We start from the raw sequence: 57,671 nt of genomic DNA, 5'->3' as shown, positions 1-57,671 counted from the left end.
GCTGCAGTTCCATCGCTTCGCTGGCCAGGTTGGCGGCGGACAGCGATTTTTTCAGCCGCGCGCGCATCACATGCTGCAGGTGGCGTTCGACGATACGGCGCGTGTCCAGGTTGGGCGACAACGCGCGGCACACGCCTTCCAGATTCAGCAGGGTCTTGCCGAGCAGGCTCAGTTCCGGTGGCGTGCGCAGGCCGTTTGCGGTGGCGATACGCACCAGATCCAGCACCACGCGGCCTTCGGAGGTGGTGTCGTGCGCGGCATAGCGCGCGATCATCTGCCCGGTTTCGCGCTGGTAGCGGTCTTCGTCGTAATCCTCCAGGCGCGTGCTGAGCGCGATGGTCTCTTCGGCCACTTCTTCGCCGCGCCCGTCGACGGCGGCAAACAGCAACTTGAGCAGACGTTCGCGCAGACGCGGCGGCACGTGCGCCACCATGCCCAGGTCGAAGATGGCCAGCCGCCCGTCCTGCAACACACGCAGGTTGCCCGGGTGCGGGTCGGCATGGATTTCGCCATGCACGAACATCTGATCCAGATATCCCTTGACCAGCTCCGCCGCCAAATTATCCATCGGCTGCTCGGTGCGACGCAGGCCGGAGATCTTGTCCACGCGCACGCCTTCGGCCAGCTGCATGGTCAGTACCTTGCGGCTGCTCAGGTCCCAGATCGGTTGCGGTATCCACAACAACGGAAACGGCTTGAGATGTTTGCCGAAGCGCACCAGGGTTTCGGCTTCGTCTTCGTAATTGAGCTCGGCGCGCAGGGTCTTGCCGAATTCGCCCAGCCAGTCGGCAAAGCGCACGCGGCGGCCGATGCCGGTGAGCCGGTCGGCCGCGGTGGCAAAACTCTTGAGGACATCCAGGTCCGAGCGCACTTGCGCGGCGACTTCAGGCTTTTGCACCTTGATCGCCACCGGCGTGCCATCGCGCAACGCGGCCCGATGCACCTGCGCCAGCGAGGCGCAGCCCAGCGGCACCGGGTCGAAAAACGAGAACGCCTTGTTGACCGACACGCCGAGTTCTTCTTCGATGATCTGGCGGATGCGTTCCACCGGCACCGAGCTGGTGTTTTCCTGCATGCGCTCCAGCGCGGTGGCGAACTCCGGCGGCACGATGTCCGGGCGCGTGGACAACATCTGACCGAGTTTGACGAAGGTGGGGCCTAGCGATTCCAGGTCGGAGACGAACTGGTCGGGCGTGCCTTCGGCCGGCACCTCGTACTCGTTGATGGCGGCCGGATCCAGATTCATGCCGGCAAACACACCCGACCCGCGGTACCGCAGCAACAAGCGCAGGATCTGCGTACGCCGGCTCATGCCGCCCACCACAGCCTGATCGGCCGGGTGCGTTGCCGGAGCCGGTGTGCGGTGCGGGTCATTCGGACTCAAGGCCATCTCCGGGGCGTCATGCGAGCAGCGAGTGTGGCCAGCGCGGGGTCGTCAGCCGGTGAATCCGGGTGCGCCGTAACAGCGTTGCGAGCGCTGCCGATGCCTGCGCTGGCACGTGTCCGGCCTGGGTTTGGCAGTGCCGGCAACCGCCCGGCAACGGCGCGCAACGACCGCGCAATGGCCTGCCATCACCCCATGCGGGCGCAGGATCGGCGAGAATTCACACCTACTCACGCACGACCACCCTCGAAGGACCTCCGCATGGCCGGTGCCAGCCTGTTTACCCTGCTCGACGACATCGCCACCCTGCTGGACGACGTTTCCATCCTGACCAAGGTTGCGGCCAAGAAAACCGCCGGCGTGCTGGGCGACGATCTGGCGCTTAACGCGCAGCAGGTGACCGGCGTCAGCGCCGACCGCGAGTTGCCGGTGGTCTGGGCAGTTGCCAAGGGGTCGCTGGTCAACAAGGTGATCCTGGTGCCGGCGGCGTTGGCGATCAGCGCGCTGGAGGCCTGGTTGCGCGGACGCGGCTACAACGTGCCGTTGGTGATGCCGCTGATGATGATCGGCGGCGCCTACCTGTGCTTCGAAGGCGTGGAGAAGCTGGCGCACAAGTTCCTGCACGACGCGGACGAAGAGGCGCAGCGGCATGCCGAGCGCACCCGCGCGCTGGCCGACGAACAGGTCGATGTGGTGGCGCTGGAGAAGGACAAGGTCAAGGGTGCGATCCGCACCGACTTCATCCTGTCGGCGGAGATCATCGTGTTGTCGCTGGGCGTGGTGGCCGCTGTGTCGTTCGGCCAGCAGGTGGCGGTGTTGGTGGCGATCGCACTGGCGATGACCATCGGCGTGTACGGCCTGGTCGCGGCGATCGTGAAGCTGGACGATCTGGGCCTGTACCTGACCCAGAAGGGCGCGTCGCTGGCGGCGCTCGGCCGCGGCATTCTGGTGGCCGCGCCATGGTTGATGAAGTTCCTGTCGGTAGCCGGCACGCTGGCGATGTTTCTGGTCGGCGGCGGCATCCTGGTCCACAACATCCCCGCGCTGCATCACCTCGTCATGGATCTGGCCAAGTCGGCCGGCAGCATGGGCTGGCTGGTCGAGGCGCTGGGCAACATGGTGGTCGGCGTGGTCGCCGGTGCGGTGGTGCTGGGAGCCGTGATGTTGTTTCAGAAGCTGCGCGGGAATAAGGCCGCGCACTGATCTTGTCTTGGAGCGGCTACCAGAACGTAGTGAGCACTCGTTAGGTGGGTGCGGACGGTGCGGAGGAACACGGAGCGGACGAGTGGACCATGCCGCACCGAGCACTCACTGCATCCGCCTGGCAGTGAGCACAGTCGTTTTGTCAGCTGCCCTAATCTGCGCTGATCACCCGGTTCTTGCCCGCGGCTTTGGCGTCGTACATGGCGCGGTCGGCGCGGCGCACCAGCTCGTCCTGGGTTTCGTCGGTATGGCGCAGCGCCACGCCTGCGCTGAAGCTGATGAAGATCCGCACGTCTTCGTGCAGCAAGGAGCGCTGCGCCATGGCACGTTGCAGGCGGATGACCGCCGCGCTGGCCTCGAAGATGGTCGAGTCCGGCAGCAGCAGTACGAATTCTTCGCCGCCGAAGCGGGCAATGGCATCGGTGGTACGCAATACCGCCTTGGCCACATCGACGGTGTGGCGTAGCGCGGCGTCGCCGCCGGCGTGGCCGTGGGCTTCGTTGAGGCGGCGGAAGTCGTCCAGGTCCAGCATCGCCACGCACAGCGGCTGGCCGCTGCGTTGGGTGCGCACCGCTTCGCGCTGAAACAGTTCTTCGAAGCCGCGCCGGTTGAGCGCGCCGGTCAGCTGGTCTTCGCGCACCAGTCCGGCGACTGCGTTGAGTTCCTGTTCGAGCGAGGCGATGCGTTGTTCGGCGTCTTCGACCTGGCGGCGTGCGGACAGCAGCTCGTCGCGCGCGGCCAGCGCCTGGGCCTGGACCCCGGCGGTGTCCTGCAGCACGTCCTGCAGCAGGCGGTTGAGATCGGGAATGCTGCGAGCGTCGCCGATCGCCTGCGAATAGCCGGCAACGCGGTCGTGATACTCGCCGGTGCTGGTGGCCATGCCGTCGAGCCGGTCGACGAAGGACACCATCATTTCGCGCATGGCGCTCTTGGAATCGGCAATGCCCTGCTTGAGCAGGCCCTGCTTGTAGATCACCTCGCGCAGGGTGCCGCGCGCCTGTTCGATCGATTCCACGTCCAGCGGGCCGGCCAGCAGCTGCCGCACTACCGAGATCTGGCCTTGCAACCAGCTGCGATCGTCGAGGAGTTCGCCGACGTTCTCCAACAATAGGTCGAACAAGCCGAGCAACAGGTTCTGTTGTTCGCTGGCATCCTCGGCGCGCAGGCCGATCTGATGGCTGAGCTCGCGCAGTCGCTGCTCCAGCGTGATCAGCTCATGCCCCGGGCGCCAGTGGCGCAGGGCCGATGCCAGGGTCTGGGCTTCTTCGGCCAGCTCCGGGCTGCGTTGCAGCAGGGTGGCCAGGGCGTTGCCTAGCGCGTGCCGCAGCAGGTCGCGCAGCTGTTCGGCTTCGGTGCGGCCTTCGGCGATGGAGTCGCCGATATCGATGGTGCGGATGTATTTGTCGATTAGCTGGCGCAGCGTGCGGCCGTAGCCTGGCCAGTCGCCGGCCGCATAGGCCGCGCTCAGGCGTACGCCCATGTCGCCGAGCTCACCATGCAGGCTGGCGATGCCTTCGGCGAACGCCAGCAGCAGCGCCTCGGGATGCGCGGCATGCGAAAACAGACGAACGAGCATCGCGGTGGCGGCCGCCGGATCGTGCGCGCCGGACTTGGTCTTGGCGGGAACCAGCTGATGTGCCGCCAGACCCGGCGCGGCATGCGCGCTGCCGCGCACGCTCGGCAGCGCAGCGACCGGGCGCGCGGTGTCCGTGCCGCCCCAGGGCAACAGACGGCGCAGCCCGCCACGCGGGCGGCTTGGAAGGTCAGGCTGGTCGGTCATGCCAGGTCTCGAAAGGTCGACGTGCTATCGCTGGTTATCGGCGCGTATGCGAGTCGCTTGAGCAGACCGGACCGTACGGCGCAGTCCGCAGCATGCATCCAATCGCGACGCCGCGATGCGATGCATGACGCGAACGTGGGCATGAACAAGTTACACAGATGACGACGACCACAGCCGCACTCTCCCGCATTCGGTGCATCTCAGTGCCTATGCACCGATGCGGGGATGTCATCGCACTGCAATGCATCGCTTATGCCCGCAGACCTGCGCAACTGTGCGTAAAGGAATGTGGGCTGTCGCAGAAAAGTCAGCACATGTTCACGCATATTTTATTTGTACGGGGTGTAGATTCATCACCAAGGACAACGTGGAGTACGCGCGTGGTCCCTGCTCCTCATTCGTAGCATGTCGTCTGGCCACATCGGCAGACGATGGTTTTCGCTTCGCCGTTTTCCGTCTCCACCCACTTTACGACGGACGTTTAGATGGTTGCCACGATGCCGCTTCACGCCAGCACTGCACGCTTAGAGCGCAGCACGATGATCCCCACGCTGAAGAAGAGCGGGCGGCCGCGTGATGCACGCGGGCGTTTCATTCGCCATCACGAGCGATTGCCGGTGTCGCTGGCCGATACGCGCGGTGCATTGTTCGTGGTGTCGGAGATGGCCGACTTCATCAAGGCTGGCGGTCTGGGCGATGTCGCGGCAGCACTGCCGCGCGCGCTACGCCATCGCTACGACGTGCGTGTGTTGATCCCCGGCTACCGCGCGGTGCTCGAGCGCGCCGGCAAGGTGGAGATCGTGGGACGCGTGTTGGCGCATGCCGCGCTGCCGGCCTGCGACATCGGCCGCATCGTGCAGTCCGATGGCCTGCCGATCTACATCCTGTTGTCCAAGGAACTGTTCGAACGCGATGGCTCGCCGTATGTGAGCACCAGCGGTTCGGAGTTCGAAGACAACGCGATCCGCTTCGCCACCTTGTCGCATGCCGCCGCGCAGATTGCCGCCGGTCATGCCGGCCTGGGCTGGAAGCCGCGCCTGCTGCATCTCAACGACTGGCCGTGCGCGCTGGCGGCCGGCTACGTGCGTTGGTCCGGCGGCACCACCCCGTGCCTGTTGACCATCCACAACCTGGCCTACCAGGGCCTGGTGCCGTATTCGATGGCCTCGGCACTGGGCATCCCGGCCGAGCGGGTGGCCGAGCTGGAGTTCTACGGGCAGATGTCGTTCCTGCGTGGCGGTATCGTCAATGCAGACCACGTCAACACCGTCAGCATCAGCTATGCCAAGCAGATCACCGGCCCGGCGCAGGGCTGTGGGCTGGACCGGCTGCTGGCCGGCCGCGCTGCCAAGGGCGCGCTGACCGGCATCGTCAACGGCATCGACGCCAGCTGGGACCCGCGCACCGACGTCCACCTGGATTCGCACTTCAGCGTGAACCAGTGGCAGGGCCGGCAGGCCAATGCCGCCCAGGTGCGCAAGGCTTTCGGGCTGCGCGACAGCACCGGGCCGTTGTTCGCGGTGGTGTCGCGGCTGGTGCATCAGAAGGGCCTGGACCTGATCTGCGAGGTTGCCCCGCAGATCGTGGCGGCCGGTGGCCAGATTGCCGTGATCGGCGGTGGCGAGCCGGAGATCGAACAACAGGTGGCCGAGTTGACCCGCCGGTATCCCGGCCAGGTCGGTGCCTTCATCGGCTTCGAGGAAGGCCTGGCGCGGCGCATGTTCGCCGGTGCGGACTTCCTGCTGATGCCCTCGCGCTTCGAGCCTTGCGGCCTGAGCCAGATGTACGCGCAGCGCTTCGGCTGCCTGCCGATCGCGCACGCCACCGGCGGGCTGATCGATACCGTGGACGACGGCGTGACCGGTTTCCTGTTCCAGCACGCCAGCGTGGAGGCCCTGCGCCGCTGCCTGGAACGCGCGTTCCGCACCTTCCGGCTGCCCAGCCTGCTGTCGGCCATGCGCCGCGCTGCCATGCTGCGGCCCAGCGGCTGGGATGTGGCCGGCAAGAAGTATCTGTCCCTTTACGAACGCACCGCCGCAACCGCACCTGCGCTTGCGACGGTGTCATGAGCGAACGGTTGGGCGTGCAAGGGCAGGGAACGGAAGGCGAGGCTGTGACCACGGAAGGAGTGTCTGATAGCGCGCTTGCCTTGCAGGCGCTGGCCGACGGAGCGCCCACTGACGCGTTCGCGGTGCTGGGCCCGCATCTGCAGGCCGACGGCCGCCGTCGTGTTCGGGTGCTGGCACCCGGCGCCGAGGCGATGGGCCTGATCGATCCACGCGGCAAGTTGCTGGCGCGCATGCAGGCCGGCGCGGTCGATGGCGTGTTCGAAGGCGAGCTGGCGGTCGATGGCCCGTATCGGTTGCGCATCGTCTGGCCGGACGTGGTGCAGGAGATCGAAGACCCGTACGCGTTTGCCCCCACCCTGGACGAGTCGCTGCTGCTGCAGATCGCCGCCGGCGACGGGCAGGCGTTGCGCAGCACGCTGGGCGCACAGCATCTGCGCTGCGGCGATGTGCCGGGCGTGCGCTTTGCGGTCTGGGCGCCGCACGCGCAGCGCGTGGCGGTGGTGGGCGACTTCAATGGCTGGGAGGCGCGGCGGCATCCCATGCGTCAGCGTCTGGGCGGCTTCTGGGAGCTGTTCCTGCCGCGTGTGGAGGCCGGCGCCCGCTACAAATACGCCATTACCGCCGCCGATGGCCGTGTGCTGCTCAAGGCCGACCCGGTCGCGCGCCAGAGCGAGCTGCCGCCGGCCACCGCTTCGGTGGTGCCCGGTGGCGCCGCGTTTGCGTGGACCGATGCCGAGTGGATGGACAAGCGTGCGGTGCAGGCACTGCCGGCGCCGATGTCCATCTACGAGGTACATGCCGCTTCGTGGCGCCGCGATGGCCACAACCAGCCGCTGGACTGGCCCAGTCTGGCCAAGCAACTGATCCCATATGTGCAGGAACTGGGCTTCACCCATCTCGAGTTGCTGCCGATCACCGAGCACCCGTTTGGTGGCTCGTGGGGTTACCAGCCGCTGGGCCTGTATGCGCCGACTGCCCGTCACGGCAGCCCGGATGGCTTTGCGCAGTTCGTCGATGCCTGCCACCGTGCCGGCATCGGCGTGATCCTGGATTGGGTCAGCGCGCACTTCCCCGATGATGCGCACGGCCTGGCGCAGTTCGATGGCGCCGCGCTGTACGAGCATGCCGACCCGCGCGAAGGCATGCATCGCGACTGGAATACGCTGATCTACAACTACGGCCGCCCGGAAGTGACCGCCTACCTGTTGGGCAGCGCGCTGGAGTGGATCGATCATTACCACCTCGACGGCCTGCGCGTGGATGCGGTGGCCTCGATGCTGTACCGCGATTACGGACGTGCCGAAGGCGAGTGGGTGCCCAACGCGCACGGCGGCCGCGAGAATCTGGAGGCGGTGGCGTTCTTGCGCCAGCTCAACCGCGAGATTGCCGCGCGCCATCCCGGCGTGCTGACCATCGCCGAAGAATCCACCGCCTGGCCCGGCGTGACCGCGCCGATCAGCGACGGCGGGCTGGGCTTTACGCACAAGTGGAACATGGGTTGGATGCACGACACGCTGAGCTATATGCAGCGCGATCCTGCCGAGCGCGCGCAACACCACAGCCAGCTCACCTTCGGCCTGGTGTACGCGTTCTCCGAACGCTTCGTGTTGCCGCTGTCGCACGACGAAGTGGTGCATCGCACCGGCGGCCTGCTTGGGCAGATGCCGGGCGACGACTGGCGCCGCTTCGCCAACCTGCGCGCGTATCTGGCGCTGATGTGGGCGCATCCGGGCGACAAACTGGTGTTCATGGGCGCCGAATTCGGCCAGTGGAGCGATTGGAATCACGACCAGTCGCTGGACTGGCATCTGCTCGACGGCGCGCCGCATCGCGGCGTGCAGCAACTGGTGGGCGATCTCAATGCCACCTTGCGCCGCGTGCCGGCGCTGTACCGCAGCACGCATCGCGCCGATGGCTTCGACTGGAGCGTGGCCGACGACGCACGCAATAGCGTACTTGCCTTCATTCGTCACGATCCCGAAGGCGGTGCGCCGCCGTTGCTGGCGGTGAGCAACCTCACCCCGCAACCTCAGCACGACTACCGCGTGGGAGTGCCGCGCGCCGGCATCTGGCGCGAAATCCTCAATACCGACAGTGCCCGTTACGGCGGCAGCAACCTCGGCAACAGCGGTCGTCTTGCGACCGAGCCGATGGGCATGCATGGGCATACGCAACGTCTGCGCCTGACTCTGCCGCCGCTGGCCACGATCTACCTGCAAGCGGAGAAATAACAATGAACCAGCGCAACGACATCATCCCGGCCTGGGGCGCATGGCCAGCGGGTGAGGGACAGGTGCGCTTCGCGCTCTGGGCACCGGATGCCAGCCGCGTGGAAGTGGTCTTCGACGACGGCACGCGTAGCGCGCTGCAGGCCGGGCAGGACGGGTTCTTCACCGCCACCCTGGCCTGCGCGGCAACCGCGCGCTATCGCTACAGCGTCGATGGCGGCGCGCCGGTGCCGGATCCGGCCTCGCGCTGGCAGCCCGATGGCGTGCACGGCCCCAGCGCCGTGCAGCCCACCGACGGCTACCGCTGGAGCAACACGCAGTGGCAGGGCCGTCCGTGGGACGAGGCGGTGATCTATGAGCTGCACGTGGGCACCTGCGGCGGCTATGCCGGCGTGCAGGCGCAGTTGCCGCAGCTGGCCGCGATGGGCATCACTGCCATCGAGCTGATGCCGTTGAGCGCCTTCCCCGGTGCGCACAACTGGGGCTACGACGGCGTGCTGCCGTATGCGCCGGCCGACGCCTATGGCACGCCCGACGCACTCAAGGCGTTGATCGATGCTGCGCACGGGCATGGCCTGATGGTGTTGCTGGACGTGGTCTACAACCACTTCGGCCCGGACGGCAATTACCTGCACAGCTATGCCGGCGCGTTCTTCAACGAAGATAAACCCACCCCGTGGGGCGCGGCGATCGACTTCCACAAGCCGCCGGTGCAGCGCTATTTTCTCGATAACGCATTGATGTGGTTGCACGAATACCGCTTCGACGGCTTGCGCCTGGATGCGGTGCACGCGATCACGCCCAATGCATTTCTGGACACCTTGCGCGAGACCGTGGAGAGCAGCCTGCCGTCTGGCCGCCACGTGCATCTGGTGCTGGAAAACGAGGCCAACCAGGCCTCGCAACTGCAACGTGGCTACACCGCGCAGTGGGACGACGATTTCCACAACGCCTTGCATGTGTTGCTGACCGGGGAGGAGGAGGGCTATTACGCCGCCTTCGCCGACAAGCCCACCGAGCATCTGGCGCGCGTGCTCGGCGAAGGCTTTGCCTATCAGGGCGAGCCGGACCCGCGTGGCCACGTGCGTGGCGAGCCCAGTGGTGCGTTGCCGCCGTACAAGTTTGTGGTGTTTGCGCAGAATCACGACCAGATCGGCAACCGTGCGCGTGGCGAGCGGCTGACCGTGCTGGTCGCGCAGCCGCGCTTGCGCGCAGCGTTGGCGTTGACCGCATTGACGCCGATGATTCCGCTGTTTTTCATGGGCGAGCCCTGGGGTGCGACGCAGCCGTTCCTGTTCTTTACCGACTTCGGTCCGCCGCTGGATGAGGCAGTGCGCGAAGGGCGGCGTCGCGAGTTCGCGCACTTTGCCGCGTTCGCGGATGAAGCGCACCGCGCCACCATTCCCGACCCCAATAGTCATGCCACCTTCGCCGCCTCGCGATCGCCGATCGGCGATGCAGCGCACGGCGACGGCGCGCAGTGGGCAGCGTGGTTCACTGCGCTGCTCGCCGTGCGTCGCCAGTGGTTGGTACCCGGTCTTGCCGACGCGCGCGCGGTAAGCGCCAGCGTGCTGGCCGATGGCGCGCTCACCGCCACCTGGGAGCTGCCGGGCGGGCTGTGGCATATCGCCTTCAACGTCGGCAGTGCAGCCGTGCCGTTGGCACCACTGCGCGGGCGCGTGGCGTTTGCCGAAAACGTGGATATCTCCGCGCAGCAGTTGCCGGTCGACAGTTTCATTGCCTGGCATGAGGACCGCACATGAGCACGAACACCTTGCACACCCTGGCCGCCGCGGCCGGGGTGATGGTGGAGTGGGTGGACGCCAGCGACCAACCGCGACAGGTGTCCGAGCAGTCGGTGCAGGCGGTATTGACCGCCCTCGAATTGCCATCGGCCACTGCCGCACAACGCGAAGACAGCCTGCGACGCTGCAAGGCGCAGGCAGATGAGCCGGCAGTGCTGCTCACCGTGCAGGTGGGCGCGCCATTGCCGTTGCGCGTTGCCGCCAATGCGAGTGGTCGCTGGATCGATGACAGCGGCAGCAGCGAAGAAGCACGTGCGGATGCCCAGGGGCAATTGCTTGCACCGCAGCGTTTTGGTTATTGGACGCTGCAGATCGGTGCGCTGACCCAGCAGGTGGCAGTCGCGCCGCAACGCTGTTTCAGCGTGGCCGATGCCTGCGGCCAGCCGTCGCCGCGTGCCTGGGGCATGGCGCTGCAGGTGTATTCGGCCTGCAGCCTCGATGATGGTGGCATCGGCGATGCTGCCGGCGCTGTCGAGTGGCTGCGGCACGCGGCGCTGGCTGGCGCCGATGCGCTGGCACTGAGCCCGGTGCATGCCTCGCGCCCGATCACCGGTGGTTACAGCCCGTATTCGCCGAGTGACCGACGCTTCTTCGATCCCTTGCATGCCGCACCGGTCCGCGTGTTGGGCGAACTGGCGCTGGAGGCGATCGACGAGATCGCAGGCCTGCGCCAGCGCTTCGATACGCTGCACACCAATGCATTGATCGACTGGCCTGCCTCGGCGCAGGCCAAGTGGGAGCTGTTGCGCCATCTGCATGCGCGCGTGGCGCCGGATCATGCCGATCTGCTCGCATTCCGCACGGCAGGCGGTGCAGCGCTGGACGGATTCGCACGCTTCGCCGCGCAGGATTATGGCGACAACGATCCGCAGCTGCATGTGTTCACCCAATGGCTGGCAGCGCGCAGTTGGTCCGATGCGCAGCGCGAAGCGCACGAGCGCGGCATGAAGATCGGCCTGATCGCCGATCTGGCGGTGGGCTTCGACCCCAACGGTGCCGAAGCCGCTGCCGCCGCCGAGACGGTGTTGCGTGGCCTGGTGCTGGGCGCGCCGCCGGATGCCTTCAATGCCGATGGCCAGCACTGGGGCATCGGTGCGTATTCGCCCACCGCATTGCGACGCAGCGGGTTTGCGCCGTACATCGCGCTGCTACGCGCGGTGCTGCGTGATCGCGGCGGGATCCGCATCGATCACATTCTTGGCCTGTTGCGGCTGTGGGTGGTGCCCGAGGGTGCCGGCTCCAACGAAGGCGCCTATCTGGCATACCCGCTGCACGATCTGCTCAATCTGCTGGCGCTGGAATCGTGGCGTCACCGCGCCATTGTGATCGGCGAAGATCTGGGCGTGGTGCCGCCGGGCATCCGCGAAGAACTCTCGCGCCGCGGCGTGATGGGCATCGATGTGCTGATGTTCACCCGCGACGAAGATGGTGCATTCATTGCGCCCGGCTTGTGGCGCCCGGATGCGGTGGCCACCACCACCACCCATGATCTGCCCACGCTTACCGGCTGGCGCGCTGGCCGTGACATCGACTGGCGTCGCAAGCTCGCGCTGATCAAGCCTGAGCAAGCCAGCGACGACGCAAACCACCGCACCAAGGATGTCGCGCGACTGGATGCGGCGGTGGAGCACGTCGGCCTGTCCAGCGACGATGCGCTGCTGGGCGCGCTGCGGTTTACCGCCAGCAGCGTGTCGCCGCTGGCCTTGCTGCCGGCCGAAGACGCACTGGCGCTGGACGAACAACCCAATCTGCCGGGCACCGTCGAAGTCCATCCCAACTGGCGTCGACGCCTGCCCGATCCCTTGCCGCATGCGCGCCTGACCACGGCGCTGCAGGGCTTTGCCGAGGCGCGTCGCGTCGCGGCCGTTTCGGAACCACAGTCATGATCGATCTTCGCGCCACCGCCCGCCTGCAGCTGCATGCCGGCTTCACCTTGCACGATGCGCTTGCGCAGGTGCCGTACTACGCCGGCCTTGGCATCAGCCATCTGTATCTGTCGCCGATCGGCACTGCGGTGCCGGGCTCCACGCACGGCTACGACAATATCGACCCAAGCGTGGTCAATCCCGAACTCGGTGGCGAAGCGGCGTTGATCGCGTTGTCGCAGGCCGCGCGCGAACACGGCATGGGTCTGATCGCCGACATCGTGCCCAACCACATGGCCACCCACGCGCAGAACGCCTGGTGGTGGGATGTGTTGCGCAACGGCCGCAGCGCCAAGCATGCCGACTGGTTCGATATCGACTGGCGTGCGCCGGGTCGCGATGGAAAGTTGTGGCTGGCAGTGCTGGACCGCCCGTACGCCACCGCGCTGGCCGACGGCTTGATCACGCTGGTGATCCAGGATGACGGCAGTGCCGCACTGGCGCATTACGACCAGCGTTATCCGATTCGTCCGCAGACGCTGGAGATTCCGGAACCATCCGCACGAGCGCAGTGGCTGCGCGACTACAACGAGGGTGCCAAGCGTGGCGATGGCCGCCTGCACAAGGTGATCGAACGCCAACCGTATCGATTGAACTGGTGGCGGGTGGGCAACGACATGCTCAACTACCGCCGGTTCTTCGACATCACCTCGCTGGTGGCGTTGCGGGTCGAGCTGCCGGCGGTGTTCGATGCGGTGCATGCGCTGCCGCTGCGGCTGGTGGCCGAAGGGCACCTGGACGGCCTGCGCATCGACCATGTGGACGGGCTCACCGACCCGACCGGTTACGTGCGCAAGCTGCGTAGCCGGCTGGATGCGGCCGGGCGCACGCGCGGGCTCAAGCCCGGCACGCTGGGCCTGTATCTGGAAAAGATCCTCGCCCCCGGCGAGCATCTGCCGGCCGACTGGCCCTGCGATGGCACTACCGGTTACGACTTCATGGACCAGGTCGGCGGCGTGTTGCACGACGCGGCCGGCTTCAAGCCGTTGGCGCGTGCCTGGCAACGCGTGAGCGGACGCAGTGGCGACTTCGCGCAGGAAGAGCGCGCAGCCCGCGATGAAATCCTGCGTGGCCCGCTGCAGACCGAATTCAATCGCGCCGTGGGTGCGTTGTCGGCGCTGGCACGCCTGGACCCGCCAACACGCGAGTTCAGCCCGCAGATGCTGGCACGCGGTCTGTGCGTGCTGCTGCGCTGGTTCCCGGTGTATCGCACCTATGCCGGTGCCAAGGGCGTCACCGGCAGCGAGGCAGAGCGGCTGCGCAGCACCGCCGCGCGTGCCCGCGACGGCATGCCGGAGTCGATCGTTGCAGCGGTCGACGCCATCGAGCGCTGGTTGCTGGACGATGCCGGTGCCGACCGCGCGCAGATTGCCTTGCGGCGCATCCTGCGCCGCCGCGTGGAGCAGCTGTCCGCACCGCTCAATGCCAAGTCGGTGGAAGACACCGCGTTCTACCGGCACGGCGTGCTGTTGTCGCGCAACGAGGTCGGCAGCCATCCGACCCACTTCGCCAACGAGGCCGCCGAGTTCCACGCGCAGAATCAGCAGCGCGCCAAGCACTACCCGCGCGCGCTGTTGGCCACTGCCACCCACGATCACAAGCGCGGCGAAGACCTGCGCATGCGGCTGGCGGTGCTGTCCGAGCAGCCGAAGTGGTGGGTCGAGCAGAGCGCCCAGTTCGATGCCCTGGCCCAGACGCTGGAATCGCCGGCGCTGGCCGGTGGCGACCAGCAAATGCTGTGGCAGACGCTGGTGGCGGCCTGGCCTATTGGGCTGGGCGCCGATCAGGCCGAGCCGCTCGCCGCCTATGCCGAGCGCGTGGCGCAGTGGCTGCTCAAGGCGGTGCGCGAAGCCAAGTTGCATACCAGCTGGACCGACGGCTCTGCCGAGTACGAACAGGCCGTGCAGGCGACCGTGGAGCAGGTGCTGAGCAGCCGTGCCGGGCTGCCGCTGCGCCGCGCGCTGCTACGTGCCAGCAACCACATCGCCGCCGCCGGTGCGCGTAATTCGCTGGTGCAAACCACCTTGCGCCTGACCGTACCCGGTGTGCCCGACCTGTATCAGGGCACCGAAGGCTGGGATCTTTCGCTGGTGGACCCGGACAACCGCCGCCCGGTGGATTACACACAGCGGCAGCAGTGGCTGCAGCAGGCGCGCGACTTCAACACCTTGCTGCGCAGCTGGCGCGATGGCGCAGTCAAGGCGCGTCTCACCGCTGTGCTGCTGCAGCTGCGCAGCGAACATCCGGCGCTGTTTGCGAAGGGCGACTACCAGCCATTGAACGTCGCGGCCAGCGGCGCTGCGCAGGTGCTGGCGTTCCGTCGTCAGTACCGCGGCCAGTCGTTGGTGGTTGCGGTCACCCGGCTGGGCGCCGGTGCGCACAGCGAAGGCGATCTGCCGTTGCTGGTGCCGCCGGCCAATTGGGGTCAGGCGTCGTTGGCATTGCCGGAAGCCACATACCGTAATGTGCTCGACGGCAGCACGCTGCAGCCGCAGCGCGGCCGCGTGGCGCTATCCACGGTGTTTGCACGTGCGCCGGTGGCAGTGTTGTTGACCCCGTAATCGACCTTGAGGGAAATGTACGCAATGAATGACACGGAACGGCAAGCGCGGCTTCGCCAGTTGGCACAGGAGATCTGGGAGGCCGAAGGCCGCCCGGACGGGCATGCGCACCGCCACTGGGCCATGGCCGAGCGGCTGGTGGATGCCGAAGAACGCGCGGCCGAGCAGTCCGCCGAGCACGCGGCCACGCCGATCACTGCGCGCCAGTAACGCGGTGTCTGCCACCTTGCGTGGGTTGTGCCGCGCGCTCCTGCAAGCGTGCACAGCCCCGCCGCAGCCGCACACCGCGCATTGTCTTGAGTTCACCGTTTTAAGGAGTTACCGATGGCCACTCGCAAGTTCACTCAGCGCTCGCGCATCCGCGAAGGCCGTCCCAACCCCCTCGGCGCCACCTGGGACGGTTTGGGCGTCAATTTTGCGCTGTATTCGCGCAATGCCACGCGCGTGGAGTTGTGCCTGTTCGACGAGCGTGGCCGCGAGCAGGAGCGCATCGCGCTGCCCGAATACACCGATGAGGTCTGGCACGGCTATTTGCCCGACGCCCGCCCCGGTCAGCTGTACGGCTACCGCGTGCATGGGCCCTACGCCCCCGAGGCCGGGCATCGCTTCAACCACAACAAATTGCTGCTGGACCCGTATGCCAAGCAGATTGTCGGCGAACTCAAATGGGCGCCGCATCTGTTCGGGTACACCATCGGGCACCGCGACAAGGACCTAAGTTTCGATCGCCGCGACAGTGCGGCATTCATGCCTAAATCCGCGGTGATCGACCCGGCCTTTACCTGGGGCCAGGACCGCCCGCCGCAGACGCCCTGGAACCGCACGGTGATCTACGAAGCGCACGTGCGCGGGTTGAGCATGCTGCACCCGGCGGTACCGCCGGAAGAACGCGGCACGTTCTCGGCGCTGAAGACCGACGAGCTGATCGACCACATCAGCTCACTCGGCGTCACTGCGGTGGAACTGCTGCCCGTGCACGCGTTCGTTGACGACCAGTATCTGCTGGAAAAAGGCCTGCGCAATTACTGGGGCTACAACACGCTCGGGTTTTTTGCGCCGCAGGGCCGCTACATGTCCACGCGCACCGTGGCCGAGTTCAAGCAGATGGTGGCGCGACTGCACCACGCCGGCCTGGAAGTGCTGCTGGACGTGGTCTACAACCACACCGCCGAAGGCAACGAGCTGGGGCCGACGCTGTCGTTCAAGGGCATCGACAACGCCAGTTACTACCGCCTGGCCGACGATCGCCGCTTCTATATCAACGACACCGGCACCGGCAACACCTTCGACCTGACCAACGTCGGCGCGCTGCGCATGGTGATGGATTCGCTGCGTTACTGGGTGCAGGAAATGCACGTGGACGGCTTCCGTTTCGATCTGGCCAGCATCCTTGGCCGCGAGCGCTATGGCTTCGATCCGTCGGGCAGCTTTCTGGATGCGGTGCGGCAGGATCCGGTGTTGAGCCAGACCAAGTTGATCGCCGAGCCGTGGGATATCGGCCCCGGCGGCTACCAGGTCGGCAATTTCCCGCCGGGTTGGGTGGAGTGGAACGACAAGTTCCGCGACAACGTGCGCGCGTTCTGGCGCGGCGATGGCGGGCAACTGGCCGAGTTGGCCACGCGTCTGACCGGCTCTGCCGATCTGTTCGATCACAGCGGCCGCCGGCCGACCGCGTCGGTCAATTTCGTCACCGCGCACGACGGGTTCACCCTGCGCGATCTGGTCAGTTACGAGGGCAAGCACAACCTCGCCAACGGCGAAGACGGCAGGGACGGCAGCGACCACAATATCTCCGCCAATTACGGCGTCGAAGGCGAGACCAACGACGCGGCGATCAAGCAGCTGCGCCGTCAACAGATGCGCAATCTGCTCGCCACCTTGCTGCTGTCGCAAGGCACGCCGATGCTGTTGGCCGGCGATGAATTCGGCCATAGCCAGAACGGCAACAACAACGCGTATTGCCAGGACAACGAGCTGAGCTGGATCGACTGGACGGCCGCCACCAAGGCTGCCGCTGCCGATCAGGCCGCGTTCGTGCGCCGCTTGATCCGCATCCGTCAGCGTTACCCGTTGCTGCATCGCGCACGCTTCTTCGACGGCAAGTTCGACGAAGCGCTGGGCTTGCGGGATCTCACCTGGCTGGCGCCCAACGGCACCGAGATGGACGAAGCCGGTTGGCACGACCCGGAAGCGCGCGCGCTGATGCTGCGCCTGGACGGCCGCTCGCCGACTACGGGCCTGCGCGAGATTGCCGCCAACGTCACCTTGCTGATGCTGATCAACGCCGCCTCCACCACTGTGTCGTTCACGCTGCCGGCCATGCACGACGAACACTGGCGCGTGCTGGTCGACACCGCACGTCATGGCGGCCGCGTGGTGGCCGGCGGCAGCGAGTGGAAGGCGCCCGCGCACTCGCTCACCTTGCTGGCAGTGGAGCGCGACCGCGTGATCAGCAGTGCGCGCATCGTCTCCGAAGGTGGGCGTTGATGAGCGGAGTGGCCTGATGGATGTGTTGTTGGCAGGGGCGACCGGTCTGGTCGGGAAACAGGTCTTGCAGCAGTTGCTCGCCGATGCGCGCTGCACGGGTGTGGTGGCGCTGACGCGTCGCCCGCTGACGCAGGTCCATCCCAAACTGCGCAACCAGGTGATCGACTTCGAGCGCCTGGAGCATTGGACCGCACCGCGCATGGAAGCGGCCATCTGCGCGTTGGGCAGCACCATGAAACAGGCTGGTTCGCGCGAGGCGTTCTATCGCATCGACCACCACTACCCGCTGGCTCTGGCGCGCGCTGCCTGCGCGCAGGGCACCTCGGTGTTCGTGCTGAACTCGGCGGCCGGCGCAGACGCGCAATCGCGCATCTTCTACAACCGCGTCAAGGGCGAACTGGAACGCGATCTGCGCACGATCGGCTTCCCCTCGCTGACCTTCGTACGCCCTGGGCTGATCGGCGGCGAACGCGAAGAACGCCGCACCGGCGAACACCTCGGCAGCGTGGTGCTGGGCGCACTCGGCCCGATCCTGCCACGGCGCTTCCGCATCAATCCAGCCGAGCGCATTGCCGCCGCGATGGTCACCGCCGCGCTATCGCCGGCACGTGGCGAGCATAGTGTGGAGGCGGCGGAACTGGCTGGCTAAGAGCAGCTAACAAAACGACTGTGCTCACTGCCAGGCGGGCGCGGACGGTGCTCGGTACGGCATGGACCACTCGTACACTCCGGTTCTGAGCGCGCCGTCCACACCCACCTGACGACTGCTCGCTATGTTGTGTGAGCCACGCTAAATACTGCCACCGCCATGCAGTGATGCATGCACGTATCGCTGCATGGAGACAGCTTCATGACAACGCAGGGCGCAACAGCTGCCTGCGTAGGAGCGTGCCTGCGCGCGACGTCGTGTACCGAGATGGCCTCATTGCACAAAACAACACGTTCCTACCAAGCGTTGCGCACTGGCAGTCTTCCATCAACGCACGCGCTGATCACACCCCCAACGACTGCCCGCCATCCACCGCCAGCACCTGCCCGGTGATCCAACGCGCCTGCGGCGATGCGAGGAACATCGCTGCATCGGCGATGTGCTGCACCTGCCCGAAGCCGCCAAACGGAATGCTGTCGCGGATGCGTGCGTAGAGTTCCGGTTCGTCGCGACTGCGCTTGTCCCAGAGTCCATCCGGGAACTCGATGGAGCCCGGTGCGATCGCATTGACGCGGATGCGGTCGCGCGCAAGTTCGGCGGCCAGTGTAGTGGTGTAGTAATTGAGCGCGGCCTTGGCGGTGGAATAGGCGATCGCACGCGGTGTGGGGCGCTGGGCGTTGATCGAGCTGATGTTGAGGATCACCGCTGCGTCGCTGGTGCGCAGATGCGCCAGCGCGGCGCGGTTGCAGCGCACTGCCGCCATCAGGTCGACGTCCAGCCCCGCCTGCCAACTGGAGTCGTCGTTGCCATGCCCGTAGCCGGAGGCATTGTTGATCACCACGTCCAGGCCGCCCAGCGCCTGCGCCGCGGCCTGCACGTATGCTTCGATCTGCGCTGCATCGGCAAGATCGCAGGGCAGGGTATGTACCGGCGTGCCGTAGGCTTCCAGCGTCTGCGCCGCCTGGGTCAGGCCGTCTGCACTGCGCGCGCAGATCGATACGTGAGCGCCGCTACGCACAAACGCCTCTGCGATCGCCAGGCCGATGCCGCGGCTACCCCCGGCGATCAGCACGCGTTGTGTACGGTGTGCAGAAAGAGGCATGGCGTTACTCATTGCGGAAAACCCGCATTATCGAACAGCTTGGTGCCGACGTGGCCGATGCGTGCGCTGGCCGTTGTGCTGTCCAGGCGTAAGGCGTCATCGCATAAAGCGCAGCAACAGTCTGCACAGCGCTGCCCATGTCGATTAGAGAGTCGTGCGACAACACCTGATGCTGCGCTTAGAGCAGCTAACAGAAGGATTGGATGCCCGCCAGGCTGGCGCGGCCGGTGCTCGTTGCTGCATGGGCCACTCGTCCACTCCGGTTCTTATGCGCCGTCCGCACCCACCTGACGACTGCTCGCTACGTTTTGTCAGCCGCTCTTCGTTCGGATACAGACGCCCCGCCATAAAACGCGGTCGCCAGCGCGACATCAGCGCCGGCACAGAGTCGCCACCATCTCCACGATCACACCAGCGCCCAGTACCAGCTCCCAGCGCCAGCTCCCAACATCCAGCACCCACACCAACACCAACACCAACACCAACACCAACACCAAGCCTCAAACCTCCAACCTCCAACCTCCAACCTCCAACCTCCAACCTCCAACCTCCAACCTTCAACCTTCAACCTTCAACCTCCACGCAGCTGCACCTCGACAAGGCACTTCGCCAGCCGCGTAGGCGACCCGGCTTGCATTGCGCAGCGCAAGCCAAACCCACCACACGCATCCCCATCGGCAGCACCAATTGCAGTGGCGGCCGCTGTCATCTCACTGCCATCTGCAACACGCGCAGCCTGCGCCATAAGCCTCATCACGGCTGGCGATCAGCTCATGCCTTTCGGGTTGCTCGCCGCTAACCATTTGTTTACACAACCACGCGGCGCTGCGGGCACAACGTGCGAGTCATTCAGTGGGAGTTGCACATGGAAACCCATATCACCGTCATCGGTGCCGGCTTTTGCGGCACCGCGCTGGTCCGTGCGCTGGCGCAGACGGCCGATGCGCAGGTGCGTATCACCCTGGTCGGCGTGGCCGAGACGTTCGGTAGCGGCATCGCGTATGGCGCGGCGCGACCGGAGCATTTGCTCAACGTGCGTGCCAAGGATCTGGGCATCGATGCGCAGGCGCCCGGCGCCTTCGCCGATACCTTGCATCTGGGCGAGAGCGGGCGGCTGGAGTTCCTGCCGCGGTTGGCCTACGGCGATTACTTGCGCAGCGAGCTGGATGCGGCGGTGAGTGGTGCGCAGGCATCGGTGATACGGCTGTCGCAGGAGGCGGTGGCGGTGGAGCGCGCGCGTAGCGGTTTCCGCGTGTTTCTTGCCAACGGCGATGCCTTCCATAGCGACCGTGTGGTGCTGGCGGTCGGTGCGCTGCAGCCGCAGGCGCTGGCCGGCATCGGCCCGCGGTTGAGCGTGCATGCGCGCTACATCGGCTGGCCGTGGCAGGGCGATGCATTGTCGCGACTGGCGCCCGACGATGACGTACTGATCGTGGGCACCGGGCTGACCATGGTGGATGTGGCGTTGACCCTGCACGCGCGCGGACACCGCGGCCGCATGCTGGCGATCTCGCGGCGCGGATTGGCCCCGCAGGCACATCTGCGTCAGCCGGGTGCGCCGCTGGACCTGCCGCCGCATCTGCAACGTGCGCTCAAGGATGCCGATCTGCGCGGCCTGCTGCGCGGCGTACGTCAGCTCAGCGCGGTGGTGGACGATTGGCGTCGCGTGGTGGACGCATTGCGCCCGCATCTGCAGCCGCTGTGGCAGCGGCTCACACTTGCACAGCGTGCGCGTTTCCTGCGCCATCTGCGCCCCTACTGGGAAGTGGCGCGGCATCGCGTCGCGCCGGGTGCGGCGGAGCACTTGCAGCAGTTGCAGGCGTCCGGCCAGTTGAACATCGTCGCAGCGCGGCTGCTGCGTGCGCGCTGGGTGCCCGATGGCGTGGAAGCGGTGATCCGCCCGCGTGCCGCTGCCGATGCGCAGACGCATCGCTTCGATGCGGTGATCCGCGCTACTGGCCTGGATACCGATATCGACCGCACCAGCGACCCGCTGATTGCCGGCATGCGCGAAGCCGGCTTGTTGCGCGCCGATCCGCTGGGCCTGGGTGTGGACACCGATGCGCAACTGCGCGTGCGCGACGGCGCCGGACAGATCGTGCAGGGGTTGTATTGCGTGGGGCCGCTGCTACGCGGGCGGTACTGGGAAATCACCGCTGTGCCCGAATTGCGCGTGGCGACGCGTGCGTTGGCAGAGCGCTTGCTGCTGGGTGCGACGCCGGCGTTACAGCCAGAGCGTGAGCCAGTATCGCGCGAGGTCAATGCGCGTTTGTAGATGGGGATATCTGATGCGCGGTGTGCATGAGGGAAGCTCAGAACAGCTCTTTCATAGGCTTCCGATCGATGCCTTGGACAGACTAAATCACGCGAAAGTGTTTGATTTTGGACGCCGGCGATTGTCGTGATTAGGCTGGATTGCAACTCTCTCTCGCTGCGCCATGAGTTATTCAGAGGTTGCTTGGGCGCTTGATGTGTTTTTCTCGGGATCGAGGTGGCGTGCGGAGAGAATGTGCGTGCGGCGTTCGGTTTGAGTCGAGGCGTCGCTTTGCTTCGTACCCTCACCCCAATCCCTCTCGCCGCAGAAGAGGGGGCTCTGTCTTACTGATCTCAGGCTGGCTTCGTTGGAGCCGCGAGAATCTGGTGTTTGCGTCGTGAGTGAGTTGTTGCGTCGTGCGCGCAGCTACGCTATTGGATCGTGATGTGACGCTCGTTCTATCGCGGTTCTACCGACGCGTTTCAACCAATCTCTGCGCGTGCAGGCATTGCTCAAAACTGTGCACATGCGCACGTGCTGCGCCAAACAGCGCAAACATGCAGCGCGATGCGTAGCGCAGGATGCTCTCGCGAACAGGAGTGGGTCATGTTGTGCACCCTGGGTCCGCTATGGCCCAGGGCGCTGCATTCCCTTGTCTGCCTGGAGTTCGCCATGCCCCGTCTTGCTCCCATTGCTCTCGCCGCTGTGCTGTGTGCGTCCGCGCTACCTGCCGTCGCCAGCGAAACGCTCAATACGCGTGCCGATGTCATCGCTGCGTTGGATGCCGGTTACGACGTCAGCCTGTCCAGCGATCTCAGTCGTTGTACCCCCGAAGAGGGCACCCCGGTCAGCCGCACCCGCGGTGGCCGCCATATCGATGCCTACCGCATCACCGAAGATGGCACTGCAGCGTTTTCGGGTTCGCATTTCACCGTGGCCAACGATGGCAAGCCGATCCAGCAGTTCATGCGCTATCAGCTACGTCCGGATGGCAGTGTGCGCTTCACCACCTACATGTACGACCTGCCGGCGCTGCAACAGCGCGGGCCGATGCTGGCGTATCTGTGCACGATCAATCAGGGCATCCGCTTCCACGCCGATTGAGAGCCACTGACAAAACGATTGCGCAGCTGCATGACGCGTGCGATGTGTCGCCTGGCCAGCTTGGGCCAGTACAGCGCCAGCGTCATGCAGCTACACCTCTGCAACACGGTTGTGCCAGCCGCGCGGGGTTTGCAGCGCATGCGTTGAACACACCGTCAACCCATCATCCCGCGCGCACATGCCGACGGTTACACGCATGTGCGCTTCGCAAGGAGAACCCTCATGTCGACCCGTCGTCTTGCAATTGTTGCCGTTGCCGTGGTCGCTATGTCTGCGACGATCTCACCGGCATTCGCCAAGCAGAGCATCACCTCGTCAGCCAATCTGATCGCCACGCTGGAGTCCGGCCATGACGTCGCAGTGTCGGTCGACCTATCGCGCTGTACGCCGGAGGCGGGTACTGCGGCCAGCCGCAGCCGCGGCGGGGTGCGTCTCGGTGCCTACCGTCTGACCGACGATGGAACGCTGTCGTTTTCCGATACGCAGTTCATTGCCGCCAGCAGCGATGGCCGGCCGTTTCAGCAATTTCAGCGTTACCAGGTGAGCCCGGACAATCGCGTGCGGCTGACCACGTATATGTACGATTTGCCGAGCCTGCAGCAGCGCGGCCCACTGTTTGCGTATCAGTGCACGCTCGACCAGGGCATCCGTTTCCACGCCGATTAAGAGCAGCTTACAAACCGACTGTGCTCACCGCCAGGCGGGCGCGGCCGGTACTCGATGCGGCATGGACCGTTCGTACACTCCGGCTCCTCTGCACCGTCCACACCCAGCTGACGACTGCTCGCTACGTTTTGTTAGCCGCTCTAAAGGCGTTGTTTGCAGGGCGCGATGCCACGCCGACAGTGGCATCGCTCGGATCCTCGCATGGCATCGGATGCCGAATGGAGCCGCGAAGCCCTGCCACTGCCTCATTGCGACACGCGCCGAGCGGAATCCAGCGCAACCGACTGGACGGGTGTGCAAGCGGCGTCTGATCCAGGTCGCTGTAGGTCACCTGCAGCTGCGGGTGCAGCAGGCGTCATCGTTGTTCCCCAGTAGCTATCGCTGCTGCACCGCCACCGCTGCGGTATCGCCGCGGTGCCAGCCGCCGCCCAACGCCTTGAAGGCGGCAACCGCGCTGCGTGCGGCTTCGGTGCGTGCCTGCACCTGTGCATCGGAGGCACGCAGCAGGCTGTCGTCGGCATTGAGCACTTCGATCAGGCTGACGATGCCTTTTTCATACGCCAGCGCCGATGCGCCACGCGCCTTGCCCAACGCGTCCACACCTTGCGTCAGCACGGCAGCTTGTTGCTCGCGTTTGACCAGCGCGGTGAAGGCGTTTTCGACATCTTCGGTGGCGCGCAAGACCGCCAGGCGGTAAGCGGCCAACTGCTCTGCTTCCTGCCCCTTGGCCTGCGCGATCTGCGCATTGATGCGTCCGAAGTCGAATAGCCGCCAGCGCAGCCCCAGCACGCCGGATGCCTGCGCGGCATCGCCGGTAAACAGGTTGGCGCCGGAGAGGGCGGTGGCGCTGCCCAGCAGGCCGCTCAGCGAGAACTTGGGGTAGTACTCGGCCATCGCCACGCCGATGCGTGCATTGGAGGCGGCCAGCCGGCGCTCGGCGGCGATCAGGTCGGGCCGGCGCCGCAACAGGTCGGCCGGCGAGCCGCTGTCGGCGATCTGCGGCGCCAGCGGGATGGGTTTGCTGGCGGCCAGTTCGGCGCGGTGGGTGCCGGGCGCTGCGCCCAGCATGACGTCCAGTGCGTTCATTGCCGCGACCAGGCCCGCTTCCAGGCCGGGCACGGTGGCCTGTGCCTGGGATAGCGCGCCCTTTGCCTGCTGCAGTTGCAGTTCGGCAGCCAGGCCCTTGTCGTGCAACAGCGTCACCATCGCCACCAGCCCTTGCTGGGCGGCGACCTGGCGCTGCGCCACGTCCAGCCGCGCCTGCAGGCCGCGGATGCTGATGTAGATGTCGGCGGCCTGCGCGGCCACCGCCAGCCGTGTGGCCGCGGCGCCGGCTTCGGTGGCCTGGTAGTCGGCCACTGCGGCCTGCCGCCCACGGCGCAGCCCGCCGAATAGATCCAGCTCCCAGCTGGCGCCCAGATTGGCCTCGTAGACGCTGGCGTAGCGGTCGAAGTCGGGGGTGCTGTTGAGGACCTGCCCCAGCGGGGTCTCCAGCGATTGATAGGCGCGGGTGGCGCTGCCGCTGATGTTGCCGGACGGCAGCAGCGCAGCGGTGGCGGCGGTCAGCCCGGCGCGGGCCTGGGTGACCCGCGCGGTGGCCTGGGCCAGATCCAGGTTCTGCGCCAGCGCGGCGCCGACGTAGCGGCTCAGGTCTGGGTCGTTGAAGCCCGCCCACCAGTTGGCCAGCTCCGCTTGCGTGGTGGCCTGGCGATCAGTCAGCGCAGCCTGACCGAGGTAATGGTCGGGCAACGGTGTATCCGGACGGGTGTAGTTGGGGCCCACCGCGCAACCTGCGGCAAGGCTGGTGGCAATGAGCACGGCAAGGAGGCGGAGTGCGGGCATGACGGAACCAGAGTGGCGGGACGGTGAGTGACTATAATACGAAATAGTCACTTTTGTAAGTCGGGGGCGACAGCGTTAAGCTGTCGGAATGAACAAAGCATCCAGTTACCCCGTTTCGGGCCGCGGGCCGGCCGATCACGAGGTGCGCGACCAGATCGTGATCGCCGCCACCGAGCATTTCAGCCGCTATGGCTACGAGAAGACCGCCGTGTCCGACCTGGCCAAGGCGGTCGGTTTTTCCAAGGCGTATATCTACAAGTTCTTCGAGTCCAAGCAGGCCATCGGCGAGATGATCTGCACCCACTGCCTGCGCGAGATCGAGACCGAAGTGTTGGCGGCGGTGGCTGCCGCGGCGTCGCCGCCGGAGAAATTACGCAGTCTTTTCAAGGTGATTATCGAGGCCAGCCTGCGGCTGTACTCGCGCGATCGCAAGTTGTATGAGATTGCCACCTCCGCGGCAGCCGAGCGCTGGCCGCCGGTGATTGCCTATGAAACGCATGTTCAGGCGCTGCTGCAGGAGATCCTGCTGCAAGGGCGGCAAAACGGGGATTTCGAGCGCAAGACGCCATTGGACGAGATGGTGCAGGCAGTCTTTCTGGTGATGCGGCCCTATATCAATCCGGTGCTGCTGCAACACAGCCTGGAGCACGTCAGCGAGGTGCCGGCGCTGCTGTCTGGGCTGGTGCTCAGAAGTCTCGCGCCATAAATTTTGCAAGTGACTATTGACTGATATAGTCACAAGTCCCAAGATGCGAGCCTTCATCAGCTTGCTTCGGGATTCCCATGCTTCGGCACCGCCTTGTTACCTCTACCGTCCTGTGTGTCCTGCCGCTGGCACTGATTGCCTGCGGCGGCAAGGCCCAGCCCGATCCACGTACCGCCACGCCGCTGGTGCGGGCGGCCACGGTGGCCGACGCCAGCAGCGCGGCGCGCAGTTTCTCCGGCACCGTCGCGGCCCGGGTCCAGAGCGATCTGGGCTTCCGGGTCGCCGGCAAGGTGTCCGAGCGGCTGGTCGATGCCGGACAGAGCGTCAAGCGCGGGCAACCGCTGCTGCGGATCGACCCGATCGACCTGCAACTGGCTGCAAAGGCCCAGCAAGACGCGGTGGCCGCTGCCAGGGCCCGCGCCCAGCAGACCGCCGACGATGAAGCGCGTTACCGCGATCTGCGTGGCACCGGTGCCATCTCGGCTTCTGCATACGACCAGATCAAGGCCGCCGCCGACGCCGCCAAGGCGCAGCTGAGCGCTGCCCAGGCCCAGGCCGATGTGGCGCGCAACGCCAACCGCTACACCGATCTGCTGGCCGATGCCGACGGCGTGGTGATGGAGACGCTGGTCGAGCCCGGCCAGGTGGTCGCCGCCGGGCAGCCGGTGGTGCGCCTGGCGCATGCAGGCCCACGCGAAGCGGTGATCCAGTTGCCGGAAACGCTGCGCCCGCAGGTCGGTTCCGTCGCGCAGGCCACCTTGTTCGGAAATGCCGCCGTGAGCGTTCCCGCCACCTTGCGTCAGCTGTCCGAAAGCGCCGACCGGCTCACCCGCACCTTCGAGGCGCGTTACGTGCTCGACGGCGCGCTTGCGCAGGCGCCGCTGGGCACCACGGTCAGCATCCGCATTGCCGATGGCACGGCCACCGGCACACAAACCGGCCTGCAGGTGCCGCTGGCCGCCGTGTTCGATGCCGGCAAGGGGCCTGGCGTGTGGGTGATTGCCGGTCAACCGGCCAAGGTGAGTTGGCGGCCGGTGACGGTGCTGGGGTTGGACGACGACCACGCCAACGTCGCCGGCACGCTGGCACGTGGCGAGCGCATCGTGGCGCTGGGTGCGCACCTGTTGCGCGAAGGCGAGCAAGTGCGCATTGCCGACGCCAACGCTGCTGGCACCACCGCGACGACCGCGTCCAAGACCGCCACCGCGGCAGGAGCGCAGCCGTGAGCGAGGGCCGATTCAATCTCTCCGCGCTCGCCGTCCGCGAGCGCTCGATCACGCTGTTTCTGCTCGTGCTGATTTCGCTGGCCGGCTTGGTCGCGTTTCTCAAACTCGGCCGTGCGGAAGACCCGGCATTCACCGTCAAGGTGATGACGATCATCACCGCCTGGCCCGGCGCCACGCCGCAGGAAATGCAGGACCAGGTTGCCGAAAAACTCGAAAAGCGCATGCAGGAACTGCGCTGGTACGACCGCACCGAAACCTACACGCGGCCCGGTCTTGCATTCACCACCTTGACCTTGCTGGACAGCACGCCGCCCAACCAGGTGCAGGAGCAGTTCTATCAGGCACGCAAGAAAGCCGGCGATGAAGTGGGCAATCTGCCGGCCGGAGTGATCGGGCCGATGATCAACGACGAATATGCCGACGTCACCTTTGCGCTGTTCGCGCTCAAGGCAAAGGGCGAGCCGCAACGGTTGCTTGCACGCGATGCGGAAACGCTGCGCCAGCGCATCCTGCATGTGCCGGGCGTCAAGAAGGTCAACATCATCGGCGAGCAGCCCGAACGTATCTTTGTCGAGTTCTCGCACGAGCGTCTGGCCACCTTGGGCGTCAGCCCGCAGGACGTGTTTGCCGCGCTCAACACCCAGAACGCGTTGAATGCAGCCGGCTCTGTGGAAACGCGCGGCCCGCAGGTGTTCATACGCCTGGATGGCGCGCTGGACAACCTGCAGAAGATTCGCGAGACCCCGTTGGTAGTGCAGGGCCGCACGCTGAAGCTGTCGGATATTGCCACGGTCAAACGCGGTTACGAAGATCCGTCCACCTTCATCATCCGCAGCGGCGGCGAGCAAGCGTTGCTGCTCGGCATCATCATGCGCGACGGCTGGAACGGCCTGGATCTGGGCAAATCGCTGGACAGCGAAGTGAGCGCAATCAATACCGAATTGCCGCTGGGCATGCGCCTGAGCAAGGTCACCGACCAGGCGGTCAACATCGACGCGTCGGTCGGCGAATTCATGACCAAGTTCTTCGTCGCACTGCTGGTGGTGATGCTGGTGTGCTTCGTCAGCATGGGCTGGCGCGTGGGCATCGTGGTGGCGGCAGCGGTGCCGCTGACGCTGGCTGCGGTGTTCGTGGTGATGCTGGCCACCGGCAAGAACTTCGACCGCATCACCCTGGGCTCGTTGATCCTGGCGCTGGGGTTGTTGGTGGACGACGCCATCATCGCGATCGAAATGATGGTGGTGAAAATGGAGGAAGGCTATAGCCGCGTCGCCGCCTCGGCGTATGCGTGGAGCCACACCGCCGCGCCGATGTTGTCCGGCACCCTGGTGACCGCGGTCGGCTTCATGCCCAACGGGTTCGCCGCTTCCACCGCCGGCGAATACACCAGCAACATGTTCTGGATCGTGGGCATCGCGTTGATCGTGTCGTGGGTGGTGGCGGTGGTGTTTACGCCTTACCTGGGCGTCAAGATGCTGCCGGACCTGAAGAAGGTCGAAGGCGGCCATGCCGCGATGTACGACACGCCGCGCTACAACCGCTTCCGTACGGCGCTATCACGCGTGATAGCGCGCAAGTGGCTGGTGGCCGGCGCGGTGGTGGGGCTGTTCGTGGTGTCGATCCTGGGGATGGGCATCGTCAAGAAGCAGTTTTTCCCGATCTCCGATCGCCCCGAGGTGTTGGTCGAAGTGCAACTGCCGTACGGCACCTCGATCAACCAGACCAGCGCCGCGGCGGCCAAAGTGGAAGCCTGGCTGGCCAAGCAGGACGAGGCGAAGATTGTCACCGCGTACATCGGCCAGGGCGCGCCGCGCTTCTACCTGGCGATGGGCCCTGAACTGCCGGACCCGTCCTTCGCCAAGATCGTGATCCGCACCGACGACCAGCAACAACGCGATGCATTGAAGCTGCGCTTGCGTCAGGCCGTTGCAGAAGGGTTGGCGCCGGAAGCGCGCGTGCGCGTGACCCAACTCACTTTCGGCCCGTACTCGCAATTTCCGGTGGCCTACCGAGTCAGCGGTGCTGACCCGCAGGTGCTGCGTGGCATCGCCGCGCAGGTCAAGCAGGTCATGCAGGACAGCCCGATGCTGCGGACCGTCAACAGCGACTGGGGCACGCGCACACCCACGCTGCATTTCAGCCTGGACCAGGACCGTCTGCAGGCAGTGGGGCTGACCTCCACCGCCGTCGCGCAACAGTTGCAGTTCCTGCTCAGTGGCGTGCCGATCACGCTGGTGCGCGAGGATATCCGCAGCGTGCAGGTGGTGGCCCGTTCGGCCGGCGACACGCGCTTTGATCCCGCACGCATTGCCGATTTCACCCTGGCAGGCGCCAACGGCCAGCGCGTGCCGCTGTCGCAGCTGGGCAAGGTGGATGTGCGCATGGAAGAGCCGATCATGCGCCGCCGCGATCGCGTGCCGACGATCACCGTCGGCGGCGACGTCGACGACAAGTTGCAGCCGCCGGATGTCTCGGCCGCGATCACCAAACAGTTGCAGCCAATCATCGAAAAGCTACCGAGCGGCTATCGCATCATCGAAGCCGGTTCTATCGAAGAATCCGGCAAGGCCACCGCCGCGATGCTGCCGCTGTTCCCGATCATGCTGGCCGTCACCTTGCTGATCATCATCCTGCAGGTGCGTTCGATCTCGGCGATGGTGATGGTGTTTCTGACCAGCCCGCTCGGCTTGATCGGCGTGGTGCCGACGTTGATCGTGTTCCAGCAACCATTCGGCATCAATGCGTTGGTGGGGTTGATCGCGTTGTCGGGCATCCTGATGCGCAACACGCTGATCCTGATCGGGCAGATCCATCACAACGAAGCCGAAGGGCTGGACCCGTTCCACGCGCTGGTGGAAGCCACCGTGCAACGTGCGCGCCCGGTGATCCTGACCGCACTGGCCGCGATTCTGGCCTTCATCCCGCTGACCCATTCGGTGTTCTGGGGCACGCTGGCGTACACGCTGATCGGCGGCACCTTGGCCGGCACCATCCTGACCCTGGTGTTCCTGCCGGCGATGTATTCGATCTGGTTCAAGATTCGGCCGGAGAACAGCGGCGCACCGACGCCTACCAAGGACGCATGAGGTGGGTCTGCGACGGTGGTCAGAGCCCCGTCGCAGAGATCGCGTGGCAGTGTCGCTCGCTCGATTCCCACTCCACTTCCCTTGCAGCGTTGCAGCTACGCGGTGTCTCAACGGGTTGGCCTAGCTTCCGCCCGAAGGCCAGGACCGGCACCCGTTGGGAGGAGGTTCCCGGCTTCGGTCGCAGTGCAGGCCCGAATCCCGCCCGGACAGCCGCCGATTCACCCACAACGCCCGCATGGCCTCACAATAGGCGGCCAGTTCCGGAACGATGTCCCCATGCGCAAGACCTACCAGCTCAACCTCGAAGGCAAGAACCGCGACCGTCTGCTGGAAGCCAGCAAGAACGATATCCGCAAGTACATCCGCCGCGAGCGCCGCAAGGACCTGCCCGAAGGCGCGGACTATTGGGACTTTGACATGCGCTTCGGGGTGGACGAGGCCAGCGCCGCGCCGCTGCCGCCAGCCGAGTTGATCCGCGCGATCAATGCGCTGACCGGCGAAGGCGGCGACCAGTTCTTTGTGGAAATCCTGCGCAAGCCTGCCAAGCGCGTTCCGCGTGCCGATGGCGATGCGCTGGCCGGTGGCGAGCTGGATTTCGAGCAGGACTGAGGTCTTCGCTCTCCTCCCGTGGCGGCGCACCGCTGCGGGACGACCAATCCCTGTCGCGTTGTGAGCGGCGCCGGATCGAATGCATTTCGCGTACCGTCTTGCGGATGCCAGTGGCACGGCTCACACGAAGGTTGTAGTGCTCCAGCGAGCGCTTTCAGGTGGCTGATGGACGATTGCCTGGCCTGCTGGTGATAAGTAGCGGCATCTGCCGCTCGCGCTAAGAGCGGCTAACAAAACAGCTGTGCAACCGCCAGGCGGGCGCGGCCGGTGTCGGAATCGGCACGTATTACGCGTACGCGCGGGTCCTGAGCGCGCCGTCCAGGCTCACCTGACGCCTGCTCGCGACGTTTGTTGGCGACTCTTAGCCATTCGAGTGGCTATGCACATCAGGTGACAACTGCTCGCTGCGGCGTGTCGGCCGCTCTCAGCCCGGCTTGTCGAGCTGCGCCTGTGCCACGGCGCGGAGCTTGTCTTTCTTGCTCGGCCGCTTGCCTTTGATGCCGCCGTTATCGTCCGCTGCGCGCGCGTCTGCGGCTGGCGTGTTTTGTGCGGCGGCCTCGGCGGGGGTCGGCTCGAAACCTTCGATCACGCTGGCCGCTACGCGCAGGCCCTGACGTTTTTCGATCAGGCGCCATTGCTGCGCGTTGTCGGCAGTGATGAAGTTGATCGCCAGGCCACTGGCGCCGGCGCGCGCGGTGCGGCCGATGCGGTGGGTGTAGTCCACGGTGGAGCGGGGCAAGTCGTAGTTGACCACCGCCGGCAAGGCGTCGATATCGATACCGCGCCCGGCCAGATCGGTGGCCACCAGCACTTGCACCTCGTGCTGTTTGAATGCGTGCAAGGTGCGCTCGCGGCGGCCCTGACTCAACTCGCCATGCAGCGGCTGGGCATTGATGCCGGTCTTGGTGAGTTTTTCGGCGACCTTGTCGGCGGTATGGCGGCTGGCCACGAACACCAGCACATGCGACCAGCCGTGCTCGGTCAGCAGGTGCCGCAGCAGTTGCGTGCGTTGGCCGGCATCCACCGCGATGGCGCGCTGTTCGATCGCCGGGGCCTGCTCGGGCGTGGCGTCGATGGTGATGCGCAGCGGGTCGCGCAGCCGGCGTTTGGCCAGCGCGGCGATGGCCGGCGGGTAGGTGGCAGAAAACAGCACGCTCTGCCGTTGCGCCGGCAGCAACGCCAGGATGCGATCGAGCTCGGCGCCGAAGCCCAGCTCCAGCAGGCGGTCGGCCTCGTCCAGCACCAGCGTGGCCACCTCACCCAGGTGCAGTGCGTTGTGATCGACCAGATCCAGCAGCCGGCCGGGCGTGGCCACCACGATGTCGGCACCGCCGCGCAGCGCCAGCAGCTGCGGGTTGATCGAACTGCCGCCGGTGGCGACCACCGTCTTCAAGCGGCGCGGCAGATGCGCGGCCAGCTGACGTAGCGTGTCGTCCACCTGTGCGGCGAGTTCGCGCGTGGGCACCAGTACCAGCGCACCGAGCACGCGCGGCGCGGTGTCCGGGGCTAGGCAGCGCTGCTGCAGCAGCGGCAACGCATAGGCCAGCGTCTTGCCCGACCCGGTCTGTGCCATCGCAATCAGGTCGCGCCCGGCCAGCATCGGCGGGATCGCCTGCTGCTGGATCGGCGTGGGCGTGCTATGACCGGCCTTGCTCAGCGCGGTGTCGAAAAACGGCTGCAGCTGCGGCGACAGCGAGAGATGGGCAAATGACATGCCGCCGATTATCCAGGATTGGCGATGGCGCGTGCGCGCTGGGCACTGTGGGTCGGATGGGGGGTGGATCGGCATCGCGGCCAATCGGCAAGCCAACCCGTGTTGCGCGAAGACGCTACACGCAGCGCTCTCGGAAGCGCTGTGCACAAAACAAACGCGTGCCATGCAGCTTCACTGCAACGCCGTAGGCCCTCGTCACATTGATGCGGACATGGCCCCAACATGATGGCGTCAGTGCACCTGCATGCCCACAAAAAAGCCGCCCATCTCGAGCGGCTTTGTGTGCCGTGCAGCCATTGCGTGCCCACTGCGGCTTTCGCTTCACCGGCAGCGTTGCAGGCGCAACGCCGCCGGTGGATGGGCCAGGGCGATTACTGCGCCAGTGCCAGATCGTCCAGCATGGCGCGCAGGAAGCGTGCGGCTTCACCGCCGGTGGCGGCGCGGTGATCGAAGGTTAGCGACAGCGGCATCACCTTGTGGGTTTCTACCCCGCCCATCACCGGGGTGAGCTGGTAGCGCGCGCGCCCGGCAGCGACGATGGCCACGCACGGCGGCACCACCACCGGGGTGGCGTAGCGGCCGGCGAACATGCCGAAGTTGGACAGCGAGATGGTGTAGCCGCTCAATTCGGAGGCGGCGATGCTGCGGGTTTCCACCTGCTGGCGCAGCCGGTTGACGCCTTCGCGGATGCCGTACGCATCCAGCATGTCGGCATTGCGCAGCGCCGGCACGAACAGGCCTTCTTCGGTATCCACCGCAATGCCGATATCGACCTGGTTGTGCAGGGTGCGGCTGAGCGCATCGCCGTCGAACCAGGCGTTGAGCGCGGGCACGGCCTGGCACGCACGCACGATGGCGCGCACCAGCCGCACGGTGACATCGTTGCCGGGCTGCCAGGCGTGCAGGTCGGCGTCGTCGTTGAGCGTGGTCGGCACCACCTTGCTGTGCGCATCGGCCATCACGCGCGCCATGTTGCGCCGCACGCCCTTGAGCTGTTCGGGCTGGCCCTTGGCGACCACGCCCGGCGGCTGGGTGCGCATGGGTTTGCCGCTGGTGGAGAGTGTGGAGCGGTGCTGGCCCTCATCCGCCCTGCGGGCACCTTCTCCCGCAGGTGGGAGAAGGGTCGCCGTTGCCGGTCGATCGCTGCCGTCGGCAGCGATCCCATTGGCTCTGCCACCTTCAGCGAACGGACCACCAGCGAACGAGCCACCTCTCCCGCTGGCGGGAGAGGTCGGTGCGCCCTGCGCGCCGGGTGAGGGCTGCGCGGTCCCGGCCGCGGCAGCCTGCTTCACGTCGGCCAGCGTCACCGTGCCGTCCGGGCCGGTGGCGCGGACCTGCGTCAGATCCACGCGCAACTTGCGCGCGAGCGCGCGCACCACCGGCATGGCGCGGACGCCACCGACCGCAATGGCCTGTTCGCTTTGCACGGTGTTGGAGCTCTGCATCGCACCGACCACGGTGCCGGCGTCATCGCGCTCGCCTGCCGCATCGGAAGCTGCATTTGCGTCGGCATCGGCAATTTCGCCCCCGTTGTCGGAGGCGACCACGCGGTCGGTGGGGCCCGCCGCGCTCTGTCCGGTGCTCGGCGTTGCCGCCTGCGCGCTGCCGCCGTGACCATGTCCGTGACCGGTGTCCTGGCCATCGGCGCGTTGCGGCTGCGAGGCATCCAGTGCGAACTGCGCCAGCATGGAGCCGGTCACGATCACATCGCCGGCCGCACCGGCCAGCTTGACCACGGTGCCGGAAAACGGCGACGGCACCTCGACCACCGCCTTGGCGGTTTCCATCGACACCAGCGGGTCGTCCAGGCGCACCGTGTCGCCCTCCTTGACGAACCACTCGACGATGGTGGCATCGGGCAGGCCTTCGCCCAGATCGGGCAGATGAAAATTCTTCGCTTCGCTCATGGCAGATTCTCTTGCACCGCAGGCAACTGCGGCGTGGTGTCGTCGAGGAGTTCCAGATCGGCTGCCGGCAGCCAGCCCTGCGCGCCATCGGCACGCTCGGACCACCACCAACCACCGTGTTCGTAGTGCAGCAACACGTCCTCGCCCTGGCGGGCATCGAGTTCGCGTGCGTCGTAATCGCGCAGGGCTTCGGCCCGGCCATCGCCCAGCGGGCGCAGCCACGCCACCGGCGCCCAGCCGGCATGGCCTTCGCCAGTGTTGACCCAGGCAAACGCCGGCCATTCTTCATCGCGTACGCCGATGCCGACCTGCTGGCCGGCACGGAAGCGGATCGGATTGGCGACTCTGGCGCGGTGATCGCAGAGCAGACGGGCGCGCATGTCAGCCAGCAGCCACCGCACGGCGCGCTGCCGTGACGATGCGCTCCACGCTCGGCAGATACTTCATTTCCAGCCGGAACAGCGGGATATGCGTGTCGTAACCGGTGACGCGTTCGACCGGCGCGAGCAGGTCGTACATCGATTTTTCGGCGAGCTGTGCGGCGATCTCGGCACCGAAGCCGGCGGTGCGCGGCGCCTCCTGCACGATCACGCAGCGGCCGGTCTTGGCCACCGATTCGGCAATGGTGTCGAAGTCCAGCGGACGTAGCGTGGCCACATCGATGACTTCGGCGCTGATGCCTTCGCCAGCGAGTTTGTCGGCCGCTTCCAGCGCCTCTTTGACCTGCGCGCCCCAGGTGACCAGGGTGACGTCGGTGCCGTCGCGCAGCACGAAGCACACATCCAGCGGCAAGGCTTCGCCATCGTTGGCGACCACTTCCTTGTACTGCCGATAGATGCGCTTGGGCTCCATGTAGATCACCGGATCCGGGTCGCGGATCGCCGCCAGCAACAGGCCGTACGCGCGCTGCGGCGAGGACGGCAGCACCACGCGCAAACCGGGCACGTTGGTGAAGATGGCTTCGTTGGCTTCGCTGTGATGTTCCGGCGCGCGGATGCCGCCGCCCCACGGCACGCGCAGCACCATCGGGCAATGCAGGCGGCCACGGGTGCGGTTGCGCAGGCGTGCGGCGTGGCAGATCAGGTGATCGACCATGGGATACACGAAGCCGTCGAACTGCGCTTCGGCCACCGGCTTCATGCCTTGTGCGGCCAGGCCGACGCTGAGGCCGGCGATGGTGGTTTCATCCAGCGGGGTATCGAGCACGCGCTCGCTGCCGAAGCGCTGCTGCAGGCCGGCGGTGGCGCGGAACACGCCGCCGTTGACGCCGACGTCCTCGCCCAGCACCAGCACTGCGGGGTCGTGCTCCAACTCCCAGGCCAGCGCCTGGGTGATGGCTTCGATCAAGGTGATGGGCGAACTCATGGCACTGTCTCCGCGCGTGGCTGCGGCGTTGTAGGGGGCACTGGCGTGGTGCGAGGTGTCCGCATGCACCTGCTTGAGCTCATCCATGACGCGCCTCCAGGGCCATCACTTCGGCGCGCTGCGCCAGCAACTGCGCCGGCGGGTCGCCATAGAGGTAATCGAACATGGCCTCCACCGGCTGCACCGGGGTATTGAGATAGGCGTTGACCTCTTCGTCGATACGCGCGCCGCATTCGGTCTTCCACGCGTCTTCCTGCGCCTGGTCCCACAGACCTTGCGCGGTGAGATAGGTGCGCAGACGCAGCAGCGGTTCGCGCGTCCAGGCCTGTTTGACCTCGTCTTCGCCGCGATAGCGGCGCGCATCGTCGGCGGTGGTGTGGTCGGTGAGGCGATAGGTCATGAACTCGATGACCGTGCCGCCTTCGCCGGCCAGCGCACGCACGCGCGCCTGACGCATCGCTTCGAGCACCGCGATCAGATCGTTGCCGTCCACCTGCAGGCAATGCAGGCCGCCAGCCAGCCCCTTTTGCGCCAGCGTCTGCGCACCGGTCTGCGCCGAACGCGGCACCGAGATCGCCCAGCCGTTGTTGATCACGCACAGGATCAGCGGCAGCTTGTAGGCGCCGGCCGAATTGAGTGCGGCATAAAAGTCGGTCTTGGAGCTGCCGCCATCGCCGCAGCAGGCCACGGCTACCTGCGGCTTGTTCTGCAGTTTGAACGACAGCGCCGAGCCGGCCGCATGCAGGCACTGAGTGGAAATCGGCACGCAGATCGGGAAGTCGATGGCCGCATCGGCATCGCGCGGATAATCGCTGCCGCGCTCGTCGCCGCCCCAATACAGCAGCACATCGCGCGGGCGTACGCCGCGCTCGAACATGGTGCCGTACTCGCGGTAGCTGGGCGCGAACACGTCGCCGCTGCGCATCGATGCACCGATGCCCACATGCGTGGCCTCGTGGCCCAGGCTGGCGGCGTAGGTGCCGAGCTTGCCGGTGCGCTGCAGGGCCACCGACTTGCTGTCGAAGGTGCGCACGAACAGCATGCGCTTGAACAGGGCGAGCAGGGTTTGCGGGTTGGCGGCGTCGGCCGGCAGGTCGTCGCGGACGAAGTTGCCGTCCGCGTCCATGTATTGCAGATAGTCGATCTGGAACTGCGCGGCTACGCTCATTGCGGCGACACCTTCATCAAGAAGTTTCAAATGATATGAGTTGCCATGTTAAGGACGGCGAAGCAAAACGCTGTCCTGCACCGCAACACATAATGATGCTGGCATGCACAAAAAAAAGGGCGCGGACCAGGCCGCGCCCTTTGTCGCAGTAAGAAACTGCGACGTGGTGCACTGCGATCAGCGGCGGCCGGCGCCTCCTCCGATCGGGGTGACGATCAGCGCCGAATCGTTGGCCGGGTTGGCATCCGGCGATGCCGACGTGGCACTTGCCTGCACGCGGATGGCACCGTCGGCCGGGATCGGCTTGGCCGCCACGGTCAGCTGGAAGGCCAGCCGCGCGCCCGGCAGCACGACTGCCGCACTGCTGCATACGAAGCGGGCACTGCGCAGCGATTGCACCTGCTTGTCGCAGCGCCAGCCCTGCGGCGGCACCAGCTGCGACAACGCAGACACCGTATTGCCTTCGATCACCAGGCCGGGACGCTGCGCCGGCGCGGCACCGACGTTGTCCAGCAGCACGCGGTAGCTGGCGTTGAACGCGGTGGTCGGCAGACTGGCCGGGCCATCGAAGCGCACCGCCAGGTCGCTACGCGGCTGCGGCCGTGCCTGCACCACGACGGCCGCAGTGTCGGTGTTGTTGTCCGGCTGCGGGTCGGGCGATTGCGAGGCCACCGAGGCGGCCAGGGTGAGGGTGCGTCCGGCCAGTTGCGAGCTAGCTTCGACCTGCGCGGCGAAGCTTTGTGCGTTGCCGGATGCCAGCGAGGCGATGGTGCAGGTGACCACAGTCTGGGTGCCGGTTTCCGGCGGTAGGCAGCTCCAACCCGGTGCCGCAGTTAGCCGTGGGCTGACCGCTGCATCGAAGGCAAATGCCACTGCTGCAAACGCTGCACTGTCGGGTCCACGGTTTTCCACATCCACACGGAAGTCGATGCGCTCGCCTTCGGTGACCTGCGCCTGTGCGGCACTGACTGCCACGCCCAGGTCCGCGTTGACTTGCGGAGTCATGCGCAACAGCACCACGGTGGGATCGTGATCGGAAAGACGCGTGGGCGTGTTGGCATCGTTGCGCGCGGTGCCGGGGAAATCGGCATTGATGCGGGCATGGCCCACCGACAGCGAGACAATGTTGGGTGCGCGCATCAGCGCAGCATTGGCCAGGATGTGATCCAGCGACTGCACGTTGCCATCGAAGGCGTACGAGTAGCTCTGGTCGGGCGTGTTGAACCAGGTCAGATCGGTGTAGTCCGGGTCGACCAGATCCACGCCATCGCCGCCCACCACGGTCTGCACATCCGGCGCCGGTTTGCCGGTGACGGTGCCCATCGCATCCACATAGCCGTCGTTGAACTCGAAGGCGTTGAAGTCGCCCATCACCAGCACGTTTTCCGCCGGATTGAGTTGCTGACGCGTCTGCAGCAGGCGCGCCAGATAGTCGGCCTGGGCCTGGCGCTTGGCGCGGATGCGGGTGCCGGCTGCGTCGTCGGTCTCGGCGCCGTTGAGCGAGCGCTGATGCACCACGATGGCGGACAGCGGCAGCACGCGGCCGTCAGCCTGATGCACGTTGGCCGTGAGCACCAGCGGCGGGCGGTCGTTGAGCAGGCTGACAGCGCCGGCCGGCTCCGTCCAGGTGGTGGTCTTGCCTTCCTGCGCGATGGAAAGCACTTCCACGCGTGGCACGCCGGCGGCAACGTCGGCGGTCTTGACCAGGAAGCCGACGTCGATGCCGCCGACGTCGTTGCCTTCCTGCAGGTAGGCCACGTATTGCGGATTCGGTTGGCCGGAGCCTGCCGTATCGGCATTGATGCGTGCCGCCAATGCCTGCAACACGCTGAGGTTTTCCACTTCCACGGTACCCAGGATGTCGGGCAGATGCAGATAACGGCGGATCGCCAGCGAAGCCTTGTTGAGGCGCGCCTGGAACGCGGCCGGGGTGAGCACCGGTTCGCCGATGGCCGGGTCGTTCTGGTCGTCGAAGAAACGTTCCATGTTGTAAGTGGCCACGGACACATCGTCGGCCTGCGGCATCGGTGCCGGACGCGGTTTATCCGCATCGTTGCAACTCACCTGCGGGGTGCGCTCGGGGTACAGCGTGTAGCGGCGGAAGCTGTAATCCAGAGGGCCGACCACATTGAGCACCTGGCAGCCAGCGGCCAGATCCAGCCGCTCGGCGCCGACGCCGGCACTGCCGACGGCGATCACTTCCGGATTGGTGTTCCAGCGCGGCACGCCGACAGGCGCGGCGGCCGGCAGCGGGTCGGGCATTTGCACGCCGGGTTCGCGGAAGGCGCGCGGCACGCCGGTGACCACCGCATGGAACACGCCATTGCTGGTGGCCGTGGCGTTGGTCTCGTTGACGCTGCCGCCGGTGGGCGCATTGACGGTGAGGCTGGGCGCGATCACGCGCATGCCTTCCAGCGCTTCGAGCTGATCGAAGGCGCCTTTGGGGTTGGGGAAGTCCGGGCGCAACAGCACCGGCGACGGCAGCGGGTTGCCGGTGGAATCGGCCAGCACGGTGACGCTGCCGCCGATTTCGGTCAGTGGCGGCTGGGTCGGGTCGGCGGTGGGCACGTATTCGATCACCGTGCCCTGCACGCGCACCCGGTTGCCGATGGCGGCCGCTTCCGGCGGGGCGCTGCCGGTATAGACGTAGACGCCTTCGGAGGTGGCCGGGTCGGCGTCGGCCTCGATATCCGGGGCCTGCAGGAAGAAGCCGGCGCTGCGGCGTGCGGTCACGATGCCGGAGGTGGCCACCACCTGGCCGTCCAGCGGCGAGCGTGTGCTCTTGCCCTGGATACTGTGGATAGGCAACAGATTGAAGTCGTCGTTGACGATGGTGCCGGTGGCACTGAGCGTGGCCGGCAACGCGCCAGTGAGGCCGCTGATCTGCAGGCTGAAGCGCTCGTCCGGCTCAGAGAGGGTGTCGCCGAGCACATCCACCGAAATGGTGGCCGTGCGGTCGCCTGCGGCAATGCGCACGGTGGTCGCGGGCAGGGCGATGTAGTCGCTGCCAGCGGTGGCGGTGCCATCGCGCGAGGCAGCGGTGAAGCTCACCCCGCCCGCACCGGCCGCCTGGCTCAGGCTCAGCGTGAATACCACGCTGCGGCTGCCGCTATTGCCTTCGGCCTGGCTGACATCGGCCAGCGTGGCGATCGGCTGGCCGCCGCCGCTGCACAGGCGCGCAGCGCTGGCGCTATTGCGCGGCGTGGGCGCGCCGGTGGCGAAATCGGCCGCGTTGTTGTCGGTATCGGTGCAGCCATCGCCACCGCGCAGCACCGCCAGCGTGTTGCTGGGGGCCGGCGTGGGCGCATTGCCTTCCGCGCAGCTGGCATTGCTGCCATAGCCGACCAGATCGGCGTTTCCGGTGGGGCAGGCGCCGCTCAGTGCGGCCGCGGTGGTGCTCAGCGCTACCTTGCCTGCAGTACCGCTCAGGGCCAGGGTGCCGGTGGCATCGGGCGGCGGCAGCGCTACGCTGCCGCCGCTGCCATCGGCCTGCTTGACCAGGTAATACCCGCCGGCCGGCACGCTGCCTGCCAACGGGGTGGCCTGCCAGCTGCTGCCGGCGGCCGAGGCGTACTGCACCGACCAGCCGTCGAGGCTGACCGTGGTACTGCCGATGTTGTGCAGCTCGATGAAATCGCTGCGGAGGGTGGCGCCGCTATTGCCGCCACCGCCATAGACCTGGCTGATGACGACCTGGGCATTGGCGTGGCCGGCAACTGCCAGCGCACAGAGAAATACGGCTGCACGACGCTGCAACACATGCATGAGATGAGAGTCCCCTGATCCTTGAGACGTGAAACGCTCCCCTGGTCCGGCCACGTCCCTGGCCGGCAGCGCCGTTCGATTCTGCATGAATTTGCAGACCTTGGTTGACGATACTGTGACAGCGGTGCACTGGCTGAGACTGCACTGGCGGCTGGCCGGGTGGTTCAGAAGCGAAATAAGTGCCGGCGTCGAACACGCCTGGACGTGTGGCGTTTGATGTGTCGCCGGGTCGCGCGGCATCCGGTGCAGGCACCGGCTGGCCCTTGCATGGTTCTCCAGCGCTGCAAGCAGCCTGGTAACCAAGCGACCAAGCGACCAAGCGACCAAGCGACCAGGCAACCAGGCAACCAGGCAACCAGGCAACCAGGCAACCAGGCAACTCGGACTGTGCCCGCCCATCCCCGAACCGGGCGCAACAAAAGGCCGCAGCCATCTGCGCCGAGTCGCACCGAGATGCTTGCAAGCAACGGACGCCCGTTTCATCTACCCCGGTCGCCAGGGACGCGGCCTCACTGGCCCGACGCCGCGAATCGCCTTCGACCTCGACTGCACGCGCGGATTTTCAGCTCCACCTCGGCGGCGACGTGCATTCCACGATCAACTTTCATCCATCCCGGTCGCCAGGGACGCGGCCTCACTGGACCGACGCCTCGAATCGCCGTCGACCTCGACTGCACGCGCGGATTTTCAGCTCCACCTCGGCGACGACGCGCATTCCACTATCAACTTTCATCCATCCCGGTCGCCGGGGACGCGGCCTCACTGGCCCGGCGCCTCGAATCGCCGTCGACCTCGACTGTACGCGCGGATTTTCAGTTCCACCTCGGCGACGACGCGCATTCCACGATCAACTTTCGTCCATCCCGGTCGCCAGGGACGCGGCCTCACTGGCCCGACGCCTCGAATCGCCGTCGACCTCGACTGCACGCGCGGATTTTCAGTTCCACCTCGGCGACGACGCGCATTCCACTATCAACTTTCAGCCATCCCGGTCGTCAGGGATGCGGCCTCACTGGCCCGATGCCTCGAATCACCGTCGACCTCGACTGCACGCGCGGCTTTCCGGTTCCAACTCGGCGGCGACGCGCATTCCACGATCAACTTTCATCCATCCCGGTCGCCAGGGACGCGGCCTTACTGGCCCGACGCCTCGAATCGCCTTCGACCTCGACAGCACGCGCGGATTTTCAGTTTCACCTCGGCGGCGACGCCTATTCCACTCTCAAGCTGCAACAGCAAAGCCAACCGCTGATCCTGACCCGATTCCCGATTCCCGATTCCCGATTCCCACTCCCCACTCCCCACTCCCCACTCCCCACCGCTGAGCTACCCTGACCAGCCCGATCCATCAGCACTGCCATGCCCGTCGACAAGAACCTGCGTGACCTGGAACCCGGCATCCACACCGATCTGGAGGGGCGGCTGACCTACGGCGGCTATCTGCGGCTGGATCAGCTGTTGTCCGCGCAGCAGCCGCTGTCCGAGCCGGCGCACCACGACGAGATGCTGTTCATCATCCAGCACCAGACCTCCGAGCTCTGGTTGAAGCTGCTGGCGCACGAGTTGCGCGCGGCCATCGTGCATCTGCAGCGCGACGAGGTCTGGCAGTGCCGCAAGGTGCTGGCGCGCAGCAAGCAGGTGCTGCGCCAGCTCACCGAGCAATGGTCGGTGCTGGAGACGCTGACGCCCAGCGAGTACATGGGCTTTCGCGATGTGCTCGGCCCCTCGTCAGGGTTCCAGTCGCTGCAATACCGCTACATCGAGTTTCTGCTGGGCAACAAAAACCCGCAGATGCTGCAGGTGTTCGCGTACGACCGGCAGGGACAGGAGCGCCTGCGCGAAGTGCTCGAAGCGCCAAGTCTGTACGAAGAATTCCTGCGTTATCTGGCCCGCTTCGGCCATGCGATTCCGCAGCAGTACCAAACCCGCGACTGGACCGCCGCGCATGTGGCGGACGACGCCTTGCGCCCGGTGTTCGAGCGCATCTACGAAAATACCGACCGCTACTGGCGCGAATATGCGCTGTGCGAGGACCTGGTGGATGTGGAAACCCAGTTCCAGCTCTGGCGCTTCCGCCACATGCGCACGGTGATGCGGGTGATCGGCTTCAAGCGCGGCACCGGCGGCTCCAGCGGCGTGGGATTTTTGCAGCAGGCGCTGGCGCTGACGTTTTTCCCGGAACTGTTCGACGTCCGCACCTCGGTGGGTGTGGAAAGCCGGGCGCCGCAGGGTGGTGCGGACGCTGGGAAGCGCTGAGCGAGGCAAAAAGCTTAGCAACGCAGGGGCGCGCGCGCTGAAACTCGGGAAAGCACTTACTCGGGAAAGCAGTCGCTTGAAGCCCCTCTCCCGTCGGGAGAGGGGTTGGGGTGAGGGTACGGGCCTCATCCCTGGGATCAGCCGCTTGCTGATGCTCTTATTTCGGCGATCGGCACCACCCAGCGACATCGCACCCTCATCCGCCCTACGGGCAGCTTCTCCCAGCGGGAGAAGGGGAAGCGGGCATGCGGCGGTGGGAGATGCGGGCGTTGGTTACCGCTGACCGGCAGCGCCTTGGTCGCCTTACCGATCAACCCACTGATCATCCAAAGGGCCGCCAAAAGAACATCACAGATGTGGAAATGGTGTCGCGCACGCCGGTGGAAGATACGCAGCAAACCCAACAACACCCGGCCACTCCACCCATCCCCATCACGCCGCCGACTCCGGCGAATTTGACGCGTACATGACGTCTAAGTGATCCTCGCGCGTCGCCCAGGGTTCCGCCCTGGGGCACCCAGCCATTACTGAATACGCAAGGGACACCACATGAGCGTTGACGCAACTGCGCCGACATCCGCTTCCACCCCGCCGCAGCCGCCTGCGCCTCCCGAGTTCCCCACGCTGCTTGGCCACCCCCGGCCGCTGTGGATGCTGTTCATGACCGAGTTCTGGGAACGCTTTGCGTTCTACGGCATTCGCTGGGCGCTGGTGCTGTACATCGTGGCGCAGTTCTTTGGCGGCGATGCCACCGGCCAGGCGCCGGCGGGGCGTACCTACGGCGCGTATCTGGCGCTGGTGTATGCAGCGGCGATCTTCGGTGGTTATGTGGCCGACCGTGTGCTCGGTTACCAGCGCTCGATCCTGGTCGGCGCAGCGGTGATGGCGACCGGCCTGTTCCTGATCGCCATCCCCGACCACACCATGTTCGAGATCGGCCTGGCGACCGTGGTGGTCGGCAATGGGCTGTTCAAGCCGAATATCTCCACCATGGTCGGCAAGCTGTATTCGGTGGCCGATCCGCGTCGCGACAGCGGCTTCACCATTTTTTACATGGGCATCAACCTGGGCGCGATGATCTCGCCGGTGTTGACCCAGCTGCTGGCCGAAAAGGTCTTCGGCACCGAGGCCATGCCGGCTTACAAAATGGTGTTCATGGCGTCCGGCGTGGGCATGTTGATCAGCCTGGTGTGGTTCTGGATCGGCCGCGCGCAGCTCAAGGGCATTGGCGCACCCGCACCGGACGCGCAGGGCATCGGCCGTGTGCTGATGGTGCTGGCCGGCTGCGTGCTGGCGATTCCGGTGGTGTACTTCTTGCTGGCCGTCGGCGCCGATGTGCTGCAGATCGTGCTGACGGTGCTGTTTATCGGCCTGTCGGTGATGCTGCTGGTCGAAGGCATCCGCGAGGGCAAGGTGCAGCGCGACAAGGTGATCGCGATGCTGATCGTCTTCGCCTTCAACGTGCTGTTCTGGATGTTCTTCGAACAGGCCGGCAGCTCGTTCACCTTCCTGGCCGACAACATCGTCAACCGCAACTTCGGCGAGTGGACCTTCCCGACGGCGTGGTTCCAGTCGGTCAACTCGATCGCCATCATTGCGCTGGCGCCGGTCATCGCGTGGATCTGGGTCAAGTCCGGCCGCTTCAATCCGTCGATTCCGCGCAAGTTCGGCCTGGGCCTGCTGTTCAACGGCCTGGCCTTCCTGCTGTTGATGTTTGCGTTGTCCAGCCTGGTCAACGATGCCGGCAAGATCCCGTTCTGGACCCTGTTCATGGTCTACGTCATCCAGTCGGTGGGCGAGCTATGCCTGTCGCCGATCGGCTTGTCGATGGTGACCAAGCTGGCACCAGTGCGCCTGGTCGGTTTCGGCATGGGTGGCTGGTTTTTGTCCACCGGCATCGGTAACAACCTGTCGGGTATCTTTGCCGGCCATGTCAGCGGAAGCGAAGGCATGAGCGTGTCGTCGGCGCTGGGCGGGTATACCTTCGGGTTCTGGGCGCTGGTGGGCGCCGGCGCGCTGCTGTTCCTGATCGCGCCGCTGATCAACAAACTGATGCATGGTGTGAAGTGAGGAGAAAAGCGATGCCGATCAAACCCATTGTCTGTGGCCTGCTGCTGGCCGGTCTGTTGAGTGCCTGCGGGCAGCATGCCGAGCAACAGGAAGCGCCACGGCCGCTGGATACGTCGATGCAGAAGCCACCCAGTGCCGACCCCAGCCAGCCGGTGTCCTCGGGCAACACGCCCACCGCGGCAGACATCGCGGCGGCTGCTGCGCTCAATGCGCAGTACGACCCATCGCGCGATCCGGCCGCCGATCTGGAAACGGCCAAGGTCGAGGCCAAGCGCGGCGGCAAGCGCATCGTGCTCAACGTGGGCAACGCCGCCTGCGAGCCGTGCAAGACGCTGGACGAGCTGATGGGCGGCGATGCCGAGCTGCGCAGCTTCCGCGATGCGCACTTTGTGGTGGTCAAGGTCAATCGCGATGCGGCCAACGAAAACGCCGCGTTCCTGTCGCAGTTCGCCCAACTCAACGACTATCCGTCGCTGCTGGTGCTGGACAACGACGGCAAGCTGTTGACCACCCAGACCAGCCCGGAGCTGCGCAAGGGCGAGGGTTTCGATCGCAAGAAGCTGTTCGATTTCCTCAAGCAGTGGGCACCGCCGGAAGCCTGATCTTCTGCGAATGCGTCACACAAAAAACCCCGCACTGCTGCGGGGTTTTTTGTGGGTACCTGTCGAGCGCAATGTCCGAAGACCACGCGGATGTGCATGGACCGCTACATGCGATGCCCGCTGACGCGAGCAGGTTGAGCATCGCTGCCTGCAATAACGCAGTGCCCGCAGCGATCGCGCAACACACTAACGACATCGGCGTCAGCCGCGTGCCTGGCAGCGCGGCCGTATCCGAGCCCAACCCGATCATCGCAGCGCTGCACGAACGCCAGCTGCCGTACTGCAAAGCGAAGCTCAGTCCTTGCCCGCCATGCGCGGTAGCCCATCCTTGGCCAGCCGGTCGATCAGGCGTTCCAGCAACTGCTGTTCTTCGTCGCTGAACACCGACATCAGCCGTTGTTCCATTTCGTTGACCAGCGGTGCGACGGTTTCGTACACCTGGCGCCCGGCCGGCGACAGTGCCAGCATCGAGCGGCGGCGGTCGTCGCCGTGGGTCTCGCGGCGGATGAAGCCCCGTTCCAGCAGCCGCGCCACCGCGCGACTCACTGCAACCTTGTCCATCGCGGTGCGGTCGGAGACCTCGCTGGCCGACGAGCCCGGATACAACGCCAGGATGGTGATCACCCGCCACTCGGGAATGGCCATGCCGTAGCGGTCGCCGTAGACCTTGGCGATGTTGGCGCTGATGCGGTTGGACAGCACGCTGAGGCGATACGGCAGGAACTGCTCAAGGTTGAGCAGCACGGGATGTTGCGGCGGGTTGGAGATGTCGTGATCGCTCATGTTGCACTGTGTCTTGATTTTGGTTTCATTTGCAACTACAAACGAGGGGTGGCCTGCGCATTCTCGCGGGTCTTCTGCCACCCCGCATAGCCCTGCGGGCCGCCTAGCGTGGAGAAACGACGATGAGCGCACAACCGAACACCACTGTAGCCCGCCCCGATCCAGGGATGCAGGTCACCACCTTCGACAATCCGATGGGAATCGACGGGTTCGAATTCGTCGAATTCGCCGCACCGGCCGGCCAGGCCGCGCAACTGCACGACTATTTCCGCAAGATGGGCTTCAGCGCGGTGCTGCGGCACCGTAGCCGCGCCATTACCGTCTATCGCCAGGGCGGGGTCAATTTCCTGCTCAACGAAGACCCCGATTCGTTTGCCGCCGATTTTGCGGCCGCGCATGGCCCCTGCGCCTGCGGCTTCGCCATCCGCTTCCGCACCCCGGCCGACACCGTGCTGCAGACGGTGCTGGGCAACGGCGGCGAAGCGGTGCAGAACAAGCCAGAGACGCGCGCGGTGCCGGCACCGGTGGTCAAGGGCATCGGCGATTGCATGCTGTATCTGGTGGACCGCTATGGCGATGCCGGCAGCATCTACGACGCCGACTTCGAGCCGATCGAAGGCGCCGACCAACACCCGGTCGGCTTCGGCCTGACCTTCATCGACCACCTCACCCACAACCTGTATTTCGGCAACATGCAGCGTTGGTCGGATTACTACGAACGCTTGTTCAACTTCCGCGAAATTCGCTACTTCGACATCAAGGGCGCCAAGACCGGCCTGGTGTCCAAGGCGATGACCGCACCCGATGGTATCGTGCGCATCCCGCTCAACGAATCGTCCGACCCCAAGAGCCAGATCAACGAATATCTGGACGCCTACCAAGGCGAAGGCATCCAGCACATCGCCTGCTTCACCGACGACATCTACGCCAGCGTGGAAAAGATGCACGAGGCCGGCGTGAGTTTTCTGGATACGCCCGACACCTATTTCGACGTGGTCGACCTGCGCATCCCCGATCACGGCGAAGACGTCGCGCGCCTGCGCCGCAACAAGATCCTGATCGATGCGGACGTGGACACCAAGCAGCGCAAGTTGCTGCAGATCTTCACCACCAACAGCATCGGCCCGATCTTCTTCGAGATCATCCAGCGCAAGGGCAATGAAGGCTTCGGCGAAGGCAATTTCCAAGCGCTGTTCGAAAGCATCGAGCGCGATCAGATCAAGCGCGGGGTGCTTTGAGGGCAGGGATGGGTGATTCGCCGTTCGGGATTTGTGGTTGGTGCCATTAGCTGCGTCGGCGCGAGTTTGGAGTGGTGCAGATTGTTGCGGTGTCGCGCCTGTCTGTTCGTCACGTCGGATGTAGTTCCGGTACGGATGAGATGAAGCGTTAGGCAAGTGGCCGCAACCGAGTACGTCCAGGCAAGGTGTTTTTCTGACAACACAGGGCAACGAAGACGCACGTGATTAAAGCCCCTCTCCCTGCGGGAGAGGGGTTGGGGTGAGGGTACGGTGGAGCGATGAAAATCAAACCGCCATTGCCCACTGTCACACGCACCCATGCGCGCGCATTACGCAAAGAGTTGACGGACGCAGAACGTGAGCTTTGGCGCTGTCTCCGCAGCAATCAGCTGCAAGGCCTCAAGTTCAGACGTCAGCATCCACTTCCGCCGTACATCGCAGATTTCTGTTGCGTCGAAGTCAGGTTGATTGTTGAGTTGGATGGATCGCAGCATCAGGCATTCAGCGATCAGGCAAGGACGCGGTGGTTGCAGTCCAAGGGATGGACAGTGCTGCGCTTCTGGAACAACGATGTATTGCTTTCGCTGGATGCGGTGGTGGAGACGATCTTCAAGATGGTCGCTACACCGTACCCTCACCCCAACCCCTCTCCCGATGGGAGAGGGGCTTGATTCACCCCAAGCCCAGCCTTCTGCGGTCGAGGAGGAGGGTCAACATCCGGACGCGCCACCATGCACAACCAGCAGCACTACATGACCGGCTTCGGCAACGAGTTCGCTACCGAAGCGGTGCCGGGCAGCCTGCCGGTCGGGCAGAACTCGCCGCAGCGCGTGGCGCACGGGCTGTATGCCGAGCAGTTGTCGGGCACCGCGTTCACCGCACCGCGTGGCGAGAACCGGCGCTCTTGGCTGTACCGCATTCGCCCGGCGGCCGTGCATGGCAGCTTCTCCTTGATCGAGCAGTCGCAGCTCCACAACGCGTTCGGCAGCGGGCCGGTGCCGCCGGATCAACTGCGCTGGAGTCCGTTGCCGCTGCCGACCGCGCCGACCGATTTCATCGATGGCCTCTACACCATGGCCGGCAATGGCGGCCCCGAGGCGATGACCGGGGTGGCCGTGCACCTGTATGCGGCCAACGCCTCCATGCACGATCGCTTTTTCTATGACGCCGATGGCGAGTTGTTGCTGGTGCCGCAGCTGGGCCGGCTGCGGGTGCACACCGAGCTCGGCGTGCTGGAACTGGAGCCGCAGCAGATCGGGGTGATTCCGCGCGGCGTGCGCTTCCGTGTCGAGCTGCGCGACGACACCGCGCGCGGCTATGTCTGCGAAAACTTCGGTGGCTTGTTGCGCCTGCCCGACCTGGGCCCGATCGGCAGCAATGGCCTGGCCAACCCGCGCGACTTCGAGACCCCGCACGCCGCCTTCGAGCAGCGCGAAGGCGCATTCGAACTGGTCGCCAAATTCCAGGGCCATTTGTGGCGTGCGGACATCGGCCATTCGCCGCTCGACGTGGTGGCCTGGCACGGCAATTACGCGCCGTATCGCTACGATCTGCGCCGCTTCAACGTTATCGGTTCGATCAGTTTCGATCACCCCGATCCCAGCATCTTCACCGTGCTGACCTCGCCCAGCGACACGCACGGCACGGCCAACATGGATTTTGCGATCTTCCCGCCGCGCTGGCTGGTGGCGCAGCACACCTTTCGCCCGCCATGGTTCCATCGCAATGTGGCCAGTGAGTTCATGGGATTGGTGCATGGCGTCTACGACGCCAAGGCCGAAGGCTTCGCGCCGGGTGGTGCGTCGCTGCACAACTGCATGAGTGGGCACGGCCCGGATGCGGCAACCTTCGACAAGGCCTCGCAGGCGGATCTGTCGCGCCCGGATGTCATCGCCGAGACCATGGCTTTCATGTTCGAAACCCGTGCGGTATTGCGCCCCACCCAGCAAGCGCTACAGGCCACCCATCGACAAGGCGACTACCAGCAATGCTGGTCCGGCTTACGTGCAGGGTTCAAGGCGCCGACGTCTGGCCCGGCAGACTAAGCGCAGCTAACAAAACAGATGCGCTCACCGCCAGGCGGGCGCGGCCTTTGCTCGGTGCGGCATGGACCACGCGTGCACTCTGGTTCTGAGTGCGCCTTCCACACGGGCCCGACGACTGCACGCTAAGTCTCCATAGCCGCTCTAAGCGCGCCGATCAACCGGTTTGCGCCGCCGGCAATGGCGTGCAATCGGGGCCAACGTTTCCAACGCGGACACTGCCGTCCGTGGCGTCACCGGCACCTATTGCACGCGCACGTGCATTCAGCGCAACGCAGGTGCTGGCGTGCTCTTCGCCATTGGCTTCGCATCGCCGCTGCGACGGACTGCGACAACAGCAGGCAGCGTCGGTCTCGGCGATCGCCAGGAAATGAACGGGCGCTTGGAGTTCATCACCGACATCCGCGTGCTGCGCTCCAGAATCGAATCCGCGTGCCGGCCGGCATTACGCGGCCTGCAATGCATCCGGCAGTAGCTCTTCGATCCGGGTGCGCACGCGTTGCGTATACGAGGCGGACGTGAACTGCGGAAGCTCACGCAACGCCGTATTGATGGCGATGCCGATCTCCTCTTCCGCGCGTGCGGCCTGCAACTGCCGGTGCAACACCACCGCCACCGGGTTGCGCTGCAACTGCAGGATATCGAGCAGGTACAGGCGCGCGTTGGTAGCAGCCCGGCGGCGCAGGCGTTGCAGGTCTTCCTCGGTGGGCGCGTTAACTGGCGGCGCCTGGACCGCCGCAGGCACCGCGGCAATCGGCATCACCGCAACCATCGGAGCGGTCGAGCGCGATGCACTGGCTGGCGCATCTTTAGCGTGGGTCAGATATCCCATCGCGCACAGTGTCTGCACCAACGCGGCTCCGTTATCTCCCAGCAACAGCGCCAGTGTCGCCAGATCGCGCTGCCCATCGGCCAGGATCAGCGCACGGCGCTGCAGTAACGTCAGTGGGCTGCGGTGCGATTGCAGTGCCGTCAGGGCGAGTTCGGTCTTGCGTGGGGTCATGGCGGCAGTCCTGCGAAGCCGACAGCGTGACTGCTGCCAATGAAGCGCCGATGACATCGGTGCGACGGCAGGTTGCCGTGCCCTGCACACCGCCGCGATGCCGGCTGTGTAGGCTGGGCCAACGCATAACGGAGCGCATCGATGACACGCAGACTGCTTGGTTGGATAGGTGTAGTGCTAATGGTGGCTGGCTGTCATCGCGGCGACGATGCGCCGGCTGCGCAAGCGCCGGCCGATACCGCGCATGCAGCGGTCGCGTCTGCCAACGATCAGCCCGCAGACGCGGTGCCGCCGGCAACCGCCCCGCCCGGCACGTTTCCGCCGCATCTGCGCCAGGAACCCACCACGCTTGCGCGGCTGGATGGCTACGGCGACCTGCGGTTAGGCATGGACGCTGCGCAGGCGCGCGCGGCCTGGGGTGGCGAATTGCGCGGCGATGCTGCCAGCGATGGCGGGTGTTACTTCCTACGCCCGCAGTGGGCCGATGACGCGCGTCGATTCGGTTTCATGTTCGAAGGCGATCACCTGGTGCGTTACCAGACCAACGAGCCGAAGGAAATCGCGCCCGGCGGCGGCAAGGTCGGCATGACGGTGGCGCAGCTGCGCGCGCTGTATCCGGATGGCTTGGATGCGCAACCGCACAAATACCTGCCCGGTGCGCAGACGCTGCGCCATGCCGATGCCGCGACGCAGTCTGCGCTGGTCTTCGAGACCGATGCCGGCGGCACGGTCAGCAGCTGGCGAGTAGGGCAGGCGCCGCAAGTCGATTATGTGGAAGGCTGCGGCTGAGCTCCGCGTCACGTCGCATGTCGGTGTGGGCCTGTCGCCGCATACGCATGCGCAGCAGCGCGAGGTGGATGGATCACGCTGGCGCTGCCGGCGTCAGCGTCGCTGCAGCGATACGGCGAATGGATCAGCCGTGCTTTGCTGGCTCAGCCGCCGACGGGCGTGGCGGATGCACAATGCAAAGGGCAGTGGTCGAGGTCTACCGGAGTGCTAGCAACACAGATGTCGGCTTACGGCTTTCTGCAATTCGCACAGAGGCCGCATTGCGACCCCTGAAGTCACGTGGCATCCATCGCGTCCGCAGCGGCGTTACTGTGGCAATGCGCGGCGTGTAACCAAGCCACGTCGCGCACCCGCGTTACCGGTGCCGCGCGAGATCAGCGCTCCGACGCTGGCCGCTCATGCTGCTTGGCGGTCTCTGCGTTCTCGCCGACATCGCCTTCGGTGGCCGGCGTTGGCAGGCCTTCTTTTTCCATCTCGCCGTGGTTGGGTACTTCCGGGCGGTCTTCCATCATCAACGACAACGCGGCCTTGGCCATCATGTGCGCGCTGATCGGCGCGGTGATGAACAAAAACACGGTAATCAGCAGCTCGCGCGGTTGCGGGTCCACGCCCAGGAACAGGTGGTAACCCACCGAGCCGAGCAGCACGCAGCCCACGCCCAGCGTGCTGGCCTTGGTCGGCGCATGCAGCCGCTTGAAGAAATCCGACAGTTTGACCAGCCCGAATGCGCCGATCAGGATGAAGAAGGTGCCGACCAGCAGCAGCGCGCTCAGCAGATATTCGGTGAGTGCGATCATTCGACGATATCCCGGCGCAGCACGTACTTGCTCAGCACCACGGTGCTGCCGAAGCCCAGCATCGCAATCACCAGCGCGGCCTCGAAATAGATCGGCGAATCCAGATACATGCCCAGCAGCATCAGCTCGGCGATGGCGGTGATGGACAGCGTGTCCAGCGCCAGAATGCGGTCGGGCACCGTCGGCCCGCGTAGCAGCCGCCATAGCGCCATCAGGATGGCCAGGCCCACCGTGTGCATGCAGATGACGATGGTCGATTCGATGAACATGTGACCGGTCATGGAAAGATCTCCATCAGAGGCTTTTCGTAGCGGGTCTTGATCTCGGCGATCAACGCGTCCGGGTCGTCCAGATGCAGCACGTGCACCAGCAGATATTTGCGGTCGTCCGACAACGCCGCCGACACCGTACCCGGCGTGAGCGTGATCATGCTGGTCAGCGCGGCAATGCCATGGATATTGGCGATATCCAGCGGCACCCAGATAAACCCGGGATGGATGCGCGATTCCGGCCCGAGCACCTGGATGGCCACCTTGATGTTGGAACGCACGATGTCGGCGGCCACCACCAGCAACATGCGCGGCACCGAGCGCAACGAGCCGATGCGGGCGAATTCGCGGTCCAGCCTTGCGGCGAAGATAGGCACCACCACGCCCAGCAGCGCGCCCAGCACCCACTGCTGCGGCCCGAAGCTGTCGCTGAGCAACAGCCAGAATACGAACACCGTCACGCTCAATGGCGCTGATGGAAAGACGCGGTGTCGCCACGAGACGCGCGCGTTCATGGCTGCCTCCGTTGCGGCGTGGTGGCGCGCACCTGATCCACATAGGCGCCGGGGTCGTGCAGCTGCGCGGCGGCGGCATCGGTGTAGCGCATCAGCGGCGCGGCACCCACCGTCATCGCCACCAGCCCGGTCAGCAGCAAGACCGTGGCGGAGGTCTCCACTGGCCGCATGCGGCCGCGGCGCTGCGGTTGCAGCGCGGGCGTGTCTTCCACTGCCTCCGGCACGCGCCAGAACAGCCGCACGCCAGCCCGGGTCAAACCGATCACCACCAGCAGGCTGCTGCCGAGAATCGCGCCCCAGACCGGCCCGACCAGGCCTTCGGGCACATGCTGCAACAAGGCGGCCTTGGCAAGGAATCCGGACAACGGCGGCAGGCCGGCCACCGCAATCGCGGCGATCAGGAACATCGTGCCGGGAATCGCCCGCCCCGGCAGCGGCGCCACCACTTCCTTGCGGTCGCTGGCAGTGCCGCGGCGGCGCCGGATCAGGTCCGACACCATGAACAAGGCCGCGGCCACAAAGCTGCTGTGCGGCAGGTAATACAGGCCCGCGCCCAGTGCGCCCGCATCGTCGAGCGAGAAGGCGATGAACAAGGTCGCTGCCGAAAACACCACCAGATACGACACCATCACCCGCAGTCGCGATGCGGCCATCACTCCGAAGGCGGCCATCAGCAGCGTGGCAATGCCCAGCCACAGCAGCGCATGCCGGCCAAAGCCATGCAGCGCGCCGGCCCCGGCGCCGAACCACAGCGACGACACGCGCAGCGTTGCGTACAGCCCGACCTTGGTCATGATTGCGAACAGCGCGGCTACCGCGGCCGGCGCGCGCGAGTAGGTTTCCGGCAGCCACAGGTACAGCGGCAACAAGGCGGCCTTGCTGCAGAACACCAGCAGCAACAATCCCAGTGCGGCCTTGGCCAGCGGCACATCCTGCGCCGGCAGGTCGGCAATGCGCTGCGACAGTTCGGCCATGTTGAGCGTGCCGAACACGCCAAACACCAAGCCCAGCGCAATCAGAAATAGCGTCGACGCGCACACGTTGAACACCACGTAATGCAGGCCGACGCGCATCTGCAGGCCGCGCCCGCCACTGAGCAGCAGCCCATAGGAGGCGATCAGCATCACTTCGAAGAACACGAACAGATTGAAGATGTCGCCGGTCAGAAACGCGCCGTTCAAGCCCATCAGCTGGAACTGGAACAAGGCATGGAAGTGCGGCGCGCGCCGGTCCCAGCCGGCGCAGGCATGCAGCAGGCACGCCGCGCCCAGGATTAACGTCGTCAACAGCATCCAGGCAGACAGCCGGTCGCCCATCAGCACGATGCCGAGCCGCGCCGGCCAGTCGCCGAGCAGATAGACCAGCACGCCGCCATCGGCGGCACGTGCAAACAACGCGATCACCGCAGCCGCCAGCAAAACCATGCTCACCCATGCCACGCTGCGCTGCACCCGCGGCCCGTAGCGGCGGTGCTCGACGAACAGCGATGCGGATGCACCCAGCATCGGGATCAGGATCGGCAGGATCAGCAGATGATTCATCGCCGCGCCTGCCGCGTGTCCATGCCGGTGGCGGCATCTTCATGCGCATCCACATGGTCGCTACCGTTATCGCTGCGGCTACGGATCGCCAGCACCAGGCTCACGGCCGTCATCGCAAACGCGATCACGATCGCGGTCAGCACCAACGCTTGCGGCAACGGGTCGGTGTAGTGCTGCAGGTCCACCGGCACGCCGTCGCGCAAGACCGGCGGCTGGCCGCTGCGCAGCCGCCCACCGGCGAAGATCAGCAGATTGGTCGCATACGACAGGAAGGTCATCCCCAGGATCACATCGAAGCTGCGCGCGCGCAGCAGCAGATAGATCGCCAATGCGGTGAGGACGCCGATCGCGCTTGCCATTGCCAATTCCATCAATGCTGCTCCGCGGTGCGTGTCGAACGTTGGGTGGGGTCGATCTCGCCGCGCTGCGAACTGCGCGTACGCGACGGTTTGATCGTGCCCATCATCGACAGCATCAACATCGCCGCACCGAACACCACCAGATACACACCGATATCGAAGCCCAACGCGCTGGCAAGCTCCAGCTCGCCCAACAGTGGCAAGGGGATGTTGACGTGCCCGCTGCTCAAGAACGGCAAGCCGAAGAGCAGCGACCCGGCACCGCTGAGCAATGCGCACAACAAGCCGATGCCGATCAGCCGGATGTAGTCGAAGCCGAAGCGCGACTCCACCGATGCGGCGCCCTGGATCACGTACTGCATCAGCAATGGCACCGCCAGCACCAACCCGGCGATAAAGCCCCCGCCGGGTGCGTTGTGACCGCGCAGGAACAGGAACAGCGACACCGTCAAGGTCAGCGGGAACATGATCTGCGCCAGATCCGCCGGCACCGGCAAGCGGATCGCCGGCCCCGGCATGTTGCGTTCCGGTGCCATGCGCGAGCGTCGCAACAGCGCATGCACCACCAACCCGGCAATCGCGAACACGGTGATCTCACCAAAGGTGTCGAAACCGCGGAAATCCACCAGGATCACGTTGACCACGTTGCGGCCATACGCCTCGGGCAGTGCGCGTTGCAGCAGTTCGCCGGCAACCGTGTGGCTGGATTGCGTCATCAAGGTGTACGACAACGCGGCCAGACCGGCGCCGCCCACGATCGCGATGCAGACATCGCGGATCTTGCGCAGCCGCGCGCGCTCGGGCAGCGAGCGTTCGGGCAGGTAGTTCATCGCCAGCAGCATCAGCACCAGCGTCACCATCTCCACCAGCAACTGCGTCAGTGCCAGATCCGGCGCGGACAGGAAGACGAAAGTCAGGCTGACTGCCAGCCCGGTCCCGCCGAGCACCAGCACCGCCAGCAGGCGCTGCTTGTACAGGAACAGGCTGCCCAGCGCACAGGCGATCAACAGCAGCCACACCGTCCAGCCCAGCAACGGCATCGGCGTGGGCGCCGGCCAGGCCGGCAGTGTGCCGCCCTGCAGGAACGGCACCAGCGCCACCACTACCGCGCTCAGCACCAGCAACATCAGCATGCGCTGCAAATTGCCGTTGGTGACCGCATCGGTCATGCGGGCGGTGGCGGCAAACAGCGCGCGCAGGTTCCAGTGGAACACCGCCTTGCCTGGCGAGCGGTTCTGCACCGCATACAGATCCAGCATGCGGCGGATCGCCATGTACAGCAGCGTGCCGCCGATCATGCCAGCGACGCTCATGGCCAGCGGCCAGTTGAAGCCATGCCACAGCGCCAGGCTGTAATCGGGCAAGCGGTCGCCAAGAATCGCGCTGGCACCGGCGCGCAGCACAGGCGCCACCGTCCACGCCGGCACGATGCCGACCGCCAGGCAGATCAGCACCAGCACTTCCACCGGGATCTTCATCCAGCGCGGCGGCTCGTGCGGCGTGGTCTCCAGCGCGCGTGGGCCATCGCCGAAGAACGTGTCGTGCACGAACCGCAGGCTGTAGGCCACGCCGAGCAGGCCGGCCAGCAACGCCGCGATACTCGCCAGAATGCGCATCAGCTGCGGCGCTTGCGTGTCCAGTGCCACCGCAAAGAACATTTCCTTGGACAGGAAGCCGTTGAGCAGCGGAATGCCGGCCATCGCCAGCGATGCGATGATCGCCAACGCACTGGTGAAGGGCATCAAGCGGCGCAGATTGCCCAACCTGCGCATGTCACGCGTACCGGTTTCATGGTCGATGATGCCCGCGGCCATGAACAACGACGCCTTGAACACGGCGTGGTTGAGGATGTGGAACACGCCCGCCACCACCGCCATCGGTGTCGACAGGCCGAACAGCATCGTGATCAGACCAAGATGCGAGATGGTGGAGTACGCCAGCACGCCTTTGAGGTCGTGCTGGAAAATCGCGTACCACGCACCCAGCAAGAGCGTGATCGCGCCGATGCTGGTGACGGTGTAAAAAAACAGATCGGTGCCGGCCAGCGCAGGATGCAGGCGCGCCAGCAAAAATACCCCGGCCTTCACCATCGTGGCCGAATGCAGATACGCCGATACCGGGGTGGGCGCGGCCATCGCATGCGGCAACCAGAAGTGGAACGGAAACTGCGCGCTCTTGGTAAAGATGCCCAGCAGTACCAATCCCAATGCATACGGATACAGCGGGCTGGCGCGAATCACATCGCCTGCGGCCAGCACCGCATCGAGCTGGAAACTGCCGACGATGCGGCCGAGCATCAGCACGCCGCCCAGCAGTGCGAGCCCACCGCCGGCGGTCAGCACGAACGCCATGCGCGCGCCTTCGCGCGCATCCTTGCGGTGCGACCAGAACCCGATCAGCAGGAACGAACTGATGCTGGTGAGTTCCCAGAACACCATCAGCAACAGCAGATTGCCCGACAGCACCATGCCGAGCATCGCGCCCATGAACAGCAACAGATAGGCGAAGAAGCGCGACGCGCTATCGCGTGCGCTCAGGTAGTAGTGCGCATACATCACCACCAGCGCGCCGATGCCCAGCACCAGCAGCGCGAACATCCAGGCCAGCCCATCGAGCCGCAGCGAGAACATCAACCCGATCTGCGGCAACCACGCATGCTCGCTACGGATCACCTCGCCGCGCAGCACTGCCGGGGTCAAGCTGGCAAGCACCAGCAGGCCGGCCAACGGCGCGGCCGCGGCTAACCACGCAGTCAGCGAACGTGGCGCGCGCGAGAACAGCGCAGCGGCGGCGGCCATCACA

At 65.7% G+C, this 57,671-nt stretch carries 42 protein-coding genes and 6 other RNA genes (2 of these 48 cut by a window edge); 28 read left to right on the top strand and 20 right to left on the bottom strand.

Annotated features, from left to right (window positions below; genetic code table 11):
* Positions 1 to 1,390, bottom strand: partial view of an ABC1 kinase family protein gene (locus ABQZ00_RS18650; RefSeq protein WP_055853336.1) — the 5' portion only. Its footprint begins 335 nt before the window's first position; the window shows 1,390 of its 1,725 coding nt (coding positions 1-1,390); it begins with the start codon at positions 1,388 to 1,390; its stop codon lies beyond the left edge, outside the window.
* A 255-nt stretch (positions 1,391 to 1,645) separates the two neighbouring features.
* Here ABQZ00_RS18650 and ABQZ00_RS18645 point away from each other — a divergent pair, with 255 nt between their 5' ends.
* Positions 1,646 to 2,587, top strand: coding sequence for a DUF808 domain-containing protein (locus tag ABQZ00_RS18645; RefSeq protein ID WP_323538520.1), 942 nt, complete (start codon positions 1,646 to 1,648; stop codon positions 2,585 to 2,587).
* A 14-nt stretch (positions 2,588 to 2,601) separates the two neighbouring features.
* Here ABQZ00_RS18645 and ABQZ00_RS18640 read toward each other — a convergent pair.
* Positions 2,602 to 2,678: non-coding RNA, sX9 sRNA (locus ABQZ00_RS18640), on the bottom strand.
* Positions 2,679 to 2,738: 60 nt separating this feature from the next.
* A complete protein-coding gene (locus tag ABQZ00_RS18635) occupies positions 2,739 to 4,367 on the bottom strand; it encodes a GGDEF domain-containing protein (RefSeq protein WP_115561062.1) in 1,629 nt (542 codons plus the stop codon).
* 485 nt (positions 4,368 to 4,852) lie between these two features.
* Here ABQZ00_RS18635 and glgA point away from each other — a divergent pair, with 485 nt between their 5' ends.
* The 9 genes from glgA (at position 4,853) to ABQZ00_RS18590 (ending at position 18,229) form a co-directional block, all read left to right on the top strand.
* Positions 4,853 to 6,436, top strand: a complete 1,584-nt coding sequence (gene glgA / locus ABQZ00_RS18630; RefSeq protein WP_115512780.1) for a glycogen synthase GlgA — start codon at positions 4,853 to 4,855, stop codon at positions 6,434 to 6,436.
* Entirely contained in the window at positions 6,433 to 8,667 is a 2,235-nt protein-coding gene (locus ABQZ00_RS18625; protein WP_323538521.1) for a 1,4-alpha-glucan branching enzyme, read from the top strand. Before glgA ends, ABQZ00_RS18625 begins: the two co-directional genes overlap by 4 nt.
* Before the next feature lie 2 nt (positions 8,668 to 8,669).
* A complete protein-coding gene (gene treZ, locus ABQZ00_RS18620; protein WP_323538522.1) occupies positions 8,670 to 10,427 on the top strand; it encodes a malto-oligosyltrehalose trehalohydrolase in 1,758 nt (585 codons plus the stop codon).
* Entirely contained in the window at positions 10,424 to 12,355 is a 1,932-nt protein-coding gene (locus ABQZ00_RS18615) for a 4-alpha-glucanotransferase (RefSeq protein WP_323538523.1), read from the top strand. Before treZ ends, ABQZ00_RS18615 begins: the two co-directional genes overlap by 4 nt.
* The gene (gene treY / locus ABQZ00_RS18610; protein ID WP_323538524.1) at positions 12,352 to 14,955 is read left to right on the top strand and encodes a malto-oligosyltrehalose synthase; all 2,604 of its coding nucleotides are present in this window, start codon (positions 12,352 to 12,354) and stop codon (positions 14,953 to 14,955) included. The genes ABQZ00_RS18615 and treY overlap by 4 nt, the downstream gene beginning before the upstream one ends.
* Positions 14,956 to 14,979: 24 nt before the next feature.
* The gene (locus ABQZ00_RS18605) at positions 14,980 to 15,165 is read left to right on the top strand and encodes a DUF2934 domain-containing protein (RefSeq protein ID WP_055853319.1); all 186 of its coding nucleotides are present in this window, start codon (positions 14,980 to 14,982) and stop codon (positions 15,163 to 15,165) included.
* Between the two features lie 114 nt (positions 15,166 to 15,279).
* On the top strand, positions 15,280 to 17,442 hold the full coding sequence (gene glgX, locus ABQZ00_RS18600) for a glycogen debranching protein GlgX (protein WP_055853318.1): 2,163 nt from the start codon (positions 15,280 to 15,282) through the stop codon (positions 17,440 to 17,442).
* A gap of 16 nt (positions 17,443 to 17,458) precedes the next feature.
* Positions 17,459 to 18,091 (top strand): NAD(P)H-binding protein, encoded by a 633-nt coding sequence (locus ABQZ00_RS18595; RefSeq protein WP_323538525.1) that lies wholly within the window; start codon positions 17,459 to 17,461, stop codon positions 18,089 to 18,091.
* 61 nt (positions 18,092 to 18,152) lie between these two features.
* A non-coding RNA gene (locus ABQZ00_RS18590) (sX9 sRNA) lies at positions 18,153 to 18,229 on the top strand.
* A 205-nt stretch (positions 18,230 to 18,434) separates the two neighbouring features.
* On the opposite strand, the gene ABQZ00_RS18585 is transcribed toward ABQZ00_RS18590, so the two are convergent.
* Entirely contained in the window at positions 18,435 to 19,193 is a 759-nt protein-coding gene (locus ABQZ00_RS18585) for an SDR family NAD(P)-dependent oxidoreductase (protein ID WP_323538526.1), read from the bottom strand.
* A gap of 241 nt (positions 19,194 to 19,434) precedes the next feature.
* On the opposite strand from ABQZ00_RS18585, the gene ABQZ00_RS18580 reads away from it, so the two are divergent.
* Positions 19,435 to 19,510: non-coding RNA, sX9 sRNA (locus tag ABQZ00_RS18580), on the top strand.
* A 54-nt stretch (positions 19,511 to 19,564) separates the two neighbouring features.
* On the opposite strand, the gene ABQZ00_RS18575 is transcribed toward ABQZ00_RS18580, so the two are convergent.
* The gene (locus tag ABQZ00_RS18575) at positions 19,565 to 19,690 is read right to left on the bottom strand and encodes a hypothetical protein (protein ID WP_323538527.1); all 126 of its coding nucleotides are present in this window, start codon (positions 19,688 to 19,690) and stop codon (positions 19,565 to 19,567) included.
* Between the two features lie 368 nt (positions 19,691 to 20,058).
* On the opposite strand from ABQZ00_RS18575, the gene ABQZ00_RS18570 reads away from it, so the two are divergent.
* From ABQZ00_RS18570 to ABQZ00_RS18555, 4 genes are all read left to right on the top strand, one after another.
* Complete coding sequence (locus ABQZ00_RS18570) at positions 20,059 to 21,468, top strand: FAD/NAD(P)-binding protein (protein WP_323538528.1); 1,410 nt, start codon at positions 20,059 to 20,061, stop codon at positions 21,466 to 21,468.
* Between the two features lie 651 nt (positions 21,469 to 22,119).
* Positions 22,120 to 22,551 carry a VirK family protein gene (locus ABQZ00_RS18565; protein WP_055853312.1) on the top strand — a complete coding sequence of 144 codons (432 nt, stop codon included), beginning with the start codon at positions 22,120 to 22,122 and terminating at the stop codon, positions 22,549 to 22,551.
* Positions 22,552 to 22,773: 222 nt separating this feature from the next.
* Positions 22,774 to 23,217 (top strand): VirK family protein, encoded by a 444-nt coding sequence (locus tag ABQZ00_RS18560; protein ID WP_503064299.1) that lies wholly within the window; start codon positions 22,774 to 22,776, stop codon positions 23,215 to 23,217.
* 61 nt (positions 23,218 to 23,278) lie between these two features.
* A non-coding RNA gene (locus ABQZ00_RS18555) (sX9 sRNA) lies at positions 23,279 to 23,354 on the top strand.
* Between the two features lie 238 nt (positions 23,355 to 23,592).
* On the opposite strand, the gene ABQZ00_RS18550 is transcribed toward ABQZ00_RS18555, so the two are convergent.
* Positions 23,593 to 25,059: an efflux transporter outer membrane subunit gene (locus ABQZ00_RS18550; protein WP_323538529.1), complete on the bottom strand. Its 1,467-nt coding sequence runs from the start codon at positions 25,057 to 25,059 to the stop codon at positions 23,593 to 23,595.
* 88 nt (positions 25,060 to 25,147) lie between these two features.
* Here ABQZ00_RS18550 and ABQZ00_RS18545 point away from each other — a divergent pair, with 88 nt between their 5' ends.
* From ABQZ00_RS18545 to ABQZ00_RS18525, 5 genes are all read left to right on the top strand, one after another.
* Positions 25,148 to 25,765 (top strand): TetR/AcrR family transcriptional regulator, encoded by a 618-nt coding sequence (locus tag ABQZ00_RS18545; RefSeq protein WP_115552742.1) that lies wholly within the window; start codon positions 25,148 to 25,150, stop codon positions 25,763 to 25,765.
* A 77-nt stretch (positions 25,766 to 25,842) separates the two neighbouring features.
* Positions 25,843 to 26,991 (top strand): efflux RND transporter periplasmic adaptor subunit, encoded by a 1,149-nt coding sequence (locus ABQZ00_RS18540; protein ID WP_311239027.1) that lies wholly within the window; start codon positions 25,843 to 25,845, stop codon positions 26,989 to 26,991.
* On the top strand, positions 26,988 to 30,077 hold the full coding sequence (locus ABQZ00_RS18535) for an efflux RND transporter permease subunit (protein WP_323538530.1): 3,090 nt from the start codon (positions 26,988 to 26,990) through the stop codon (positions 30,075 to 30,077). The genes ABQZ00_RS18540 and ABQZ00_RS18535 overlap by 4 nt, the downstream gene beginning before the upstream one ends.
* 276 nt (positions 30,078 to 30,353) lie before the next feature.
* Positions 30,354 to 30,686: a DUF6172 family protein gene (locus ABQZ00_RS18530; protein ID WP_115512771.1), complete on the top strand. Its 333-nt coding sequence runs from the start codon at positions 30,354 to 30,356 to the stop codon at positions 30,684 to 30,686.
* 281 nt (positions 30,687 to 30,967) lie between these two features.
* Positions 30,968 to 31,043: non-coding RNA, sX9 sRNA (locus ABQZ00_RS18525), on the top strand.
* A gap of 67 nt (positions 31,044 to 31,110) precedes the next feature.
* Here the strand turns inward: ABQZ00_RS18525 and ABQZ00_RS18520 are convergent.
* The 6 genes from ABQZ00_RS18520 to ABQZ00_RS18495 form a co-directional block, all read right to left on the bottom strand.
* Positions 31,111 to 32,400, bottom strand: coding sequence for a DEAD/DEAH box helicase (locus ABQZ00_RS18520; protein ID WP_323538531.1), 1,290 nt, complete (start codon positions 32,398 to 32,400; stop codon positions 31,111 to 31,113).
* A gap of 371 nt (positions 32,401 to 32,771) precedes the next feature.
* A complete protein-coding gene (locus ABQZ00_RS18515; RefSeq protein WP_323538532.1) occupies positions 32,772 to 34,307 on the bottom strand; it encodes a dihydrolipoamide acetyltransferase family protein in 1,536 nt (511 codons plus the stop codon).
* Positions 34,304 to 34,687 (bottom strand): SH3 domain-containing protein, encoded by a 384-nt coding sequence (locus ABQZ00_RS18510; protein ID WP_115512768.1) that lies wholly within the window; start codon positions 34,685 to 34,687, stop codon positions 34,304 to 34,306. Before ABQZ00_RS18510 ends, ABQZ00_RS18515 begins: the two co-directional genes overlap by 4 nt.
* Position 34,688: 1 nt before the next feature.
* Complete coding sequence (locus tag ABQZ00_RS18505) at positions 34,689 to 35,759, bottom strand: alpha-ketoacid dehydrogenase subunit beta (RefSeq protein ID WP_323538533.1); 1,071 nt, start codon at positions 35,757 to 35,759, stop codon at positions 34,689 to 34,691.
* Positions 35,752 to 36,840: a pyruvate dehydrogenase (acetyl-transferring) E1 component subunit alpha gene (gene pdhA, locus ABQZ00_RS18500; protein ID WP_104614330.1), complete on the bottom strand. Its 1,089-nt coding sequence runs from the start codon at positions 36,838 to 36,840 to the stop codon at positions 35,752 to 35,754. The genes ABQZ00_RS18505 and pdhA overlap by 8 nt, the downstream gene beginning before the upstream one ends.
* A gap of 177 nt (positions 36,841 to 37,017) precedes the next feature.
* Positions 37,018 to 40,605, bottom strand: a complete 3,588-nt coding sequence (locus ABQZ00_RS18495) for a lamin tail domain-containing protein (protein WP_323538534.1) — start codon at positions 40,603 to 40,605, stop codon at positions 37,018 to 37,020.
* 1,359 nt (positions 40,606 to 41,964) lie between these two features.
* Here ABQZ00_RS18495 and ABQZ00_RS18490 point away from each other — a divergent pair.
* The 3 genes from ABQZ00_RS18490 (at position 41,965) to ABQZ00_RS18480 (ending at position 45,533) form a co-directional block, all read left to right on the top strand.
* Positions 41,965 to 42,861: a tryptophan 2,3-dioxygenase gene (locus ABQZ00_RS18490; protein WP_323538535.1), complete on the top strand. Its 897-nt coding sequence runs from the start codon at positions 41,965 to 41,967 to the stop codon at positions 42,859 to 42,861.
* 549 nt (positions 42,862 to 43,410) lie between these two features.
* Entirely contained in the window at positions 43,411 to 44,931 is a 1,521-nt protein-coding gene (locus tag ABQZ00_RS18485) for a peptide MFS transporter (RefSeq protein ID WP_115526874.1), read from the top strand.
* An 11-nt stretch (positions 44,932 to 44,942) separates the two neighbouring features.
* Positions 44,943 to 45,533 (top strand): thioredoxin family protein, encoded by a 591-nt coding sequence (locus ABQZ00_RS18480; protein ID WP_104614334.1) that lies wholly within the window; start codon positions 44,943 to 44,945, stop codon positions 45,531 to 45,533.
* 294 nt (positions 45,534 to 45,827) lie between these two features.
* Here ABQZ00_RS18480 and ABQZ00_RS18475 read toward each other — a convergent pair whose 3' ends face one another.
* A complete protein-coding gene (locus ABQZ00_RS18475) occupies positions 45,828 to 46,316 on the bottom strand; it encodes a MarR family winged helix-turn-helix transcriptional regulator (RefSeq protein WP_323538536.1) in 489 nt (162 codons plus the stop codon).
* Positions 46,317 to 46,438: 122 nt separating this feature from the next.
* Between ABQZ00_RS18475 and hppD the strand changes: the two genes are divergently transcribed.
* The 4 genes from hppD to ABQZ00_RS18455 all read left to right on the top strand — a co-directional run bounded on the left by hppD (position 46,439) and on the right by ABQZ00_RS18455 (position 49,737).
* Positions 46,439 to 47,554 (top strand): 4-hydroxyphenylpyruvate dioxygenase, encoded by a 1,116-nt coding sequence (gene hppD / locus ABQZ00_RS18470; protein ID WP_055853284.1) that lies wholly within the window; start codon positions 46,439 to 46,441, stop codon positions 47,552 to 47,554.
* Between the two features lie 278 nt (positions 47,555 to 47,832).
* Positions 47,833 to 48,225 (top strand): endonuclease domain-containing protein, encoded by a 393-nt coding sequence (locus ABQZ00_RS18465; RefSeq protein ID WP_323538537.1) that lies wholly within the window; start codon positions 47,833 to 47,835, stop codon positions 48,223 to 48,225.
* Positions 48,226 to 48,285: 60 nt separating this feature from the next.
* A complete protein-coding gene (gene hmgA, locus ABQZ00_RS18460) occupies positions 48,286 to 49,599 on the top strand; it encodes a homogentisate 1,2-dioxygenase (protein WP_323538538.1) in 1,314 nt (437 codons plus the stop codon).
* Between the two features lie 61 nt (positions 49,600 to 49,660).
* A non-coding RNA gene (locus tag ABQZ00_RS18455) (sX9 sRNA) lies at positions 49,661 to 49,737 on the top strand.
* Between the two features lie 304 nt (positions 49,738 to 50,041).
* Here ABQZ00_RS18455 and ABQZ00_RS18450 read toward each other — a convergent pair.
* Entirely contained in the window at positions 50,042 to 50,599 is a 558-nt protein-coding gene (locus ABQZ00_RS18450) for a hypothetical protein (RefSeq protein ID WP_323538539.1), read from the bottom strand.
* A 141-nt stretch (positions 50,600 to 50,740) separates the two neighbouring features.
* On the opposite strand from ABQZ00_RS18450, the gene ABQZ00_RS18445 reads away from it, so the two are divergent.
* The gene (locus ABQZ00_RS18445) at positions 50,741 to 51,388 is read left to right on the top strand and encodes a lectin (RefSeq protein ID WP_503064298.1); all 648 of its coding nucleotides are present in this window, start codon (positions 50,741 to 50,743) and stop codon (positions 51,386 to 51,388) included.
* Between the two features lie 374 nt (positions 51,389 to 51,762).
* Here ABQZ00_RS18445 and ABQZ00_RS18440 read toward each other — a convergent pair whose 3' ends face one another.
* The 6 genes in view from ABQZ00_RS18440 to ABQZ00_RS18415 are tightly spaced (each overlapping or abutting the next) and all read right to left on the bottom strand, a layout consistent with a single transcriptional unit that may run on beyond the window.
* Positions 51,763 to 52,185, bottom strand: coding sequence for a Na+/H+ antiporter subunit G (locus tag ABQZ00_RS18440; protein ID WP_115512759.1), 423 nt, complete (start codon positions 52,183 to 52,185; stop codon positions 51,763 to 51,765).
* Complete coding sequence (locus ABQZ00_RS18435) at positions 52,182 to 52,466, bottom strand: K+/H+ antiporter subunit F (RefSeq protein ID WP_055853273.1); 285 nt, start codon at positions 52,464 to 52,466, stop codon at positions 52,182 to 52,184. The genes ABQZ00_RS18440 and ABQZ00_RS18435 overlap by 4 nt, the downstream gene beginning before the upstream one ends.
* Entirely contained in the window at positions 52,463 to 52,969 is a 507-nt protein-coding gene (locus tag ABQZ00_RS18430) for a Na+/H+ antiporter subunit E (RefSeq protein ID WP_115512758.1), read from the bottom strand. The genes ABQZ00_RS18435 and ABQZ00_RS18430 overlap by 4 nt, the downstream gene beginning before the upstream one ends.
* The gene (locus tag ABQZ00_RS18425; protein ID WP_323538540.1) at positions 52,966 to 54,510 is read right to left on the bottom strand and encodes a monovalent cation/H+ antiporter subunit D; all 1,545 of its coding nucleotides are present in this window, start codon (positions 54,508 to 54,510) and stop codon (positions 52,966 to 52,968) included. The genes ABQZ00_RS18430 and ABQZ00_RS18425 overlap by 4 nt, the downstream gene beginning before the upstream one ends.
* A complete protein-coding gene (locus ABQZ00_RS18420) occupies positions 54,507 to 54,881 on the bottom strand; it encodes a Na+/H+ antiporter subunit C (RefSeq protein ID WP_055853268.1) in 375 nt (124 codons plus the stop codon). Before ABQZ00_RS18420 ends, ABQZ00_RS18425 begins: the two co-directional genes overlap by 4 nt.
* A protein-coding gene (locus tag ABQZ00_RS18415; protein ID WP_323538541.1) for a monovalent cation/H+ antiporter subunit A crosses the window boundary here: on the bottom strand, positions 54,881 to 57,671 show its 3' portion. It continues 38 nt past the right edge of the window; only the last 2,791 of its 2,829 coding nucleotides appear in the window; its start codon lies beyond the right edge, outside the window — the gene reads right to left on this strand; the stop codon is at positions 54,881 to 54,883. Before ABQZ00_RS18415 ends, ABQZ00_RS18420 begins: the two co-directional genes overlap by 1 nt.

This window comes from Xanthomonas sp. WHRI 10204 (assembly GCF_040202875.1).
Lineage (GTDB): Bacteria > Pseudomonadota > Gammaproteobacteria > Xanthomonadales > Xanthomonadaceae > Xanthomonas.
The sequence above is the reverse complement of the archived record's forward strand: the minus strand, read 5'-3'. Positions and strand labels throughout refer to the sequence as shown.

Bases quoted from the DNA above. Each gene is read 5' to 3' on its own strand.
- ABQZ00_RS18645 (WP_323538520.1), top strand. From the start codon at position 1,646: ATGGCCGGTGCCAGCCTGTTTACCCTGCTCGACGACATCGCCACCCTG.
- ABQZ00_RS18635 (WP_115561062.1), bottom strand. From the start codon at position 4,367: ATGACCGACCAGCCTGACCTTCCAAGCCGCCCGCGTGGCGGGCTGCGC.
- glgA (WP_115512780.1), top strand. From the start codon at position 4,853: ATGGTTGCCACGATGCCGCTTCACGCCAGCACTGCACGCTTAGAGCGC.
- ABQZ00_RS18625 (WP_323538521.1), top strand. From the start codon at position 6,433: ATGAGCGAACGGTTGGGCGTGCAAGGGCAGGGAACGGAAGGCGAGGCT.
- treZ (WP_323538522.1), top strand. From the start codon at position 8,670: ATGAACCAGCGCAACGACATCATCCCGGCCTGGGGCGCATGGCCAGCG.
- ABQZ00_RS18615 (WP_323538523.1), top strand. From the start codon at position 10,424: ATGAGCACGAACACCTTGCACACCCTGGCCGCCGCGGCCGGGGTGATG.
- treY (WP_323538524.1), top strand. From the start codon at position 12,352: ATGATCGATCTTCGCGCCACCGCCCGCCTGCAGCTGCATGCCGGCTTC.
- ABQZ00_RS18605 (WP_055853319.1), top strand. From the start codon at position 14,980: ATGAATGACACGGAACGGCAAGCGCGGCTTCGCCAGTTGGCACAGGAG.
- glgX (WP_055853318.1), top strand. From the start codon at position 15,280: ATGGCCACTCGCAAGTTCACTCAGCGCTCGCGCATCCGCGAAGGCCGT.
- ABQZ00_RS18595 (WP_323538525.1), top strand. From the start codon at position 17,459: ATGGATGTGTTGTTGGCAGGGGCGACCGGTCTGGTCGGGAAACAGGTC.
- ABQZ00_RS18585 (WP_323538526.1), bottom strand. From the start codon at position 19,193: ATGCCTCTTTCTGCACACCGTACACAACGCGTGCTGATCGCCGGGGGT.
- ABQZ00_RS18570 (WP_323538528.1), top strand. From the start codon at position 20,059: ATGGAAACCCATATCACCGTCATCGGTGCCGGCTTTTGCGGCACCGCG.
- ABQZ00_RS18565 (WP_055853312.1), top strand. From the start codon at position 22,120: ATGCCCCGTCTTGCTCCCATTGCTCTCGCCGCTGTGCTGTGTGCGTCC.
- ABQZ00_RS18560 (WP_503064299.1), top strand. From the start codon at position 22,774: ATGTCGACCCGTCGTCTTGCAATTGTTGCCGTTGCCGTGGTCGCTATG.
- ABQZ00_RS18550 (WP_323538529.1), bottom strand. From the start codon at position 25,059: ATGCCCGCACTCCGCCTCCTTGCCGTGCTCATTGCCACCAGCCTTGCC.
- ABQZ00_RS18545 (WP_115552742.1), top strand. From the start codon at position 25,148: ATGAACAAAGCATCCAGTTACCCCGTTTCGGGCCGCGGGCCGGCCGAT.
- ABQZ00_RS18540 (WP_311239027.1), top strand. From the start codon at position 25,843: ATGCTTCGGCACCGCCTTGTTACCTCTACCGTCCTGTGTGTCCTGCCG.
- ABQZ00_RS18530 (WP_115512771.1), top strand. From the start codon at position 30,354: ATGCGCAAGACCTACCAGCTCAACCTCGAAGGCAAGAACCGCGACCGT.
- ABQZ00_RS18520 (WP_323538531.1), bottom strand. From the start codon at position 32,400: ATGTCATTTGCCCATCTCTCGCTGTCGCCGCAGCTGCAGCCGTTTTTC.
- ABQZ00_RS18515 (WP_323538532.1), bottom strand. From the start codon at position 34,307: ATGAGCGAAGCGAAGAATTTTCATCTGCCCGATCTGGGCGAAGGCCTG.
- ABQZ00_RS18510 (WP_115512768.1), bottom strand. From the start codon at position 34,687: ATGCGCGCCCGTCTGCTCTGCGATCACCGCGCCAGAGTCGCCAATCCG.
- ABQZ00_RS18505 (WP_323538533.1), bottom strand. From the start codon at position 35,759: ATGGATGAGCTCAAGCAGGTGCATGCGGACACCTCGCACCACGCCAGT.
- pdhA (WP_104614330.1), bottom strand. From the start codon at position 36,840: ATGAGCGTAGCCGCGCAGTTCCAGATCGACTATCTGCAATACATGGAC.
- ABQZ00_RS18495 (WP_323538534.1), bottom strand. From the start codon at position 40,605: ATGCATGTGTTGCAGCGTCGTGCAGCCGTATTTCTCTGTGCGCTGGCA.
- ABQZ00_RS18490 (WP_323538535.1), top strand. From the start codon at position 41,965: ATGCCCGTCGACAAGAACCTGCGTGACCTGGAACCCGGCATCCACACC.
- ABQZ00_RS18485 (WP_115526874.1), top strand. From the start codon at position 43,411: ATGAGCGTTGACGCAACTGCGCCGACATCCGCTTCCACCCCGCCGCAG.
- ABQZ00_RS18480 (WP_104614334.1), top strand. From the start codon at position 44,943: ATGCCGATCAAACCCATTGTCTGTGGCCTGCTGCTGGCCGGTCTGTTG.
- ABQZ00_RS18475 (WP_323538536.1), bottom strand. From the start codon at position 46,316: ATGAGCGATCACGACATCTCCAACCCGCCGCAACATCCCGTGCTGCTC.
- hppD (WP_055853284.1), top strand. From the start codon at position 46,439: ATGAGCGCACAACCGAACACCACTGTAGCCCGCCCCGATCCAGGGATG.
- ABQZ00_RS18465 (WP_323538537.1), top strand. From the start codon at position 47,833: ATGAAAATCAAACCGCCATTGCCCACTGTCACACGCACCCATGCGCGC.
- hmgA (WP_323538538.1), top strand. From the start codon at position 48,286: ATGCACAACCAGCAGCACTACATGACCGGCTTCGGCAACGAGTTCGCT.
- ABQZ00_RS18450 (WP_323538539.1), bottom strand. From the start codon at position 50,599: ATGACCCCACGCAAGACCGAACTCGCCCTGACGGCACTGCAATCGCAC.
- ABQZ00_RS18445 (WP_503064298.1), top strand. From the start codon at position 50,741: ATGACACGCAGACTGCTTGGTTGGATAGGTGTAGTGCTAATGGTGGCT.
- ABQZ00_RS18440 (WP_115512759.1), bottom strand. From the start codon at position 52,185: ATGATCGCACTCACCGAATATCTGCTGAGCGCGCTGCTGCTGGTCGGC.
- ABQZ00_RS18435 (WP_055853273.1), bottom strand. From the start codon at position 52,466: ATGACCGGTCACATGTTCATCGAATCGACCATCGTCATCTGCATGCAC.
- ABQZ00_RS18430 (WP_115512758.1), bottom strand. From the start codon at position 52,969: ATGAACGCGCGCGTCTCGTGGCGACACCGCGTCTTTCCATCAGCGCCA.
- ABQZ00_RS18425 (WP_323538540.1), bottom strand. From the start codon at position 54,510: ATGAATCATCTGCTGATCCTGCCGATCCTGATCCCGATGCTGGGTGCA.
- ABQZ00_RS18420 (WP_055853268.1), bottom strand. From the start codon at position 54,881: ATGGAATTGGCAATGGCAAGCGCGATCGGCGTCCTCACCGCATTGGCG.